At 40.6% G+C, this 57,671-nt stretch carries 61 protein-coding genes and 1 pseudogene; 34 read left to right on the top strand and 28 right to left on the bottom strand.

The genetic code is table 11. The features are described from left to right. The coding region (locus tag AC4IFT_RS19215; protein ID WP_490752305.1) for an aspartate racemase/maleate isomerase family protein at positions 1-221 on the top strand (221 nt) is incomplete at its 5' end. A 29-nt stretch (positions 222-250) separates the two neighbouring features. Then, the gene (locus AC4IFT_RS19220) at positions 251-1,864 is read left to right on the top strand and encodes an AMP-binding protein (protein ID WP_490752307.1); all 1,614 of its coding nucleotides are present in this window, start codon (positions 251-253) and stop codon (positions 1,862-1,864) included. Positions 1,865-1,909: 45 nt separating this feature from the next. On the opposite strand, the gene AC4IFT_RS19225 is transcribed toward AC4IFT_RS19220, so the two are convergent. Beyond that, positions 1,910-2,374, bottom strand: a complete 465-nt coding sequence (locus tag AC4IFT_RS19225) for a MarR family winged helix-turn-helix transcriptional regulator (RefSeq protein WP_219247909.1) — start codon at positions 2,372-2,374, stop codon at positions 1,910-1,912. A gap of 235 nt (positions 2,375-2,609) precedes the next feature. Further along, entirely contained in the window at positions 2,610-3,110 is a 501-nt protein-coding gene (locus AC4IFT_RS19230) for a DUF2938 domain-containing protein (RefSeq protein ID WP_490752308.1), read from the bottom strand. Between the two features lie 225 nt (positions 3,111-3,335). Between AC4IFT_RS19230 and AC4IFT_RS19235 the strand changes: the two genes are divergently transcribed. Both AC4IFT_RS19235 and AC4IFT_RS19240 read left to right on the top strand, forming a co-directional pair. After that, on the top strand, positions 3,336-4,070 hold the full coding sequence (locus AC4IFT_RS19235) for a DsbA family protein (RefSeq protein WP_490752310.1): 735 nt from the start codon (positions 3,336-3,338) through the stop codon (positions 4,068-4,070). Positions 4,071-4,330: 260 nt separating this feature from the next. Further along, the gene (locus AC4IFT_RS19240) at positions 4,331-4,903 is read left to right on the top strand and encodes a hypothetical protein (RefSeq protein WP_490737267.1); all 573 of its coding nucleotides are present in this window, start codon (positions 4,331-4,333) and stop codon (positions 4,901-4,903) included. Positions 4,904-4,963: 60 nt separating this feature from the next. Here the strand turns inward: AC4IFT_RS19240 and AC4IFT_RS19245 are convergent, their stop codons facing one another. The 3 genes from AC4IFT_RS19245 to AC4IFT_RS19255 form a co-directional block, all read right to left on the bottom strand. Beyond that, on the bottom strand, positions 4,964-6,055 hold the full coding sequence (locus AC4IFT_RS19245) for a porin (protein WP_490737269.1): 1,092 nt from the start codon (positions 6,053-6,055) through the stop codon (positions 4,964-4,966). A gap of 293 nt (positions 6,056-6,348) precedes the next feature. Continuing rightward, complete coding sequence (locus AC4IFT_RS19250) at positions 6,349-7,131, bottom strand: SDR family oxidoreductase (protein WP_490752312.1); 783 nt, start codon at positions 7,129-7,131, stop codon at positions 6,349-6,351. After that, entirely contained in the window at positions 7,131-7,454 is a 324-nt protein-coding gene (locus AC4IFT_RS19255; protein ID WP_490752314.1) for a hypothetical protein, read from the bottom strand. Before AC4IFT_RS19255 ends, AC4IFT_RS19250 begins: the two co-directional genes overlap by 1 nt. A gap of 111 nt (positions 7,455-7,565) precedes the next feature. Between AC4IFT_RS19255 and AC4IFT_RS19260 the strand changes: the two genes are divergently transcribed. After that, positions 7,566-8,465 (top strand): LysR family transcriptional regulator, encoded by a 900-nt coding sequence (locus AC4IFT_RS19260; protein ID WP_490737275.1) that lies wholly within the window; start codon positions 7,566-7,568, stop codon positions 8,463-8,465. A gap of 32 nt (positions 8,466-8,497) precedes the next feature. Here AC4IFT_RS19260 and AC4IFT_RS19265 read toward each other — a convergent pair whose 3' ends face one another. The 6 genes from AC4IFT_RS19265 to AC4IFT_RS19290 form a co-directional block, all read right to left on the bottom strand. Next, positions 8,498-9,172 carry an MBL fold metallo-hydrolase gene (locus tag AC4IFT_RS19265; RefSeq protein ID WP_490752316.1) on the bottom strand — a complete coding sequence of 225 codons (675 nt, stop codon included), beginning with the start codon at positions 9,170-9,172 and terminating at the stop codon, positions 8,498-8,500. After that, positions 9,136-9,573 (bottom strand): hypothetical protein, encoded by a 438-nt coding sequence (locus AC4IFT_RS19270; RefSeq protein WP_490752317.1) that lies wholly within the window; start codon positions 9,571-9,573, stop codon positions 9,136-9,138. Before AC4IFT_RS19270 ends, AC4IFT_RS19265 begins: the two co-directional genes overlap by 37 nt. Positions 9,574-9,737: 164 nt before the next feature. After that, complete coding sequence (locus AC4IFT_RS19275; protein ID WP_490737279.1) at positions 9,738-10,670, bottom strand: SDR family NAD(P)-dependent oxidoreductase; 933 nt, start codon at positions 10,668-10,670, stop codon at positions 9,738-9,740. A gap of 105 nt (positions 10,671-10,775) precedes the next feature. Further along, entirely contained in the window at positions 10,776-11,345 is a 570-nt protein-coding gene (locus AC4IFT_RS19280) for a TetR/AcrR family transcriptional regulator (RefSeq protein ID WP_490737281.1), read from the bottom strand. Positions 11,346-11,564: 219 nt separating this feature from the next. Beyond that, positions 11,565-12,227, bottom strand: coding sequence for an alanyl-tRNA editing protein (locus AC4IFT_RS19285; protein ID WP_490752319.1), 663 nt, complete (start codon positions 12,225-12,227; stop codon positions 11,565-11,567). Between the two features lie 183 nt (positions 12,228-12,410). After that, on the bottom strand, positions 12,411-13,043 hold the full coding sequence (locus tag AC4IFT_RS19290; RefSeq protein WP_490752321.1) for a TetR/AcrR family transcriptional regulator: 633 nt from the start codon (positions 13,041-13,043) through the stop codon (positions 12,411-12,413). A gap of 86 nt (positions 13,044-13,129) precedes the next feature. Between AC4IFT_RS19290 and AC4IFT_RS19295 the strand changes: the two genes are divergently transcribed. Together AC4IFT_RS19295 and AC4IFT_RS19300 are read left to right on the top strand one after the other, a co-directional pair. Next, the gene (locus tag AC4IFT_RS19295) at positions 13,130-14,161 is read left to right on the top strand and encodes an MDR family NADP-dependent oxidoreductase (RefSeq protein WP_490752323.1); all 1,032 of its coding nucleotides are present in this window, start codon (positions 13,130-13,132) and stop codon (positions 14,159-14,161) included. Between the two features lie 38 nt (positions 14,162-14,199). Beyond that, on the top strand, positions 14,200-14,955 hold the full coding sequence (locus AC4IFT_RS19300) for an alpha/beta fold hydrolase (protein WP_490752325.1): 756 nt from the start codon (positions 14,200-14,202) through the stop codon (positions 14,953-14,955). A 266-nt stretch (positions 14,956-15,221) separates the two neighbouring features. Here AC4IFT_RS19300 and AC4IFT_RS19305 read toward each other — a convergent pair whose 3' ends face one another. Further along, positions 15,222-15,500, bottom strand: coding sequence for a VF530 family protein (locus tag AC4IFT_RS19305; protein ID WP_490752327.1), 279 nt, complete (start codon positions 15,498-15,500; stop codon positions 15,222-15,224). Positions 15,501-16,218: 718 nt separating this feature from the next. Between AC4IFT_RS19305 and AC4IFT_RS19310 the strand changes: the two genes are divergently transcribed. The 3 genes from AC4IFT_RS19310 (at position 16,219) to AC4IFT_RS19320 (ending at position 18,633) form a co-directional block, all read left to right on the top strand. Next, on the top strand, positions 16,219-16,407 hold the full coding sequence (locus tag AC4IFT_RS19310; RefSeq protein WP_490752329.1) for a hypothetical protein: 189 nt from the start codon (positions 16,219-16,221) through the stop codon (positions 16,405-16,407). A gap of 16 nt (positions 16,408-16,423) precedes the next feature. Next, positions 16,424-17,176 (top strand): hypothetical protein, encoded by a 753-nt coding sequence (locus AC4IFT_RS19315; RefSeq protein WP_490752331.1) that lies wholly within the window; start codon positions 16,424-16,426, stop codon positions 17,174-17,176. Positions 17,177-17,511: 335 nt separating this feature from the next. Beyond that, positions 17,512-18,633, top strand: a complete 1,122-nt coding sequence (locus AC4IFT_RS19320) for a ribosomal protein uL16 3-hydroxylase (protein WP_490752333.1) — start codon at positions 17,512-17,514, stop codon at positions 18,631-18,633. A gap of 109 nt (positions 18,634-18,742) precedes the next feature. Here AC4IFT_RS19320 and AC4IFT_RS19325 read toward each other — a convergent pair whose 3' ends face one another. The 4 genes from AC4IFT_RS19325 to AC4IFT_RS19340 all read right to left on the bottom strand — a co-directional run bounded on the left by AC4IFT_RS19325 (position 18,743) and on the right by AC4IFT_RS19340 (position 21,060). Next, on the bottom strand, positions 18,743-18,988 hold the full coding sequence (locus tag AC4IFT_RS19325; protein WP_490736740.1) for a DUF2543 family protein: 246 nt from the start codon (positions 18,986-18,988) through the stop codon (positions 18,743-18,745). 172 nt (positions 18,989-19,160) lie between these two features. After that, positions 19,161-19,472, bottom strand: a complete 312-nt coding sequence (locus AC4IFT_RS19330; RefSeq protein ID WP_490752334.1) for a cupin domain-containing protein — start codon at positions 19,470-19,472, stop codon at positions 19,161-19,163. Between the two features lie 204 nt (positions 19,473-19,676). Next, a complete protein-coding gene (locus AC4IFT_RS19335) occupies positions 19,677-19,943 on the bottom strand; it encodes a hypothetical protein (protein ID WP_490752337.1) in 267 nt (88 codons plus the stop codon). Continuing rightward, positions 19,933-21,060 carry a PAAR domain-containing protein gene (locus tag AC4IFT_RS19340; RefSeq protein ID WP_490752338.1) on the bottom strand — a complete coding sequence of 376 codons (1,128 nt, stop codon included), beginning with the start codon at positions 21,058-21,060 and terminating at the stop codon, positions 19,933-19,935. The genes AC4IFT_RS19335 and AC4IFT_RS19340 overlap by 11 nt, the downstream gene beginning before the upstream one ends. A gap of 214 nt (positions 21,061-21,274) precedes the next feature. On the opposite strand from AC4IFT_RS19340, the gene AC4IFT_RS19345 reads away from it, so the two are divergent. The 4 genes from AC4IFT_RS19345 (at position 21,275) to AC4IFT_RS19360 (ending at position 24,461) form a co-directional block, all read left to right on the top strand. Then, on the top strand, positions 21,275-22,903 hold the full coding sequence (locus tag AC4IFT_RS19345; RefSeq protein WP_490752340.1) for a DUF4139 domain-containing protein: 1,629 nt from the start codon (positions 21,275-21,277) through the stop codon (positions 22,901-22,903). A 74-nt stretch (positions 22,904-22,977) separates the two neighbouring features. Then, positions 22,978-23,727: a bifunctional NADP-dependent 3-hydroxy acid dehydrogenase/3-hydroxypropionate dehydrogenase YdfG gene (gene ydfG, locus AC4IFT_RS19350; RefSeq protein ID WP_490736734.1), complete on the top strand. Its 750-nt coding sequence runs from the start codon at positions 22,978-22,980 to the stop codon at positions 23,725-23,727. An 81-nt stretch (positions 23,728-23,808) separates the two neighbouring features. Then, a complete protein-coding gene (locus AC4IFT_RS19355; RefSeq protein WP_490736732.1) occupies positions 23,809-24,183 on the top strand; it encodes a DUF1283 family protein in 375 nt (124 codons plus the stop codon). A 44-nt stretch (positions 24,184-24,227) separates the two neighbouring features. Next, on the top strand, positions 24,228-24,461 hold the full coding sequence (locus AC4IFT_RS19360; protein WP_490736730.1) for a DUF1161 domain-containing protein: 234 nt from the start codon (positions 24,228-24,230) through the stop codon (positions 24,459-24,461). Positions 24,462-24,531: 70 nt separating this feature from the next. Here AC4IFT_RS19360 and bioD read toward each other — a convergent pair whose 3' ends face one another. The 3 genes from bioD to AC4IFT_RS19375 all read right to left on the bottom strand — a co-directional run bounded on the left by bioD (position 24,532) and on the right by AC4IFT_RS19375 (position 27,562). Next, positions 24,532-25,206 carry a dethiobiotin synthase gene (bioD, locus tag AC4IFT_RS19365; protein WP_353241619.1) on the bottom strand — a complete coding sequence of 225 codons (675 nt, stop codon included), beginning with the start codon at positions 25,204-25,206 and terminating at the stop codon, positions 24,532-24,534. A gap of 142 nt (positions 25,207-25,348) precedes the next feature. Then, positions 25,349-26,560 (bottom strand): ROK family protein, encoded by a 1,212-nt coding sequence (locus tag AC4IFT_RS19370; protein WP_490752341.1) that lies wholly within the window; start codon positions 26,558-26,560, stop codon positions 25,349-25,351. A gap of 96 nt (positions 26,561-26,656) precedes the next feature. Then, on the bottom strand, positions 26,657-27,562 hold the full coding sequence (locus AC4IFT_RS19375) for a LysR family transcriptional regulator (protein ID WP_490736724.1): 906 nt from the start codon (positions 27,560-27,562) through the stop codon (positions 26,657-26,659). A gap of 114 nt (positions 27,563-27,676) precedes the next feature. Here AC4IFT_RS19375 and AC4IFT_RS19380 point away from each other — a divergent pair, with 114 nt between their 5' ends. The 3 genes from AC4IFT_RS19380 (at position 27,677) to tus (ending at position 30,632) form a co-directional block, all read left to right on the top strand. Then, positions 27,677-28,948 (top strand): MFS transporter, encoded by a 1,272-nt coding sequence (locus AC4IFT_RS19380; protein WP_490736722.1) that lies wholly within the window; start codon positions 27,677-27,679, stop codon positions 28,946-28,948. Positions 28,949-29,030: 82 nt separating this feature from the next. Beyond that, on the top strand, positions 29,031-29,609 hold the full coding sequence (locus AC4IFT_RS19385; RefSeq protein ID WP_490752343.1) for a lytic polysaccharide monooxygenase: 579 nt from the start codon (positions 29,031-29,033) through the stop codon (positions 29,607-29,609). A gap of 114 nt (positions 29,610-29,723) precedes the next feature. Further along, positions 29,724-30,632: a DNA replication terminus site-binding protein gene (gene tus, locus AC4IFT_RS19390; protein ID WP_490752345.1), complete on the top strand. Its 909-nt coding sequence runs from the start codon at positions 29,724-29,726 to the stop codon at positions 30,630-30,632. Positions 30,633-30,688: 56 nt separating this feature from the next. On the opposite strand, the gene fumC is transcribed toward tus, so the two are convergent. Beyond that, a complete protein-coding gene (fumC, locus tag AC4IFT_RS19395) occupies positions 30,689-32,086 on the bottom strand; it encodes a class II fumarate hydratase (protein WP_490736716.1) in 1,398 nt (465 codons plus the stop codon). A 179-nt stretch (positions 32,087-32,265) separates the two neighbouring features. Between fumC and manA the strand changes: the two genes are divergently transcribed. From manA to add, 3 genes are all read left to right on the top strand, one after another. Next, positions 32,266-33,441, top strand: coding sequence for a mannose-6-phosphate isomerase (gene manA / locus AC4IFT_RS19400; RefSeq protein ID WP_490752347.1), 1,176 nt, complete (start codon positions 32,266-32,268; stop codon positions 33,439-33,441). A 106-nt stretch (positions 33,442-33,547) separates the two neighbouring features. Then, entirely contained in the window at positions 33,548-35,194 is a 1,647-nt protein-coding gene (locus AC4IFT_RS19405; RefSeq protein WP_490752348.1) for a YdgA family protein, read from the top strand. Positions 35,195-35,386: 192 nt separating this feature from the next. Beyond that, positions 35,387-36,388 (top strand): adenosine deaminase, encoded by a 1,002-nt coding sequence (add, locus tag AC4IFT_RS19410; protein ID WP_490752350.1) that lies wholly within the window; start codon positions 35,387-35,389, stop codon positions 36,386-36,388. 241 nt (positions 36,389-36,629) lie between these two features. Here add and AC4IFT_RS19415 read toward each other — a convergent pair whose 3' ends face one another. Continuing rightward, on the bottom strand, positions 36,630-37,604 hold the full coding sequence (locus AC4IFT_RS19415; protein ID WP_490736744.1) for a bile acid:sodium symporter family protein: 975 nt from the start codon (positions 37,602-37,604) through the stop codon (positions 36,630-36,632). Positions 37,605-37,997: 393 nt separating this feature from the next. Between AC4IFT_RS19415 and AC4IFT_RS19420 the strand changes: the two genes are divergently transcribed. The 12 genes and pseudogenes from AC4IFT_RS19420 to nadS all read left to right on the top strand — a co-directional run bounded on the left by AC4IFT_RS19420 (position 37,998) and on the right by nadS (position 48,514). Continuing rightward, positions 37,998-38,438 (top strand): DUF2569 domain-containing protein, encoded by a 441-nt coding sequence (locus AC4IFT_RS19420; protein WP_353241608.1) that lies wholly within the window; start codon positions 37,998-38,000, stop codon positions 38,436-38,438. Between the two features lie 88 nt (positions 38,439-38,526). Beyond that, positions 38,527-39,108, top strand: a complete 582-nt coding sequence (gene rsxA, locus AC4IFT_RS19425) for an electron transport complex subunit RsxA (RefSeq protein WP_490736706.1) — start codon at positions 38,527-38,529, stop codon at positions 39,106-39,108. Beyond that, positions 39,108-39,722 carry an electron transport complex subunit RsxB gene (gene rsxB / locus AC4IFT_RS19430; protein ID WP_273804840.1) on the top strand — a complete coding sequence of 205 codons (615 nt, stop codon included), beginning with the start codon at positions 39,108-39,110 and terminating at the stop codon, positions 39,720-39,722. The genes rsxA and rsxB overlap by 1 nt, the downstream gene beginning before the upstream one ends. Next, positions 39,715-42,141 carry an electron transport complex subunit RsxC gene (gene rsxC / locus AC4IFT_RS19435; protein ID WP_490752352.1) on the top strand — a complete coding sequence of 809 codons (2,427 nt, stop codon included), beginning with the start codon at positions 39,715-39,717 and terminating at the stop codon, positions 42,139-42,141. Before rsxB ends, rsxC begins: the two co-directional genes overlap by 8 nt. Positions 42,142-42,152: 11 nt before the next feature. Then, complete coding sequence (gene rsxD / locus AC4IFT_RS19440; protein WP_490752355.1) at positions 42,153-43,232, top strand: electron transport complex subunit RsxD; 1,080 nt, start codon at positions 42,153-42,155, stop codon at positions 43,230-43,232. Positions 43,233-43,241: 9 nt separating this feature from the next. Continuing rightward, entirely contained in the window at positions 43,242-43,871 is a 630-nt protein-coding gene (gene rsxG, locus AC4IFT_RS19445) for an electron transport complex subunit RsxG (protein WP_490736700.1), read from the top strand. Next, positions 43,871-44,584 carry an electron transport complex subunit E gene (locus AC4IFT_RS19450; protein WP_490736698.1) on the top strand — a complete coding sequence of 238 codons (714 nt, stop codon included), beginning with the start codon at positions 43,871-43,873 and terminating at the stop codon, positions 44,582-44,584. The genes rsxG and AC4IFT_RS19450 overlap by 1 nt, the downstream gene beginning before the upstream one ends. Positions 44,585-44,604: 20 nt before the next feature. Beyond that, the gene (gene nth, locus AC4IFT_RS19455) at positions 44,605-45,246 is read left to right on the top strand and encodes an endonuclease III (protein WP_219247821.1); all 642 of its coding nucleotides are present in this window, start codon (positions 44,605-44,607) and stop codon (positions 45,244-45,246) included. A 132-nt stretch (positions 45,247-45,378) separates the two neighbouring features. Next, positions 45,379-47,322 (top strand): exoribonuclease II, encoded by a 1,944-nt coding sequence (locus AC4IFT_RS19460; protein ID WP_490752357.1) that lies wholly within the window; start codon positions 45,379-45,381, stop codon positions 47,320-47,322. A 200-nt stretch (positions 47,323-47,522) separates the two neighbouring features. Further along, the gene (gene osmB / locus AC4IFT_RS19465; RefSeq protein WP_472533844.1) at positions 47,523-47,741 is read left to right on the top strand and encodes an osmotically-inducible lipoprotein OsmB; all 219 of its coding nucleotides are present in this window, start codon (positions 47,523-47,525) and stop codon (positions 47,739-47,741) included. Between the two features lie 155 nt (positions 47,742-47,896). Beyond that, a pseudogene (locus AC4IFT_RS19470) lies at positions 47,897-48,228 on the top strand (type II toxin-antitoxin system RelE/ParE family toxin). Between the two features lies 1 nt (position 48,229). Beyond that, entirely contained in the window at positions 48,230-48,514 is a 285-nt protein-coding gene (nadS, locus tag AC4IFT_RS19475; RefSeq protein WP_273839553.1) for a NadS family protein, read from the top strand. A 57-nt stretch (positions 48,515-48,571) separates the two neighbouring features. Here the strand turns inward: nadS and yciH are convergent, their stop codons facing one another. The 5 genes from yciH to AC4IFT_RS19500 form a co-directional block, all read right to left on the bottom strand. Next, entirely contained in the window at positions 48,572-48,898 is a 327-nt protein-coding gene (yciH, locus tag AC4IFT_RS19480; protein WP_490736690.1) for a stress response translation initiation inhibitor YciH, read from the bottom strand. After that, on the bottom strand, positions 48,895-49,620 hold the full coding sequence (gene pyrF / locus AC4IFT_RS19485; protein WP_490736688.1) for an orotidine-5'-phosphate decarboxylase: 726 nt from the start codon (positions 49,618-49,620) through the stop codon (positions 48,895-48,897). Before pyrF ends, yciH begins: the two co-directional genes overlap by 4 nt. A gap of 45 nt (positions 49,621-49,665) precedes the next feature. Then, entirely contained in the window at positions 49,666-50,838 is a 1,173-nt protein-coding gene (gene lapB, locus AC4IFT_RS19490; RefSeq protein WP_490736686.1) for a lipopolysaccharide assembly protein LapB, read from the bottom strand. Between the two features lie 6 nt (positions 50,839-50,844). Next, a complete protein-coding gene (locus tag AC4IFT_RS19495) occupies positions 50,845-51,162 on the bottom strand; it encodes a LapA family protein (protein ID WP_490736685.1) in 318 nt (105 codons plus the stop codon). Positions 51,163-51,308: 146 nt separating this feature from the next. Beyond that, positions 51,309-52,025 carry a phosphatase PAP2 family protein gene (locus AC4IFT_RS19500; protein WP_490752359.1) on the bottom strand — a complete coding sequence of 239 codons (717 nt, stop codon included), beginning with the start codon at positions 52,023-52,025 and terminating at the stop codon, positions 51,309-51,311. 218 nt (positions 52,026-52,243) lie between these two features. Between AC4IFT_RS19500 and ribA the strand changes: the two genes are divergently transcribed. Beyond that, a complete protein-coding gene (ribA, locus tag AC4IFT_RS19505) occupies positions 52,244-52,840 on the top strand; it encodes a GTP cyclohydrolase II (protein ID WP_219249412.1) in 597 nt (198 codons plus the stop codon). A 183-nt stretch (positions 52,841-53,023) separates the two neighbouring features. Continuing rightward, entirely contained in the window at positions 53,024-54,001 is a 978-nt protein-coding gene (gene hemB / locus AC4IFT_RS19510) for a porphobilinogen synthase (protein WP_490736680.1), read from the top strand. Between the two features lie 110 nt (positions 54,002-54,111). Here hemB and AC4IFT_RS19515 read toward each other — a convergent pair whose 3' ends face one another. Then, positions 54,112-54,555: a hypothetical protein gene (locus AC4IFT_RS19515; protein ID WP_490752361.1), complete on the bottom strand. Its 444-nt coding sequence runs from the start codon at positions 54,553-54,555 to the stop codon at positions 54,112-54,114. 270 nt (positions 54,556-54,825) lie between these two features. After that, positions 54,826-57,498 carry an aconitate hydratase AcnA gene (acnA, locus tag AC4IFT_RS19520; RefSeq protein WP_490752363.1) on the bottom strand — a complete coding sequence of 891 codons (2,673 nt, stop codon included), beginning with the start codon at positions 57,496-57,498 and terminating at the stop codon, positions 54,826-54,828. Between the last annotated feature and the right edge of the window lie 173 nt (positions 57,499-57,671).

Raw genomic sequence — 57,671 nt, forward strand, 5'->3', positions numbered from 1 at the left:
CGCCAGTGGAAATCACCAAGCGGCTGAACACCAATGTGGATGCGATTGTGGCATCGGCCTGTGTACAAATGCCGTCATTACCCTCGGTGCAATTGATTGAAAACCGCGTGGGCTTGCCAGTGTTGTCTTCTTCGGTAGCGACAACTTACATGATGTTGAAAAAACTGGGCTTAGAGACACGTGTTGACGGGTTTGGGTCGTTACTCTCAGGGAAGTACTAAACTAATATTTTATTCATGAGGTACTGAAAATGCTAGGTTCAACCGTTCATATTGATACCTTTACACGTGATAATTTACCACCGCAAACCTTGTGGCCAACGTTTTTATTGGAAGGAAATGAATACCCTGAATATATCAATGCTGCGGTTGAATTAACCGATAAAATGGTTGAACAAGGGTATGGCGATAAACTTGCATTGATTGGTGATAATTATCAATTCACCTATAAAAAACTCACTGAATTAACAAACCAAATCGCCCAAAGCCTGATTGAAGATTATGGTGTCATGCCGGGCAATCGCATTTTGATCCGTTCTGCCAATAGCCCGATGATGGTTGCATGTTGGCTTGCCGCGACCAAAGCGGGTGCAGTTGTTATCAATACCGACCCTATGCTGCGAAGCCTTGAACTCAGTAAAGTCGTGAATAAAGCAGAAGTTTATTTTTCCCTGTGTGAAAAGCGCTTATTGAATGAAATTGAAAATTGCCAAAAAGAGAGTCAATTTCTAAAAACCATTATTCCTTTTGATGGTAGCGCAGAAAATATCGGTGAATTAAACCAAGCGGCTGAAACAAAATCTGTGAATTTTCAGGCAGTACTTACAGGGCGTGATGACGTTGCTTTATTAGGTTTTACCTCGGGTTCTACGGGGGAACCTAAAGCCACAATGCATTTTCATCGCGATATCTTAGCGATAGCCGATCACTATGCAAAAAATACCCTTAAGATAAACAGCAAAGATATTATCTTGGGGGCATCGCCACTTGCTTTTACTTTCGGGTTAGGGGGCTTAGCCATTTTTCCATTACGTTTTGGTGCAACGTCAATATTAATGGGGCCACTTACACCAATTCAGTTCTTGGAATATATTGAAAAATATAAAGTCACCATTTGCTTTACTGTTCCAACGGCCTACAAAGTGATGATTGATGAAATTAAAGACCCAAATGTATTAGCCTCATTAAGGGTTGCCGTTTCCGCAGGGGAAACATTGCATGGTGTACTTTATGATGCATGGATTAATAAAACGCAGATCCCCATTTTGGACGGGATTGGCTGCACGGAAATGCTACATATTTTTATTTCCAACAGTATTGATAACCATCGTCGAGCCTCAACAGGGCGGGTATTAGATGGCTATCAAGTTAAAATTGTTGATAATAATATGGATGAAGTGCCATATGGTGAACCAGGCTGGTTAGCTGTAAAAGGGCCAACCGGTTGCCGTTATTTAGCCGATGAAAGACAGAAAAACTATGTTCGACAAGGGTGGAATATTACGGGGGATATTTTCAAACAAGATGAGGATGGTTTTTTCTATTTCTCAGATAGATCAGACGGCATTATTGTAAGCTCGGGGTACAATATTTCTGGAACTGAGTTAGAGTCCGTATTATTGACTCATCCGGCAGTAAAGGAATGTGTCGTTATTGGGGTTCCTGATGAAGCGAGAGGTAAAATTGCCAGTGCATTTATTGTATTAAATGACTGGATAATACCAGAAGATAGCTTAGTTAAAGAGCTACAAGATTATGTGAAGTCTAAAATTGCACCTTATAAATATCCAAGGGCAGTAAAATTTGTCGATGAGTTACCTAAAACTTCAACAGGTAAACTTCAACGCTTTAAATTACTCGAATAAATACCGAAGCCGAAATAATCCTAAATAGATTATTTCGGCTAAACCTTATTTCAAAATAGGATGTTGATGAACAATGTCATTTACTTTTGACTTGGTGCTGGATAATAAACTGCTTAAAATTTCTTTATCTTCCGATTTAATACCAGCCAACAATTCATTAATCCATGCTTGATGCTGAGTTTTCATTTCATAAAATAAGTCTAAGCCTGTTTGCGTTATTTTAATAATGCTAGCGCGGCGATCATCAGGGTCAGGGAGACGAACAATTAGCCCATCTTTCTCAAGACGCGTTGCAAGGCCTGTAATGTTCCCAGCGGTCACGATAATCAACTCAGAAAGTAGACCCATGCGGATACCTTCAGGATTGCGTTCTAATTGCGATAAAATATCAAACCGAGATAATGAGCTATTAAAGTTATTGCGCATGCGTAGCTGTAATTCGGATTCGATAATTTTTACTGTGGATAATAAATATAACCATAGCCTGATATTTTTTTTGTTTTCATCCATCGTTTTTTACTCTCGATAATACGCAGGTTAATTGCAGTGCTTGTTTATTATTTAGTCATCTCGCTATTATGCCAATAAATAACGCCATTGGGAATCTAATATTAAATTAATGACATCACTTATACCATTAATAAATAAAATAAAATAAAGAGTAAAGATTAAGACATATTTTATGAAGCGAAAAAGAGCTTGTTAGCAGAATGAAAATATCAAACTGCTAACTCAATAGGAAAGATTAAAAGTAAGCAAGAAATGGCAATAAAATCAACCCAGTAAAATAAATCCCAAGACCAAATGCACCGTGTGATAGCAAACTCATTAAACGGGCTTTGTTCGGATTAGGGGTTTTGCTCGCGGCGATACCTGCTCCCATACAGGGTTGCATAAAGAAATAGGGAGCCACAACCGTGATAATGCCCCAAATTAAAGCAGGCAAAAATGTCGGTGCAAGAAACCAACTTTCGCCACACATAACGATAAAAATAAAAGCAAAAACAACGCCAATAGCATAGTGCACAACCCAGCCCAATGCATTTTCTGCGGGGATTTTTTTACTTTGAGCAACGGAAGGACGGTGTATAAATTGACCATGAGCCATGTGGCCAACCCAGCGACCAACCATTGAAAAATTTAATGTTTGCTGACCGAAAAACCTAAGAAGTAGTGCCCATAGATCCATGACAATGGTTGAGCCCACGCCAAGTATTATGATTAAAGATAATGTAGATAACGTCATTTTTCCCCTTTAGTGTTAAGTTACACGTCTAATAGGGTGATAGAGATACGTTAATATAGCGAAAACAAAGTAAAGCAAGGGTGCAAAGGTGCTTTCAATTTATTAATAAGAAGATAGGCCAATTGTGCGAAAATTCGTATAACTTAGTCATAATAGGCTTTCTACTAAGTGTCACTACCTTTAGTTGGTGATATTATAACCAGCTAAAGTCAAAAGGATATGAATATGAACTGTGATAAAGAAAAAGGTATTTGCCAAATCGGAGATCTGCCCGCGGATCAACCTCAAGTTTCACCGCTTGAAAGCACATCTGCAACAGTGTCTTTTTACTATATTGGTGACCCCATGTGTTCTTGGTGCTGGGGCGGTTCTGAAACGTTTTCCGAACTCGAAAGGTTATGTAAGAAACTTAATTTTAATTTTAATATTATTACAGGCGGGCTAAGGGCAGGAGGCGGCGACGAATGGAATGCGAGCTTCCGTCAATTTTTAAGGAATGAGTGGGATCATGTCGCACAGCGAACAGGGCAGCCATTCACCCATAAATTACTTGAGCGAGCACATTTTGAATATGACACTGAACCGGCCTGTAGAGCTGTTAATGCCGCACGTTATTTTTTAAAGCATGAAGAACTTTATCGCTTTTTCAAAGCTATCCAATATAAGTTTTATGTACTCGGTGGAGATCCAAAAGAAATTTTGTTCTATCAGGATTTATGCGAAAAATATTCAATCGACTTTAGCGAATTTGAAAGAGTCTTTAATGACCCGCAGACAAAATCAGAGACAACTAAACAATTTACACTTTGTCGCCAATGGGGCATCAGGTCATTTCCAACAGTGTGTTTTGAATTTAATGGCCAGTTACATCCCTTCATGAGTGGTTATCTTCCAGCGGAATATGTCGAAAAATTGATTCGAGAGAACGTTATGCCGTTAATTAGCGGTAAAACGAATTAACAACAAGTAAATCATCCCAATATTGATTGTTTATTTATCCTTATTTTTTAAATAGGGGTTTTTTATTAAAATATAAAAATAAAATTTAAGAATAAACTTATATAATTAATTTTTAATTAAAATAAATAAGTAAATACACATAGACCTGTTTATTTGTAGCATATTTAAAAATTTGAATATATTTTATTTTCTACATATACTTTGGTTTTACTCTTATTTAGAGTTTTCATTGTTTATGATATTCCATATTAGGAAAAGAAATGAAAAAAACGACTCTTTTACTCAGTATACTAAGTGGTTCAGCTCTATTAATTACGGGTTGCAGTTCTAACAATGATGCATGGGGCAAGTTTGCTAACATACTTGATGGCGCTATGCCATTTGTTAAAGAATCGGAAGATTGGGAAGCATATAGCATCAAGGCAACACAGCAGGGGGTTGTTTATGCTAAATCAACCACGGCTGACCAGCAATTTGTTAGCAAAAAAATGGATAAAGAATACCCTGACGCGATTAATCGTGTCGCGAGTCCATTTGCCTTTAGCTCAAAATCTAAACAAGAATTAGCAGAGTCTAACCAAGGTTATCAATTTAAATATAATGAAGTGGTAGCCGTAAAAGATAAAAAATCATCTAATATTATCGGTTATTGCGTGAATTATGACTCCGATAGAATTATTAATGGAAAAGTTGCTGAAGTAAAAGATGAAGATAAAATAAGAAAAGATTTTATTTATGTCGCGAAAGACAAACCTGTATCCATTGCGACTGTTAGCGAAGAATTCACCAAGACCATGTGTGGCAACGACTTCTATAAAAAATATAAAAGTTAGCCCTAATTAAAATTAATCGAAAAGATAGGACTAAATTGATTAATCCTATCTTTTACTTCATTAGAATTGGTAAACCAAACCTAAACCTAATACGTTGTCAGTATTAATGCCATAATCACGTGTGAAACCATTTTCATTAAGTAGGTTGATTTTATAATCGATCACCGCTGTCATATTGTTATTAAAGTCATACGCTGCACCAACCGCAATGTATTTCACTAAATCTTTATTACCATTTGTGCCTAAGTTTTTACCTTTAGATTGGTTGTACCCAATGGATGGGGTAAGTCCAAAATCAAAAGAATATAGTGCAACAACTTCTAAGTTTTCTGTTTTATTGGCAACCGATTCATCATCAGAACCAAATCTTGTGGTATTTAAAGCTTGGCCGTACATTGCAGCTAAATAAAATTCATCAAGCTCCAATTTACTGCCAATATTCCAAGCTTCAGCACGTTTACCGGTTGCGCCAGTCGCTATATTGTTTTGGCTCGATGTACGTTTTGAATTTGAATAACCCCCACCAAACGTGACGCCGTAACCTAATTCATAGGCCGCTGAGAATCCATAACCATCACCATTATTATCCAAAACATCATTGCTGGAAGATAAGTTTTGGTCGCCATTTTTGCCTTGATATTGAAGTGCAAAGTTTAACCCTTCAATATAACCAAACCCATTGTTATTACGATAAGTCAGTAGGTTACGGTTACGGCTGGTCATGAACGTATCTTCTTGATCCATCGTATCCGCGCCCCATAAAGGCAGAACATCAGTCCATGCGTTAGTATCATAAATAACACCATAGTTACGACCATAATCAAGGGAACCAAAGTCCCCTAACTTCAGGCCTGCATAGGCTAAGCGGTTTTGGTTATTGTTAGCACTTTCAGACTCATTCGTCGCAGTTTCCCACTCAAAACGGCCAAAACCAATAAGCTGGTCTGTAATTTGTGTATCACCTTTTAAGCCTAAACGGACTCTTGAGTCATCGCCATCTTCACCACTTTTAGACTTGGCAATATGATGACGGACATCAATTTGCCCGTAAACATCCATTTTGTTGCCTTGGTGGTTATAAACTTCAGCACTATAGGCTGTTGTTGACACAACTAATGCCGTGCTAAATACGGCTAATTTATTTAAGTACATTGGAGATAATCCCATAAAATATGTTAATAGAAATACATCATCAATACGCAAATAAGTTACGCAGGGGTATTATCAACCGTAAAAAACACTTTAAGCAAACCTTAATTCGTAAAAAAAAATGACATTCAGATATCAATAGAGCATGAAATGCTACTTTAACCTTAATAATGAGTGTGTTATCAAGATGATAAAATAGGCCTATTTAGAGAATTAAAAGCTGTGTGTGCTTGGATATTGTGTTGGAAAGTACAAACTTTAACGGTATGCCTTTAAACATACCGTTTTGAATAGGACTAAACAGTCGGAATAGTTCCACCATCAATCACAAACTCTGTTCCTGTGATTGATGCAGCACGTGATGATGAAACAAAGGCGATTAAATTTGCTACCTCTAAAGGGGTCGCCGGCCTGCCCAGAGGGATCCCACCGAGTGAGTCCATAATTATTTTTTTGCCGCCTGCATAATCTGTTTTTGCATTATCCGCGATACGTTCAATAAATGCGATTGAAGCCTCTGTTTCAATCCACCCCGGTGCAACTTGAACGACTCGAATCCCTTTAGGCGATACTTCTTTTGACAAACTTTTACTGTATACCGTTAATGCGGCTTTTGCAGCGGCATACGCTGTAGTTGATTCAGGGAGTGGAATTGCACGTTGAATCGATGTGACATGCACAATAACACCTTCACCTTGTTTAATCATCGCAGGGAGCAATTGCCTATCTAGTCGAATAGCAGGGAATAGATTTAAGTTTAATTCCTTAACCCACTCTTTATCATGTAGCACTTGGAACCCGCCTGCTGGCGCATTAGAACCACCTAACATATGAACAATAATATCAATTCCGCCAAATAATTTATTGACTTCGTTAGCGACGATGTCACAACCTTCAGCAGTTGAAAGATCAGCTACTACAAATAAAATATCTTTCGGTAAATTATCAGGTTGGTTTCGAGCTGTGGTTAAAACTTTTGCCCCAAGCTCATGAAATAACTTAACGCATGCAGCTCCCGCACCTTTAGTACCCGACGTGATCAAGACGCGTTTATTTTTAAATGAAATAAAATTTTCCATTAATAAATCCTTAGCTTAGTGATGTAGCTTTCATTAACAGTAAATTCGAATGTTAATATAATGGGGGGAGGTGCAAGGGTACTCGTGACTTTAACGCGAGTTTTATTGATATTGTTCTCTGTGCTTATGATGGCAACAAATTCTAACTGGTGTTGATATTGCGCTTTTGTTGTTGTCCACCAAGATTGGATCTCTTCAATCCCGTGGTATTGCTGTCCTTCATCTTCAACATAGGATGTTTCAGTAAAAATATTAGCTAATGCCGCCACATCATTTGTTTTGTCTGTATTAAAATATGTTTGAATTTGCAAAGGTAGTTTCAATTTATCGTCCTGCTTTAATGCTTAGTTGGGTGAGATAAGTAAATGGTATAGATTGACGATTGATGTAACAATCCACATAATGTGGGATGCTTTAATGAAAAAATCGGGATTATGAATAAAGCCAATCTAAACGACCTTCGAGCTGTCATCGCAATTGCAAAACACAAATCCTTCCGTGCTGCTGCAATAGAACTGAATATGTCATCAACGGCATTAAGTCATGCTATCAATAAATTAGAGGAATCAATGGGAGTACGTTTATTTAATCGAACGACCCGCAGTGTTTCTTTGACTGAAGCTGGGCTATTGTTTGTTTCTCAGGTTGGACCCGCACTAAATGATATTCAGGATGCACTAGACGTTGTGTGTTCACAAAGAGAAAGGCCCGCAGGTATCATTCGTATAAATTCGGCTTCATTTGCGGCAACTGAAATCTTTTCCCCTTTAGTGATTCAATTCCTTAAACGTTATCCTGAAATGCAGATTGATTTCGTCACTGACGATAAACTCATTGACATTGCAGCAAAGGGATTTGATTTCGGTATTCGAGCGCATCATCTGATCCCTTCAGATATGATAGCCGTTCCATTGACTCAACAACTTCAAAGCGTCGTTGTCGCAACACCTCAGTACATTGAGCAAAATGGTAAGCCGCGGCTTCCCGTTGACCTTTTGAAGCACAAATGTGTCTGTGTTAGGCTACCTGATGGTTCTATTTTTAAATGGAAATTTGCAAAAAATAATGACGTTACACAAATTGATGTGGTGGGGCAGATTACGGTAGATGAGGTTAATACTGCTAAAATAGCGGTATTAGAAAATATGGGCTTTGCATATTTTATGCAGAAACATGTTGTCGCTGAAATAGAAAATGGGCAACTCATTCCTGTTTTACAAGATTGGTTACCCGCTGGAGAAGGTCTATCCCTCTATTATACTAACCGAAAAAACCCGTCAGCGGGTATAAACGCATTTTTAGCAATGGCTCGGGAAATATACAATAATAGTTAGGAAAACTTCAGCCAATCAATTGATTGAAGTTGTTATTTTCCAAAATTTTGCTCGCTCTCTAAATACCACTCAGAGCTTTGTGTTTTAATGTCAAATACTTGACCTTGATATGGCGTGAGTGGATTCAGGCCCTTATCCCGCATAATCGGTATGCTCTCACTCACTGATTCATTCCATGGATGAAATGCCATAGCATAAGCTCCCCAGTGGACTGGCACAATGCGCTGCGCATTAATATCAAATGCAGCTTGAGCTGTTAAATTGGGGAACATGTGATCATCCGGCCAACGCTTGTCATATTGGCCATTTTCGATAAACGCAATGCTTATATTAGGAAATTTTTTAGCAATCTCTGAGAAATGCGGGCCATAAGCAGTATCTCCGCTGTAATAAATGGTCTCGTTGGGATCTTGAATAATATATCCCCCCCAAAAACTTTTATTGCTGTCTGTCAAACTGCGTCCAGAGTTATGAAGGGCGGGCACTAAGGTGTAGTGGTTTTCATCGACAGTAGCGGTTTGCCACCAATCTAACTCTATGATATTCCTTTCGTTAATATCAAGAGGTTTGAGATATTCACCTAAACCAAGGGGAACAATAAAGCGTGCATTTTGCTGCCCAAGCTTACGCAATGTATCCTCTTCAAAGTGGTCATAATGATTATGTGAGATTAAAACGATATCTGTTTGCGGCCATTCTTCAACCACGGCAGCAGGGCTTGAAAGCGACGCATATTAATAACGAGTGGTGATACTGAAGCGCCAATAACGGGGTCAACAGCAATAGTTTGTTGATTAACTCGCATTAATAATGCCGAATGACCGAACCATATAAAACGATTTGTGCCATCATCCTTGAGAAATAATGGCCATTCTGGTTTGTGCATTGGAAACTTTATTTTAGGTTTATATTGGCTTTCTCCACCAAGCATTTTAAATAAGCCAGTAGCACCATCACTGATGGTGACACTACGTAATTGTTGAGGATTAACAAATCCTTTTTTGTCCTGATTATAATTAGGGCTTGCAATGTATTGAGGGAAGGTGCGAGAAAAAACTGTGCACCCAATAGCAAGCACAATTAATAAACCAACAATAAATATGAACATAGTTTTATTCTTCAATATCATATGATTAAACTGTATTTCTAAAGCCAAAAAATAGACGTAGCAGTAGCTAGTAAGCGATATTTACGCCTATTTTATTGACCCATAGCATGATTAATTAATAGTTAAATTCAAATAAGAATTTTTTAAATTTATGAGAATTTACGTTAGATATTAGACGGCGCTAATAACGCTTGCGTTGTTTCCCATAATCGCTGAGCATTATTTGCATCCAATGCCCAGCCAGCTACTACGGAAAATTCAGTCATCCTATCACCGCTAGTGTGAGTGATTAGCTCAGCTTCATTACAATCAGCAAAATAACGCCCACCAATATTCTCTAAGGTTGGCAAGGTTGCAACGAGAACTGAGGTTGCGGCCCCTTGCTGTGGGGTTTTCCAAAGATGTTCAGGAACGGGTAACTCACCTGAGTAGCGTTGCAAATTAGATTTAATCGCGCCAGGCATCACCGCATTAGTCAATATATTGTCTTTTGCCCAGCGACGGGTCGCTTCTACAGCAAATAAAATTAAGGCTGTCTTAGATTGACCATAAGCACTCCAAGGATCATAGGGGCGGATATGGTAATGAATATCATCAAATATAACAGGGCTGAAGTGATGTGCGGAAGAACTCACTACAACAACTCGTGCGCCGTTTGCTTTTTTTAGCGCAAGATATAATCCATTAGTTAACAAGAAATGACCAATATAATTAATGGCAAACTGAGCTTCCCAACCTTCTTCAGTCCGTGTTTCTGGCATTGCCATTACGCCTGCATTATTAATCAGAATGTGTAAAGGGTCTGACCATGTTGATGTGAAATCACGAATAGAATCTTTATTTGCTAAATCAAGATAGGCAACATGAATATTTTCATTACCCGTTGATTTTACAATTTCTAATGCAGCTTGTTTTCCTGCATCAATATTTCTAACCGCCAAGGTAACTGATGCACCATTATTTGCCAAAGTTCGAGCTGTTTCAAAGCCAATACCCGAAGCTGCCCCTGTGACAATCGCATTTTTACCCGTTAAATCGATACCATGAATAACTTCGTCTGCGCAGCTATTGAAACCAAACTGTGTTTTAATTCTCATGAGTGAGTTCCTTATTTAAAGGCAAAAAAAGGTCGAGCAAAAGAGATGGCAATATATTTATTGCCAGCCAAATTGCGATTAATTAAAAAATATTAAATATAAGTTCTATGCTGAAATTGCTTTCCACATAATTTCATAGCCGAGTTCTAGTAATGCATCTTTACGATCAGGTTGTTTCTCAATCTGTTCGCTTGTGGCATCTGAGATATTTTGAAAAAGGTTATAAATAAAATCTTTTTCATTTGAAATGAGTAAGTTATCTTGAATCGCCTGAGTAAACATTTGATCAACTAAAACGAGGGTTTCAGGTGTTTTTGATAAGGTATCTGAGGTGAGTAACTCGGAGACTGAAAGTAACCTAAGGACTCGCTTTCCATTCGGATTTTTTAGAGACCATTGGGTATATCCTAACCAAACATGCTTAATTTGAGCATGAATATCTGATTCTCTTGGATAATCAGCAACTAACAAATCTGCCATATCATTTTTTAAAATGAGATAAACCTCATTAAAGAGTTGTTCCTTAGTCGGGAAGTAAGTGAAAAGGGTGCCAACAGCGACTTTAGCTTTTTTTGCAATACTGGCCGTGGTTGCTGATAAACCATTTTCAGCAAGTATGTCTATCGTAGCATCGATCAATGCCAGCTGTTTTTGTGTACTCAGTGGGCGAGCCATAGAGCCTCCAAAGAAAATAGTTAATGACTGACTAATCACTCAATTATATTCTTAGCTGAGATTTGTGCAATAACTTTGTGTATTAATTTTGCGAAAGGGGGCTTGTGTAGTTTATTAAGAATAGAGGAAGTCGTTTTAACCGCATATGGTATTTCATTGTTAAACGCTTTATTTAAAGAGATTTTTTATAAATCTCTTTGTCGGGATTATGTAAAGTGTTCAGCAGCTAATCTTAGCTGTTGTATCATCAAGATAGATTTCTACTCGTTCTTTTCCTTTGCCAATATTCACTCTCTTTAACCGAATGGTACCAATCTCCGCGGTAGATTTGACGTGTGTACCGCCACAAGGGACTTTTGAAAACCCTTCAATTTTCCAGTATCTACGTTCATTAGGTTCATCATCAAACCCTGTCTGAATTTGATGATCTTCAAGTATAATTTCATTGGCCTTTAATGCTAAATCAGGAAGGATATTTGTGATACTTTCTGGCCAGAAAAAATCAATTCGAGACTTGTCTTGGCTAATATGCGCACCAATTTTTGTGATGTCTCCGTATGTTTTATAAAACAGTTCAAGCACAAGCTCTGCCGCAAAATGAAGACGCATAAGACGTTGACGTCGTTCTCCATTAATCAGCACTTCTACCGATTGCCCAACTTCTAGCTGATGGCCTTCTGGTAGTGTATAGGTAATACTTAATGCTGTTTTTTTAGCCGCAATCACAGGGTAACCACCTATAGAGCCTTCATCACTTTCTTGTCCGCCAGAAAAAGCGAAGAAAATTGTTGAATTTAATTCAATGTCATTGCCAACGACATTTTTAACTTGTGTGGTATGTGATGTTGCATAGGGATCTAGCCAAAAAGTTTTAGTTGTCATCGTATTACTCTTGCTTCTTTGAGGAAAGGGCATTGAACATGATTCAGACCCATGAATACAAATAGGTCACGAAAAACTAAGCTAATTCAATGTAATGAATCTCAAGAAAATTGTCTAGAATTTGAACTCAGTATCGCACTAACAACACTACCATTATTTTTGACTGCCTTTCCCCAGAGGCGTTTAGCGACTCTCTTGCAACGAGAGGTAAGACATTATCATCTTCATCATTTCTTTTTTTATAACCGGTGACGTCAGTTCATTCCGACGAGAGGCTGAATGGACAATGCCTTCCAAGGCATCTGCAAGAATACGTGCTGCGACTAAGTAGTCAGTTTTAGTATCATTTGACGGCGCTGCCGCTCGGATGATGACTTCATAGCGACGATGATACTCACGCTCAAAAGTTTCATAAAACTCCCTTGGAGCAAGCGGAACTTCATGGATCAGAACGCGATGCAGATTTTGGTTAGTCGAATGAAGTGCAATAAGTCCATCAATTAACTGACCAATATGTTGTTCGAGAGAAACCGTTTCTTCTTGTTCTTTGATATCAGGAAGCACGCGTAGAATTTCATCGAGATGCCGTTTTCGAATAGCTTCAGCAATCGCCAAGTTATTTGGAAAATATTGGTACAGTGATCCAATACTGACGCCTGCGGTACGTGCTACCTCATTAGTTGTAAAATTAGCCCAGCCTTTATGAGCTAAAACGCGAGCACCGGCTTCAACGATAATTTCCACCGTGACCTGCGAACGCAGTTGTTTAGGGGATTTGCGCATCACGCGATGGCCTGTAGGAATGCGAGTAGCCATATACGACCTCTATTATTAATATAAGCAAATGCTCACATTTTGGATTTTACCAGAAAGAGCAAACTTATTCTTATGGAGTGTCCGTCATGTTTACAAGTTCAACCAATAATCGCGAAGTTAAACTCATACGTCATGTACAAGGGGAAATTCACCCCGACGATTTTACCATTATGGAAACACCCATTCCTGCGCCCAAACCTCATGAAGTCATCATCCGCAATCGTTGGTTCCGTGTATCTATATCAACAAGGTTGATGGCACAGGAAGATGCAAAGGCTGCAGAAGGAATTCCATTCCCACCACTTAACCCTGGAGATACTTTGGCGGATGGTGCAATCGGAGAGGTTGTCCAAGCTGGAGCAGCAAGCTGTCTACCTGTTGGTAGCCTTGTCATGCATCCGTTTGGTTGGCGGAAATATGCAGTGGCTCACGAGCAAGACTGCAAGCTCATCAACTGCCGTGAACCTGATCCTGCAGCTTATCTCGGTCATGGCTGGACAGCCTATGCAGCATTGACCCGAGGTGTTCAGGTGAAAAAAGGCGATACTGTATTCGTTTCCAGTGGAGCAGGAGCCATAGGTTCGATGGCAGGGCAGATAGCAAGGATCCTTGGTGCGACACGAGTAGTTGGTAGTACGAGTAGTTTCAACAAGGCCAGATGGATGCAAGAAGAATTGAGTTACGATGCCGTCGTCACCCGCGACGGCGGCCCAATGATCGAGCAACTGGCGAAAGCGGCACCTGAAGGTATTGATGTCATCGTAGATATGGTGGGTGGTGAACAGCTATCAGCTGCCATCCAGCAGGCTAATAATGGTGCCCGTGGCGTTCTGCTTGGGGCGCTAACCGCTGAGTTGAACGCAGAAAAGGCGTCTTTGCAAGCACCCGTTACTTTGGATAGTTTTCAACTCATTTTCAAAGACATGACATTACGTGGTTTTAGTGCGGATCATTCACCCGATGCATTTGAATTTTGGTTGCAGGATCTGAAGACATGGAAGCGTGAAGGGCGCATTCATCTCCCATCCGTCACCTTCAAGGGAATAGAAAATTCGATTTTTGCCTTGCAGGAAGCCTGTGCTGGTCGCCTTAAAGGTGTGGTCCTCGTTGAGCTATAAGACTGAAGCCATCCATTTTTTTTCACATTGGAGTTAATATGATTAACACATATCATCGCGTAGGAAACGGCCCGCATCCCATCCTCGTACTTCACGGCTGGTTCGGTGATGCGCACTCGTTCGAACAAATTGAACCTTGGTTGAATGGAGATGCATTCAGTTATGTGTTCATGGATTATCGCGGATACGGGGGGATGAAAGAAATACGCGGAGCCTACACCATCGATGAGATTGCCTCCGATGCATTAAAACTTGCTGATGCTCTCGGCTTTTACAATTTTAGCTTGATTGGCCACTCCATGGGAGGGATGGTGATCGAGCGGATTGCAATACTCGCACCTAATCGAGTGCGTGCACTCGTAGCTGTTGCTCCCGTTCCTTGTGGTGGTGTTTCGTACGATATTCCAACGCGCCGCTTACTTGAAGATGCCGCAGAACGACTGGACAATCGAAAAACCATTATAGACCGTAGTACTGGTAGTCGATTACCTGCATCTTGGGTCGAATGGAAAGCGGCGTATTCGATATCACATTCCTCTTTGGAAGCATTTTCTGCATATTTTCATTCGTGGGCTGATACTGATTTCAGCGATGAGATTATTGGTTTACATCCGGTAAAAGTACTCGTGGGTGAGTACGACCCAACATTCAATGCAGAATTAATGACGAGAACCTATCTTCGACGTTATCCCCATGCAACTGTTGATATTATCGAAAATGCTGGCCACTATCCGATGAACGAGACTCCACTTTCGCTTGTTAGGATTTTTGAAAGTTTTCTTAAAGATCAGTAGGTTAATGAAATCCAATCTTTCTTGCTATTTTAGGTTTAAAACAAGATGAAAATAAATGCCCTAATATAGATTTAAAAATAATAGGTTAGGGCATTTGATGGGAAAGGGGTTTACTTTTGAGGTGAATATGGGCAAATTTAGCTTTTAGTCCAAACATCCAAATGGATGTGCATTTGATTTTTTTCTCATCGCAGATGCACTATTTGGCACATTCTTAGATACGGCATTATGTGGTTGGGTTATTGAGCTCAATACCATTTTATCTTTTAACGACGTGAATTATGCCATGGGTCATCAGAATCTGAGTCAGTATTATCAATCGAATTATTTTCTATCATATCCAGGTAGAGTAATTCAACTTCAGCTCTTGCCCAAGGCGTTCGACGAAGAAACTTTAAGCTCGATTTAATACTTGGATCTTTATTAAAGCAATTTATCTTTATCGTGCGCCCAAGTTGGCTCCAACCATATCTATCAACCAATGCAATAACTTGCATTTCTAGTGTAATGCCATGTAGAGGGTCTTTCGATTTAGATTCATTCATACGGTATATCCGAAGCAGAGGCTAGGTTATCATTGTTGGCGCATATAAATAAGCTGAACACGAAACTAAGTCAATAGGGAGCTCACAATACCTGAGCCACTGTAGCCGATTATTAATGCAATATCTTATTTAACATAATATGCATTATGCGAATCTAAGTGTGAAATGAAGAAATCCAGCGTTCTGGCTGGTTAATCGTGTTGGTTCTTTTTCGGCTCTAGACTTAGTTTTATCTAATAAATATTTCATTTTGTAATGACTCCTATGGGACCTTCGATTGCTCTGATATCTGTTAACTCCCACTCGATGAAATTTTCTACCTACTCGGTTTAGCTATAGGTGTTGCTTTCATCTTCTATTTAACTAAATAAAAATAATCAACTAACCATTAGATGGTCAAAACTGAATGACAAACCACATTTATGCCTTATCAATTAAGCTGATACTATTATTTAATAGCAAATTTTAATCGCAAATAAAGTATTTAGAATGCTAATAGACAGATTACTTAACTGATTTTTTTGATATTTTACCTATTTACTTCAAATTTGCCTTATGTTTAATTTAGCTCTTGAATTGTAATACATAAGTCAGTCTAATATTGCTATAGAGATGATAGAAAATCTATAAAAGCCTATCGTTTCAACTAGACTACCCCCGTAGTACCCCCGTAGTACAGCACGGGGGTTTTCGAATCCTAGCTTAACCAGAGGTTACAATGTCAAATTATGATAACGATATGAATGCAATGCTTTCTTATTTCGCAGGTAAAGCTGCAATAATATTAGGGGTATTAACGTTTGCCATGTTTTTGCTCACATCTAAAATTAATGCTATTGAATGGAAATACACAGTATATTTAGGTGCTGCAACTGCTTTCTGCGCACTAGTAAGATGGAAATTATAAGTTAAATGAGTACGTTATGATTAAATATGTTTTAAAAAAAGAAACACTACTTCTTGCGATAATAACAAGTGCTTCTTATTGCGCTGCATATTTTTTTGAATTAGGGTATGCAAACCATTTTAATTATTCAAAAGACCTCATTTCTATAAGTATAATGAACTTATTGCAAATGGGGTTTGGTCTGTTTATGTTTATATTCATAATAACAGGAATAATGGACATACTTGTGAGCTTGATAAATCCATTGGGCGTTATAGGTAAAATAGCAAAAAATTTATTTTCATATTTCTTCTTAATTATCATTATGTTAATTGTTTTATTTTTGAATGGTGATGTGAGTTTTAAATATTTGGCTATTTCTGTAGGTATATTTGCATTGCTAGTTATCATCGTATCTTTCCCATTCAAAGAAAAATCAAAAAATATTTTGGAGAGTATAAATAACAATATTGAAAAAGAGCTAATAGATAGAAGAACAGGTATTAAAGAAACAAGAAAATCGACCGATATATTAGCAATTCTTTTTATTTTAATTATATTTTCATTAATAATTACCTCATTGGGTAAATATGGCGCAAGAACTAAAACAGTATTTTACACTATTGAAAAAAATAGTGTAGCTTATGTAATAGTCAATAAATATAATGACTATTTCATAGCCAAAAAAATCAATAAAAACAACGAATTTGGGGAGGATACATATATATTTAACATTTCTGAACTAAATAATATTGCAATGAAAGAAATCAAACTAGTAACAGTTGACTAATTCGCATAATGCACGCTATGCTAAAGACGAACCTAGTGCATTTCGGTAACCCAACCCCATTCTACCGGAATGGCTCAGAACCCTTTTTTAACATAGCGACATATCTATTATGCGAATCTAAGTGTGAAATGAAGAAATCCAGCGTTCTGGCTGGTTAATCGTGTTGGTTCTTTTTCGGCTTTAAACTTAGTTTTATCTAATAAATCTTTCATTACCTTCGATATGCGCATTTATCTTCCCCTAAAGTTATTGACTGGCACTTGACGCCAAACAAAAATATGACGGTGCATTACCTCTATAATTATCAGCTTATTTACTCATATAGATGTGGTCACATGGCTAACAAACTAAATCTTAACTGGCCTGAATTTTTAGAAAAATACTGGCAGAAAAAACCCGTTGTATTGAAAAATGCATTTCCTGATTTTGCTGACCCTATTACGCCAGATGAACTGGCCGGCTTGGCAATGGAGCCGGAAGTTGACAGTCGCTTAGTTAGCTTCATTGATAACAAATGGGAAGCGAGCCATGGCCCGTTTGAGGATTACAGCGAATTAGGCGAAAAAGGATGGTCATTGCTGGTACAGGCCGTCAACCATTGGCATGTTCCTGCCGCTGAACTGGTGAAACCATTCCGTGTGCTGCCTGAGTGGCGTCTTGATGACTTGATGATCTCCTATTCGGTACCCGGTGGTGGCGTCGGGCCTCATATTGATAACTATGATGTTTTCATCATCCAAGGAATGGGACGTCGGCGCTGGCGTGTGGGTGATGCCCTTCCGATGCGTCAGTTCTGCTCACATCCAGCACTATTGCATGTCGATCCGTTTGAACCGATTATTGACGTGGAAATGACTCCCGGAGATATTTTGTATATTCCGCCCGGATTTCCTCATGATGGTTTCACCTTCGAAGATACCATGAATTATTCTGTTGGCTTTCGCGGGCCAACTGGACGTGACCTGCTGAGTAGTTTTGCTGACTACGCACTTGAACAGGATTTGGGGGGAATAAATTATGGCGACCCCGACCTGACCGTGCGCGAAAATGCAGGAACTATGGAAACTTATGAGGTTGAACGTCTACGCGCCATGATGATTGAAATGATCAATAAACCCGGTGATTTTGAGCAGTGGCTAGGTCGTTTTGCAACCACCCCACGCCATGAACTGGATATTGCTCCTCCAGAACCACCGTATCAGCCTGAAGAAGTATTGGGCGCGCTGAATGCAGGTGAAAAGCTAATACGACTGAACGGATTACGCGTTATGCGCACCGGAGATTATTTCTTCGTTAATACAGAAAGCTGGATTACTACAGAAGTGAAAGGCGCAGATACATTATGCCAGTTTACAGAAGTTGGAAAGAGTGAACTCGGTGAAGCACTGAAAAATCCTGATTTTGTCGCAGAATTAACCGAATTTATCAATCAGGGATTTTGGTATTTCGAAGAATAAGTCACATCTGCCTGATAAGATAAAACACCTACTGACGGGTGTTTTATCCCTCTTTGAATAACACCAAAGAACTTCGATTAAATGGTGTGATACTTCCCTGCTCCGTTTTTTAGTCATTACCCCAGCTATTCAAAAACTCAGCTATATCATCAATATATTTTTTGTTGATACCTGCTTCTTTTGCCATTTCTTTTTGCATCTCTTCACTAATTTCTTCGTTATCGGCCAAACGGGTAAGCAATAACTGAAAATAGTGAGCCAGAGGGTCGAATTCCTCTTCAGTGACTGGAACTGCGGATTCCAGTGAATATTCTTCCACCATGTCATAATATTTAAATGGTATATAATGAGCCATTAAAAACCTCTGAAGTTAATCTGTACGTCCATATCTTATTGTTAGCCATATCTTACATGAGGAGTGGCACAAACTAAACACGATGCCGCAGATATGCTGATATTAGCCTCATACAGGCAATTCAGTTGTTTAGGCCATTTTATTTATAAAGCGTTAGATAATGAAATGATCGTCACACTGAACCTTCTTTTTCGATAACTAAAATTCGAGCGGCACCAATCGGGTGTGCAACATGCTCACAACCTACATTGGCATAAAAAATATCACCTGTATTTAGGATCGCTTTTTTAACTTCGTTATTCTCTTTGTAGTGCATTTCTACTGAACCATCCATGACAGCGAAAACTTCTTGCCCATCATTGATGTGCCATTTATAAGGTTTATCAGTCCAATGTAAACGGACAGTTGTACCATCAAAATTAGCAATATCTTGAGCTTCCCACGCTTTTGAAGCTGTAAAACTAGCGCTGTTAAATATTTTCATTTTAACCTTTGAACTATTAATGATAGATTAATATAGCTTTACTTCTTTTTATTTTACAAGGAAATTTCATGAGAAAAGTGGGAGATTTTTGTCTGGTGCAAGCTTTTTAAAAGCCCGCACGTTTTATCGACGAGCGAGCTTTAGTTATTTTTGGAAATCTAGAGTGTCGTCCTGTAGCAAAATATTTTTTGTATCCCTTGATTATTATCGTATCTTTTTATGAATGATAAATATCAATAAAAGAACAATAGCAAAACCATAATATGCAAACTCCATTGCACTATTATGACCCGATAATAATTGCGCAGAAAATTTAATCCAAGCATTTGTAGGCATTTCTTTTAATCCAGGCTGGCTTATTCTAGATGTAAATTCCAAATTAAAAACCAAGTCATAATAAAAAAGCCCAACATAGTAAATAAAAATCAAAATTATGGTTAGAAACCATTTAATAAATATTTTATGGCTCATAACTGCTTCCTAATACTCCTCTAGTTTCACCGCCATCAATACTAGTCGCAACTCCTGCCATGCTTGCAAAGAACGTCACAAGTTCAAATATTTGCTGCTTAGCGCCCTTATCTAAAGATGTTAGATTTTCATAATTAGGATGCTGTTTTTTAAATTCATCCGTAACTTCTATGACATCTAGTTTCTCAAAATTATACCTTTTTCCCTCTAAAAAATTTTGAAATGAGACAGGAACAGTAAAGGAATCTTCTCTTTCTATTGGAAATTGGGTGCGGGCTGGAGTGTAATTACCTTTGAATATTTCTGAGCCTGATTGCTTTAATCCTTTCACCGTATGGGTGGTACAATTGTTTCCTGAAACATCATAAACATCAATTGTTTTTCCATTTCTACGTGTTAAATCACCAGCTTCTGATGAAAGTAATGGTATTACACCTGAAATCCAAAGGTTATTAAAGTAAGTCTTTGTCTTATGTATATCTGCATCAGAAATTTTAAATACTCTAGCATTGACTATATAAAGCTCATTTCTTATATATTCACGAGCATCATCGCCTGTCATATAAAGAAGAATTCCATCTCCTGTCAATGTTGCAGGTCCTGTTCGCCCATATCTACCATATGAATAAAGTGATATATTGTTATTTTCGTGAATTGTTATAAATGAATGTCCCGAGCCCGCTGTTTCTGTCCAAGCAAAAACGCCATAAAATAATAGATTATCTGAGATTGTACATTCATTTATTAATGGTATCGCACTAGATTGTGATGAGCCCTGTTGCGCAAATGCCTGTTCAGGTTGCTGGATGGGTGCGGATGCTACTCTCGAGCTAGGTTCATCCTCTGTCATGTAACAATCATTAATGGAATGTATAAATCGCGCATTACAGGGACAAGAGCTAAAACTCTCTAATGTTCCCGCATGCTTTCGATCTTCTAACCAGAAGCTATTCATGCCCCCTAAAATATAATAGAGACCAGAATGTTTGCCGCAGGTGACTCTATCACCTTCTCGAGCGCCTGCCGCGCCATACCACTGCATCGTATTATCACCCGTTAAAATCTGGCCGCCACAGGTTGTTTTATCACCGACCCGTAAAAAATACCCAATTGCCATTTAATCACCTTTACCATATTTATTCAATTTTAGGCGGCATAATAATTCAACCTATGTCAAATAAAAATAGCTGAATAGATTACTATTTCCTCTAAGAATTTGTAAAAATAAGCTGATTTTTAGGCTTTATCTGTTATCAAGTGACAAGTGGATAAAATATGATGAGGAAATCGCCCATTTACCCAGTTTTGGTCTTTATACTTGGAGTTGAACTATGACGGTTTCCATTCGTATTGCAAGTGGCTTACTTTTGACATCACTTCTTGCCGCTAACCATGCGCTTGCACAAGCAGAAAGTAATTTAAATCAAAGTGTTAAATTAAACCATGCGACAATATTTCTGCGTGGGGCTGAGTTGGATAACAATGTGACGCTGTCACTTAAACAAGGCCAAAACGACATCGTATTAACCAATATTGCAGCAAATATTGACCCGCGCACATTGTCAGTTAGCCTGAAAAATGATGATGTTATTATCCGCTCAATCAATGTTCAAAAAGTCTCGATATCCCCTGTTTATTCCCCTGAAATAATTGCCCTTCAAGAACAACAGAAACAGAATAACCAGCAAATTGAAAACTTGAATATTGCAATTAAAGTGGGTGAAGAACAATTATCTTTATTGAAAGATCAGCGTTTTTTTGGTGAAAGTAACAGCCAAACTATTGAGCAATCATCGCAGAAATTGAGTTTTATCCGCCAACAGATGACGCAAATACTGCAAGAACAGCAGCAAAACCAAACCTCAATTGATGGACTTGAAGAAAAAAATGCCTTACTACAAGCGCAGATTGATGAAAACCTTCCTGCCGTTGTCGGTCAGCAAACCCAAGTCGTTATGGTCATTGATGCTAAAAATGAGACCACAGCACAGATGCAGCTTTCTTACCTTACCCCTGACGCTGCATGGTCCCCAAGTTATGATTTTCGTAGTCAAGATGTTGAATCCCCTATCGTTCTGACCTACAAAGCCAATGTTGTACAAAATACAGGGATTGATTGGCAAGATGTTAATTTAACCTTGTCCTCCGTTAATCCGTCTAAAAATATCACACCGTTTAACTTACAGCCTTGGCGGTTATCAGTTTACGATGATAGTGTGCAATATGAATCCCAAGCCTTAATGCGACAGGCTCCGGCTCCTATTGCAATGGCAGAAACCAGTATGAGTGCAAGAAAAAAGCGTGATAGCTCAGGCATAGCCGATTTTGTCACTGCTTCAAACAATGGCATTAATTTAAACTACGATATTTCATTACCTTATAGCCTAAAAAGCAGTACAAAACCCAACTCGTTAACCATCAAGCAAGCGGATGTGACAGGGAAGTACCAATACACAACGACACCAAAATTGGCTGAAGACGTCTTCTTACAAGCTGATATCGATAATTGGCAGGCGCTGAATTTACTCAATGGTAATGCCAACATTTATTATGGAAATACCTATATTGGTAATTTCCAAGTTGATACCAATCAACTGAGCGATACCCTATTCATTCCTTTTGGCATCGATAAAAATATTCAGATTTCTCGTGAAAGTAATGAAAAAATGAAGAAAAAACCAAGTTTTATTGGTTCGACTATTGAGCAGAAAGAAGGTTATTTAATTAAAGCCAAAAACATGCATGCGAAGCCAATTAATCTGACCATTATTGACCAATTACCGGTTAGCCAAGACAGTGAAATTAAGGTATCTGAAATAGATAATAAACAGGCGATAGTAAATAAAACAACAGGAGAATTAACTTGGAAAGTTGCTATAGAGCCCAACCAACAGATTGAAATTCCGTTTAATTATACGTTGAGCTACCCAAAAGATAAGCATATTTTAGGCCTTGAATAGTAACTTTTGTAGTTCCCTTTCGAAGGCGTTAGAATAAATTTACGCAATACAACAATAACAACTCAGAGGTTTCCATGATTATATTAGTGACAGGTGCATCATCCGGATTTGGTGAGTCTATCGCGCGTAAATTTATTCAGCAAGGTCATACCGTTATTGGCACTGGGCGCAGAACAGCGCGCTTAGTTGCTCTACAACAAGAATTAGGCGATAACTTTCACCCACTGACATTAGACGTTCAAGATAGAAAAGCAATTCAAGCCACTGTTGCTAATTTACCCTCTTCTTTAAAAAATATTGATGTTCTCGTCAATAATGCAGGGCTGGCATTGGGCTTGGAACCTGCTTTTGATGCAAATCCTGATGATTGGGAAGTCATGATTGATACTAACACCAAAGGATTGGTCAATATGACTTATGAAGTACTGCAAGGTATGGTGGCAAAAGATCATGGTCATATCATTAACATTGGCTCGACTGCGGCAAATTGGCCCTATAAAGGTGGAAATGTATACGGCGCCACTAAAGCGTTTGTTAAACAATTTTCATTAGGTTTACGCGCTGATTTACAAGGTAAAAAAATCAGAGTCACTGATATTGAACCTGGTTTAGTTGGCGGAACAGAATTCTCTAATGTGCGTTTTAAAGGTGATGACGATAAAGCTTCAAATACCTATAAAGGTGCAGAAGCCCTAACCCCTGAAGATATCGCAGAAACCGTCTTTTGGGTGGCAACACTTCCAGCCCATATGAACGTTAATACGCTTGAGTTAATGCCAGTTTGCCAAACATTCGCTGGTTTAACCATTCATAAACAACTTTAATTTTCGTACTATTCTCTACAGACGAAACAGTTTATTTTTGGCTATACTCAGTCTATAGACCCTGTTTAGTAAGGAATTTACATGAGCACACAGAATATTTTGAAGAAAGGCATCGCAGCAGTTTGTGTTTGTCTGCCATTACTTTGGGCTACAGCTGCACCAGCGGCTCAGGGGAATACCACAACCTCATGTACCGCGGGCAGTACTTGTGTTTCTGTTGGCAAAGGTGATGACACCTTAAACAAAGAGCAAGCCCGACAAGAGAAAGAGCAATGGGATAATACCCGCATGCTGCGTAATAAGGTCAACACACGTACTGAAAAAGAGTTCGATAAGATTGATGCGGCATTTGATGCAAAAGACAAATGTGAAAAAAGCTTAAATCTTAATGCTTATTGGGAGCCGAGTACAAAGCGTTGTTTAGATGTAGGTACTGGACGCCCAATTAACCCATAAGTTTTGATTTGTACTTTGTGGGATCATTTAATCAAGGAGGAAAGATGCAAAAGAAATTATTAATTCCATTATTCTTAGTGATGTTAGTACCGGCTTTTGCTCAAGCGTCATGTGAAAGCGTGATAGAGGAAATTAAACAGAAAATTATCAATAATGGCGTACCTGCCGATAATTTCAGTTTAGTTGCAGTTCCTAATGATGAAGTTGACCCTGCTAAAGGGCAAGTTGTCGGTCACTGCCAAAATGATTCATACAAAATTATTTATACTCGTCACTAGAGTTGAATAAACAACAAAATAAAGGGCGACTTCATAGTCGCCCTTTTTACTTGTCTTGTTATTCAATCGATTATGCAGGTACTGTGATAAATTCCTGTAATTTTTCGATATGTAAATAATGCCCTAAATCGCGCTCTTCTGGTCGTAATAAATACGGAATTTCACCAATCAATGGTGCCTTGATATGGTGCTGTAAACGGTCAATAATTTGCGCGTAATGTGCAAGACCAGGATTAATTCGGTTAGCCATCCAACCAATTAATGGTAACCCATCCGCCCTAATTGCATCCGCAGTTAACAGAGCATGATTGACACAACCATGTTGAATTCCGACAACTAAGATGACACCAACTGATTGCCCTTTTAGCCAGTCTGCATAAAATGTATTATCATCAAGCAAATAACGCCAACCGCCATTTCCTTCGATGACCACCATATCACACTGATTATGCAAGTGTTCTAAACCTTGTTTTATCTTACTAAAATCTATGCTGTTCTCATGACTGTAGTTATCCGTAATACGAACAGGATTAACTTCATCATAAGAAACAAGGTCTTTAGACACGCTATGGATCAGCAAAGCATCTTTATTCCTGACTCCTTCAGGGGTATCAATGCATTGATCGGCAATAGGTTTGTATCCTACTGCTTTAATTCCTTGCCCATTGAGTGCTTGCAAGATTGCAAGCGTCGATACTGTCTTCCCGACATCTGTATCTGTCCCGGTAATAAATAGATTGATCATGGTCTTTTTCTATCCTGAAGTGACAGACTCGCACAGCAATAAGCTGCAAAAATGATATGGATTCAGTTTATGGGAATGGGAAAGTGATAAGTTTGCGTTAGCTCAATTTTGTGGTCGATAGTCAAAAGTTTATCGAATTGTTTTAACCTTGTAGCAATTGTAGCAATAGTGAACCATCATACAAAGCACGCTGAATTAATGTAGATTCACTCTCTACTATGGAAAAATTAGATTTTTCTATCAATAAATTAGCACTATACAGAGGAGATGCATTTTGTTGTATGTACTGATGTAACTGTTCAAATAATACCGTTGATGCAACATTTAAAGGTGAATTAATAAGGATTAATTCTGTACCAAGCAAATTCATCATAAGTGCCAATGGCTTTGCGAGTTGTTTTGCGACATCTTCCATTAGATAAACACAAAGGTCATCGCCCAATATTGCGCCAGCGCAAATTTTATCAATTGAAATTTCACTTTGTTGTAAAACGGTATTCGCGTAGTTATCGAGTAAAATATTAGCTTTTTGTTCGATAGCCGAAATAGAAACTTCCCTTTCTAAGCAGCCTTTGCCACCACAATAACACGTAACTTGGTAGGACTCATCAGATTGACTGTGCCCAAAAAGAAGAGGCTTTCGCGTGTTCGCATCTAAGGTTGACCCTTGGTTGAGGACAGTTACATTTACAACATCATGGAGTTGCAGGTAAATAATATTTTTTACCTGCCGCTTGGCGGAGAACGCGAAATGATCCATTAGCGCTAATGCATCTACTGTTGGGTGCAAGTAAACGGGTAACCCTGTTTGCTTCGTGAGGTGTTCAGAAATTGGCAGTGCTCTGATATCAAACCCCGCTAATTGGTGGATGGTGCCTTGGTACGGGTCTAAAATCCCTTCAGCTAAAATACTGATGGCGGTAAGTCGTTCAATTAAAGGTTGATGATCGGCAAAAAACTGGCTGATGAGCTCAAGTAACGCATGAATAAAAGCATCGTTACCCTTTACATCAAAAGGGTATTGGTTTTGAGCTAACGTCGTGCCGTTGATTTCCTTCAATGAAACAGTGATTTTACGTGGCTCAATAACCATTGAAAGAAATTGCCACCCTTCACTCTCAATCACCAGCCCCACAGCAGGACGCCCGCGTAACCCCAATACTGGGAATTCTAACTCTTTAATTAAATGAGCATCCATGAGCTCACGCGTGATTTTTGTAATGCTGGCAGGGGCGAGAGAGGCTTGCTTAGATAAGGCAATACGAGAGATAGGACCATGCTGATCAATAATTCGATACACGATACCCGTGTTTAATTGTTTAATTTGGTCAATATGGCCTGTTTGATTCAGCATGGTTATTGTTAAATCCTTTATAAAGCAATCAGTTATTATGCCTTATTATGTATATTAATGATTTCATATACATATTAATTGTGATGTTAGTCACGATTATTTACCCACAATATTGGAAATCAAAAGATGGGTGAGTTTTTTGGCCACCGCTGGCAACGTTCTACGGGTATTATAAACCAACCACACTTCAGATGATGCCTCAATATTAGTGAGTTTTACATACCTGACACCATCAACTTTCATGCGAGTGAATGACTCTGTAATAATCGAGATCCCCATTCCTGCGGAAACGAGGCCAAGTATTGTCATTGCTTCACCCGCCTCTTGGGAAATTTTTGGCACAATACCCGCAGAAGTCAATAAACGGTTAATTTCATCATAAAGAGCTGTACCAACTTCTCGTTCAAAAAAGATTAATGGGTAGTTTGCAAGCTGTTGAATATCAATGCCTTGCTTCTCATATTCGAGTAACGGATGCCCCTCATAAACAGCGACCATAAATGACTCTTTAAAGAGTAATTGGTAGTCAAGTTGCTCGGGCAAAATGGTATTTCGCATGATCCCCATATCAATTCGCCCCGTGATCAACGGCGCAATTTGCTGTTTCGTATTCATTTGGTGCATGTGTATTGATACTTCCGGGTAGGCTTCACGATATTGACGTAAACTCATCGTGACTTTATGCATAAATGGCGTAGTTGAAGTGAAACCAATTGAAAGTTCACCTAATTCACCTTTCTCCATTCGTGCTGCTTTTGTTGCCGCAGCGTCTACTTGAGAAAGTATCTGATAAGCTTCCTTTAAAAACATGTTACCTGCGGGGGTTAGCGCAACATTTCGATTATTTCGCTCTAATAATTTTGCATGTATATGTTCTTCAAGTGCTTGTATTTGCTGGCTTAAAGGTGGTTGGGAGATATGTAGGCGTTCTGCTGCTCGGCCAAAATGAAGCTCTTCCGCAACTGCAATAAAATAACGTAAATGTCTAAGTTCAATGTTCATTGGCTATTGATACTTTTAAAGTATTATTCGACATAATTAATATATTAGACAAAAAACATAGGAATTTCTATTCTTTGATCGAAATCAAACGAGTTGGTATGACAAGGAATACATATGGAACACTCATCTAATAGCCTAACTACTGAGCAACCTACTGAAAGGGAAAGAACCGACTCGGCAGTACATGTATCACCTAAAAAACATTATATTCAAAGAGATGATGCATTATATTTACGCGTCACACTTTCTTTTTTTACTGTAGGCTTTGCAACGTTTGCCTTGCTCTATTTTGTGCAGCCTATTTTGCCGTTGTTATCCGCTGATTTTAATGTTTCCCCTGCAACAGCCAGCCTGGCACTCTCATTAAGTACAGGTTTAATGGCTTTAGGCTTATTAATCACAGGGCCAATATCTGATGCGATTGGACGTAAAAACGTGATGGTAATCGCCTTAACCTGTGCGGCGTTATTTACATTATTAAGTTCAGTGATGCAAAGCTGGCAAGGCATTTTGATTGCTAGAGCCTTAGTTGGCTTGTCGTTAAGTGGTGTTGCGGCCGTTGCGATGACCTATTTAAGTGAAGAAATTCACCCAAGTTATGTGGCTCTTTCTATGGGGCTTTATATCAGCGGCAACTCAATTGGTGGGATGAGTGGTCGCTTAATGACTGGGGTGGTTGCTGATTATTTTTCATGGCGTGTGGCTGTAGTGATTTTAGGTACTTTAGCGTTGATCGCAGCGATCGGTTTTTGGCGCTTATTACCCCCTTCACAGCACTTTCGTGCCAGTTCGTTAAAACCGAAAAACTTATGGGTTAATCTACATCTTCATTTTAGAGACAAGGGTTTACCTTGGTTATTTGTTGAAGGCTTCGTTCTGATGGGTGGCTTCGTCACAATGTACAACTATATTGGCTACCGTTTGCTAGAAGCCCCTTATAATTTTTCGCAATCTACCGTTGGATTTTTATCTATTATCTACTTAACAGGGACATACAGTGCAACGAAAACAGGTAGCCTAACCCAAAAATACGGTTTGGGTAATATTTTGATTGCCGCTATTGGCATGATGTTATTAGGTATTTTAGTGACACTGCATTCGAATGTGTGGGTTGTTTTATTGGGTATGACCTTACTAACAACCGGATTTTTCGCTGCACATTCTGTTGCAAGTAGCTGGGTTGGACGCAGAGCTAAACGAGCTCGCGGGCAGGCATCATCACTGTACTTATTCAGTTACTATGCAGGCTCAAGCATTGCAGGGACCGTTGGTGGCTTATTTTGGGCTTATTATGGTTGGAATGGTGTTGCTTTATTCATTGCAGGGATATTATTGGTTGGCGTTATTATTGCATACCGTCTAAAATCAGGCTGTTACGATCATTAGCTTAGACGCTGATAAAGGTTAAAATTTTCCTCACCTCGTTATTACTGGATGATATTACTTCTTTTAATAACGAGGAGTCCGTATGAAACAGATGTTGCTTGTCCCTATTCTATTCAGTTGTAGTTTCCTTGCTTGGTCTCATGGATATGTCGAATTTCCCGAAAGTCGTGCGTATTATTGTCAAAAAGGCGAAAATACCAATTGCGGCCCAGTGCAATATGAACCTCAATCTCTTGAAGGCCCTAAAGGTTTTCCTCAGGCAGGCCCAGCTGATGGTAAATTAGCAAGTGCGGGAATTGCTCGTTTTAGCCAACTTGACGAACAATCTGTAAATCGTTGGAAACGTTCAAAATTAGAGTATATCTCTATTGATTTTAGATGGAAAATAACAGCAAAACATAAGACAACAAAATGGGAATATTTTATTACTAAAAAAGATTGGAACCCAAACGCCCCCTTAACGCGTAACCAGTTTGAATCAACCCCTTTTTGTAAGGTTGACCAAGTAGGACCTGTGAATGATCAGGAAAATCATAGCTGTCGTTTACCAGTGCTAAATCATGGGCCGCAAACTGTTTTAGCTGTTTGGACAATAGCAGACACACCAAATGCGTTCTATCAAGTAATTGATTTAAATATAGTTCTCACGCCTGTTAGTTAGAAATCATGTTAGAATAAGGGGAATAGCACCCCCTTCCTTTTTTAGCCTCTTTTGTTTGTTTTAACTGGATGCGGATGTTATTCTAATTTAAACACATAGAATGTTGTAACTAATATGAATAAAAAACAGATATTACTAGAGTCATTTAACTTATTAGAGCTACAAATTAAACAACTTTCACACTTACTATCAGAACAAACCCACTATATTGCCCATGTTTTTACATTACCCGATACCGCTAAAGGTGACGAAAACAATGAGATAAGTGAAATTATTGTCGATAAGATTTCAGGAAAAGAAGCCATTGATAAAGTCATTACCCTACTCAATCTGTTATTTATTCACCATAAATCCGATGAGCTGAGTAATAAAACAGCAATTCGTTTACCGGGTGTTGTATGTATCCAAACAGATAATCAAGGCTACCAACAGTTTCATCAGTTAGTTACCGAAATAAATCAATTAAAGAGCACCATTAAAAATATTGTTACCCAGGTTGATGAAACTCAGCGATTTGATTTTATTCGTGAAAGTTTGCACGGCCTACTCACCCTCAATACTTATCGCACACTGACTGATTTAGTTGATATAGACACCTTGGGCTTTGGCTGGGCTAATAAAAAAGTGATCAATAAAATCACCAAAGAGGCTTTACTCGATAAATTACAATATAGTTTAGAGAGTGGCCGTTGCCCCGCGCATCTACCGAGAGAACATTGGCAGTTGCAGTTAAAAACAGAAATACAATTGATTGAGTCCCTTCCCCATGATGCCATTTTAAAAACACAGCGCCCGGTAAAAGTGCAGCCAATTGCGCGCGTTTGGGATAAAGCACAGCAAAAACAAACGCAATTTGCCTGTGCAACACCATTATTTGTTTTTGCCGTGGAGAAAACATTGGCAGAAATTAAGATTGGGGAGCTACCAGACTACCACGTGGACAATATTGCTTTACGTAATCGCCCTCGAGCGAAACCGGTTGAGTTATTGATCCCGCGATTAAACCTTTATATTGAGCGATAAAAAACACCCGCTGACTAATGCCACCGGGTGTTATAAATTAAATCTTAACGTTTAGTTTAAGATTTCATACTACCAACCATGTCCTCTGGACGAACCCAGTCATTAAACTGCTCTTCAGTTAAGTAGTTCAGTTTTAATGCAGACTCTTTCAGAGTTAGGCCTTCTTTATGTGCTTTTTTCGCAATTTCAGCGGCTTTATCATAACCAATGTGTGTATTTAGCGCGGTCACTAGCATTAATGATTCATGCAGTAATTTTTCAATGCGCTCACGGTTAGGCTCGATACCTACAGCACAGTGTTCGTTGAAACTGCGCATACCATCTGCTAATAAACGAACAGATTGCAGGAAGTTATCGATTAACATTGGGCGGAAAACGTTTAACTCAAAGTTACCAGAAGCGCCACCGATATTCACTGCTACATCGTTACCCATGACTTGAGCACACAGCATAGTTAATGCTTCACATTGTGTCGGGTTAACTTTACCTGGCATGATAGAACTACCCGGTTCGTTTTCTGGAATTGAAATTTCACCTATACCACAACGAGGACCAGAAGCTAACCATCTTACATCATTAGCGATTTTCATTAATGATGCAGCTAGACCTTTTAACGCACCGTGTGCATGAACTAAGCTATCACACGTTGCAAGCGCTTCGAATTTATTCGGTGCAGTAATAAATGGTTGCCCAGTTAATTCAGCGATTTTTTTCGCGACACGAACAGCATATTCCGGATGAGTATTCAACCCCGTACCGACCGCTGTACCGCCTAAAGCTAATTCACAGACATGAGGAACTGAATTTTCAATGTGCTTTTCACTGTGTGCTAACATCGCAGCCCAGCCAGAAATTTCTTGGCCTAAAGTCAGCGGTGTTGCATCTTGTAAGTGGGTACGGCCAATTTTAACAATGTCTTTAAATTCTTTAGCTTTTGCATCTAAGGTTTTATGCAAAATTTTCAGTTCTGGGAGCAGATGTTCACGAATCGCTACAACAGCAGCGACGTGCATCGCAGTTGGGAAGACATCATTTGAGCTTTGGCTTTTGTTAACATCATCGTTTGGGTGAATAAGACGGTCATTACCTCTTTGACCACCTAAAATTTCACTTCCACGATTTGCTAACACTTCATTCATGTTCATGTTACTTTGTGTACCAGAACCCGTTTGCCAAATAGCCAGAGGGAATTCTGTTGGGTGTTTGCCCGCTAATACTTCGTCAGCGGCAGCAATGATTGCATCGCCACGCTCTTTAGCCAGTAAACCCAAATCCATGTTAACACTTGCAGCGGCTTTTTTAGTAATCGCAAGCGCGTGGATAAGTGCAACAGGCATTTTTTCTACAGATATACGGAAATGTTCTAAAGAACGCTGCGTTTGCGCGCCCCACAATTGGTCAGCAGGTACTTCGATGGGTCCCATTGAGTCTTTTTCAATGCGAGTGGCTGCCATTACTATCTCCTTAGGTACATACACAGAATAATTGATTTTAGAATCATCTGCTTGCAGGTAAGCAAATAACCGAGCAGTATAATGCCACAAATTGAATTTCATTTATGAGACTTGGTCGAGCTTATTGTGTCCCGATGTTAAGGAAATGAGTTGATTTTTACAAAAAAGAGAATTTTGCTATGCTTAAAATGATAAACAAAGTCCAAAATTATGATTGGGGCAGTAAAACAGCCCTAACCCAACTCTATGGCGTACCAAATCCAGACCATTTACCAATGGCTGAGCTTTGGATGGGCGCACATCCCAAAGCAAGTTCAGACGTCGTTGATAGCCAAAACGGTCAAACAACGCCCTTAAATACGCTAATTGAAAGCAATCCAGAAGCCTATTTGGGCAAAAAGGTTGCTCAAGCCTATCACCGATTACCGTTCCTATTTAAAGTGCTTTGCGCTGCTCAACCTTTGTCAGTGCAAGTTCATCCCAATAAGGCGTATGCCGAAGTGGGATTTGCTAAAGAGAATGCAGCGGGTATTCCATTGGACTCCCCCATCCGTAATTACAAAGATGACAATCATAAGCCTGAGTTAATTTATGCGTTAACACCATTTAAAGCTATGAATGCGTTTCGACCACTAGGTGAAATTGCGGCTTTACTTGATTTTGTTTCTGCTGCTCATCCTGATATTCAGTTATTTGTACAGTCACCAACTGAAGAAAAACTTGCGCGATTATTTGCACAAATTCTTAATCTGGCCGGAGAACAAAAAGAGTTAGCACTAGGTGTATTAAAAGCAGCGTTAAATAGCCGCCAAGGAGAGCCTTGGGATTCAATAAAGCAGATGGTCAGTCTATATCCAGAAGATAATGGCTTATTCACCCCTCTTCTTTTAAATGTTATTGAACTCCAACCTGGCGAAGCTATGTTTTTGTACGCAAGAACACCACACGCCTATTTAGAAGGTGTTGGTTTAGAGGTAATGGCTAATTCGGATAATGTGTTACGTGCAGGTCTCACAAATAAACATATCGATATCCCTGAATTAATTGCCAATATCGATTTTAAGCCTACAGCTGCTCATAATTTGTTAAATACGCCCGAAAAATCTGGAAATATCTGGAAATATCATATTCCAGTAGAAGATTTTTCATTTAATATATATTCTATTAACCACTCGGGAGTTACCCTAACTAATGATACAGCCTCAATTTTATTCTGTATTGAAGGCGAGTTAGTTTTAAACTCAGGTGACAAAGAAATTAGCATTGATTCTGGTGAGTCTGTTTTTCTACCTGCGTATGAGGAAAGTGTTACCATTAAAGGTAATGGTAAACTAGCCCGAGTATTTAATCTTTAGTGTCATATTCTGTATTAACCGCCTTATGCAGCATTAAGGCGGTTATATAAAACTTATACAAATTTATAAGTGCGTTAAAAACGTGCTGAAAGGATGGATGTTTATAATGAAAAAGTCATTAGTCGCGGTTGGTGTTATCGTTGCTCTGGGCGCAGTGTGGACCGGTGCATCATGGTATACAGGTTCTAAAGTTAAAGATGAACTTGATCGAGTCATCCTGAAAACCAACGATTTTTTTGCTGTAAATGTACCTGAATCAGGTGTGAACTTTAAATTAGAAAACTACAAAAAAGGTGTTTTCTCTTCACAAGCAGATATCGTAATTACCTCTGCGGATTCAGCGACACCTGATGAGTCAATCGTATTTAAAGCGAACATCGACCATGGTCCATTCCCTATTTCACAGGTTGCTAAGTTTAATTTAATGCCTAAATTAGCTGCGACCCAAGTTGAATTAGCGAACAACGCGACAACTAAAGAATTATTTGAAGCAACCAAGGGTAAACCATTTATTCATGGTAATGCCGTTATTGGTTACAGCAAAAGCATTGACACTAACTTAGAGTTAATTCCTGTTGAATACACTAAAGATGATGCAACCGTTTCTTTCAGTGGCTCTAAGTTTGATGTTTCAACAACAGCGGATCTTGCTGCGGTTGATGCATCTTTAATTACTGATAGCTTAGTCATTGGTAAGAAAGATAAAACTGAAACCATGACATTAAAAGGCTTAAAACTCGTCTCTAATGTGACGAAATCTCAGTACGGTTTCTACACAGGTAAGCAAGAGTTTGTGATTGCTGACACTGACTTTAACATCCCTGATACCAAATTCTCATTTAAAGATTTCAAAATCTCAAGTGATACCTCTATTACTGGGGAAGATGTTAAAGGAAACATTTCTTACAGTATCGCAGACTTAAAAGCATTAGAGCAAAACTTAGGCTCAGGTGCATTAACGGTTGCGATTGAAAAATTAGATGCAAAAGCATTAGGTAAATTTGTTGAGCAATACAACGAAGCATTAGCGCAAGGCTTAGCAAGTGGCGATCCGACGGAAGCTACTGAGCGTTTAGCTATGGAAATGATGTCTACGACATTGCCTGAGCTGATGAAAAGCAAGCCTGTTTTCTCTGTTAGCCCGTTCTACTGGAAAAATGATGCTGGCCAAAGTTCTGTTGACTTAAACATCACATTTAACAAATGGAACCAAGACGAAATCACTGCGTTAGCTATGTCTAACAAAGTTGATGAAGCAATCAAACAACTGATTTCTTCTTTTGATTTCAACCTGAAACTGAACAAACCTATGTTGATTGAATCCATGACTCAAACCATGATCATCGACCAAGGTGTGCCAGTTGATGCTGATACGAAAAAAGAAATGAAAGGCATGGTCACGTCTGAGTTTGAAGGCGTACAGCAAATGTTAACGTCTGACATGTTCTCTTCCCCATTTGAAGAAATGTTCATGACTGACGAAGAACGCGCTGAAAAAGCAAAACAGAAAAAATCACCTTGGATGATTGATAGCGAAAATGATTTAACTATGACTATCAAGTTTGCAGGTAATGACCTGACATTCAACAACGATAAATACACCTTAGCTGAATTCTTGACTAAGATGAAAGTAATGTCTAACCCAGATGATGCTTTAGAGTATGAAGCTGAGCCAGCACCTGAGGCTGAACCAGCTCCAGAAATGGAAGCTCCAGAATTAGCACCTGCTCCGCAAGAAGCGCCAGCTAATTAATTTCTAATATCTGAAAAGATTAAAAGCGCCAGTCAATTTGATTGGCGTTTTTTTTATCCCATGTAATTAACGTGATACTTATCACATTTTCAATGTAATAAATAAACACGTTTCACATTTTTCGTGATTTAAAATTGCTTTTGCCGTTATTACCGCCAAAATAAGGAAAGAAAATAGAAAAAGGATCATTCCGTGATAAAAACAAATCTCCCTTTAACCGACTTACATCGCCACCTTGATGGTAATATCCGTCCAGAAACCATCCTTTCCTTAGCGAAAGAACACAATATTCAGTTACCTGCCACTGAACTTGAAGCACTTCGGCCTCACGTGCAAATTATAGGTCAAGAAGCTGACTTAGTTGGTTTCTTAACAAAATTAGATTGGGGTGTGGCTGTTCTTGCTGATTTAGATGCGTGTCGTCGCGTTGCGTTTGAAAACGTAGAAGACGCCTTCAATGCAGGTATCGATTACGCAGAATTACGTTTTTCACCTTATTACATGGCCATGAAGCACCAGTTGCCAGTTGAAGGTGTAGTGGAAGCGATTATTGATGGTGTGCAAGCGGGTTGTCGCCAGTATGATATTAAAATTAATCTCATTGGTATCTTGAGCCGTACATTTGGGCAAAAGGCCTGTACTACTGAGTTGCAAGGCTTACTTGCACATCGTAATCAGTTATGTGCTTTAGATCTTGCAGGCGATGAGTTAGGTTTCCCTGGTGCACTATTTGAAGAACATTTTATCAAAGCTCGTGATACGGGGTTAAATATTACGGTGCATGCAGGTGAAGCAGCGGGTGCTGCCAGTATCTGGCATGCAATCAAAGAATTAGGTGCACAACGTATTGGTCATGGAGTAAAAGCCATTGAAGACCCTGCTCTAATTGAATATTTAGTACAGCACCAAATTGGTATGGAAAGCTGTTTAACGTCGAATATCCAAACGAGTACCGTGCCTTCATTAGCACAGCACCCTCTCAAAACCTTTTTACAACACGGTGTTTTAGCATCGATTAATACTGATGACCCTGCCGTACAAGGTATTGAGCTGCGCCATGAATATGAAGTTGCAGCGCCGCTAGCTGGTTTAACAGCAGCCCAGATTGAACAAGCTCAACGCAACGGATTAACAATGGCGTTTTTATCTGATAGCGAAAAAGCAGCTTTAACACAAAAAGCCGCTAACCGTTAATCAATAAATAATAATGATTTGGGCATCGAATGATGCCTTTTCTTTGAGTTATTCCTTCAATACCATTCACACTTTGCTCCACTTCACCCTATTAAGCCATTAAATATCTATTTCGATGCTAAAGTAAGTTATTGAATAAAACATATAGCATGTTGTAACTAAACTCATCAAAAAGATAAAAAGAATAAATATAGGTAAACAGCTTAAATAAACGTCTTATTCAAGCTGTTTTTTACAACATTTACTTTGTTAAACGTTTTGCATAACGCTGGGCTAATACCGCGCTCACCATTAATTGGACTTGGTGGAATATCATCAACGGCAGCAAAATTACCCCTACCGTTGCCGCTGGGAATAGTACATTAGCCATCGGAACACCATTTGCCAAACTCTTTTTCGACCCACAGAAAACAATCGTAATCTCATCTTCTTTGCTAAAGCCAAATAAACGCGCCGCTAACGTATTCACCACTATGACAATAAATAAAATAATGCATGTCACAACAACAATCATCAACAGCGAGTATGCATCAATTTTCTGCCAAATTCCCTCGACTACTGCTTCACTAAATGCCACATAAACGACGAGTAATATCGACGATCGGTCAGTCATATTCACTAACTTACGATGGCGATTAATCCAATTAGCAATTAATGGACGTGATAAATGCCCTACAACGAATGGCAACATTAACTGCATGAGAATAGAGCCAATAGCATTGAGTGTGTCCATTGCTTGGCTACCATCTGCATCCATCAAAAGCCCAACTAAGATAGGTGAAAGGAAAACACCTAAAATACTTGATGCGGAAGCACTGCAAATTGCCGCGGCAATATTCCCACCGGCGACGGAAGTGAACGCAATAGCAGATTGAACCGTTGCGGGTAATGCGCACAAGTAAAGGAAGCCCATATAAACCGTCGGTGACATCCATGCAGGCACAATAACGGCTAAACCGAGACCAATAATGGGGAACAAAATAAACGTACTTGCAAATACAAGTAGATGTAAGCGCCAGTGCCCTATCCCTGCCATGATTGATTCACGCGATAATTTAGCACCATGCATAAAGAACAATAATGCTATCGCCGCAGTAGTGAGGTATTGGAAGCCTGTTTTAATATCACCTTCACAAGGAAATAGGCTTGCCACAATCACAACACAAATCATGATCAGTAAAAAAGGGTCAATTCTCAGTTTTGCCAGTAAGTTCATTTGCTTGTCCATAACAAAAGCCAGCATTTTAGTTGGCCTTAAAATCGGTTTTAGCCTTAAAAGATAGCCGTAATAATTCATTTTTCAATGGAAAAAATCTCAGCATCCCAGAATCCATAAAAGTGACAGCGTCACATGCCTTTGGCAGCGTAACAACGTCAATTTAGTAAGTTCGGGATAAAAACGCATTTGCAATATAAAACAGCCATCTTTAATGAAGATCCTCACTAGATCTTTAAAGATCATGAGCTCATCATCATTATGCCGAGTTTTTTTAATCACTGCGGATATTAATAAACATCGAAAAGTAGCATTAGAAGGAATGAGTTGGCAAATAAATCTATGATAGAATTGTGAAATCTATTGCGATTGGCTAAAAATGGATAATTATTTATGAGTTCAGTTTATGACGCTAACCGCCTGACGGGTTGGCTTTTGGTTCCTGCAATCTACTTGCTGCTAACCTTCTTAGCGGTTTGTAGCATGACGGTAATGTATTGCATCAAGCTGTATGAAATCATTACCACAGTCGATGGTTGGACAAGTTTTATTCCTGCCGCGTGGTATTTGTCATTTGCCATCTCGATTGGTATGACAATCTTTAGTGTTCATGTGCTTCAGCTAATGTTTTCTCGTTCAAAGCACTTCCCTCGCCGTTTCACGATTTGGCTGCTTATCTTATTGTTATTAGGCCTGAAAACATTTGCCTTTTCACCGATTGATGACAACACTGCTCTGCAAGTCCTTGCTTGGCCCCTATTAGGTGCAGGCTTCTTTGTCCCTTATTTAAAACGTTCTCAACGAGTTAAAATGACTTTCACACAAGATCGATAAGCATCACAAAAATTGCTTGATATCATAATGGCAGTTTAACTGGCTTCGGCCAGTTTTTGTTCTTTATATTTTCATTTCAGGCAATAGCATGACTGATTATCTATTACTCTTTATTGGTACGGTGCTGGTTAACAACTTCGTCCTTGTTAAATTCCTCGGGTTATGCCCATTTATGGGTGTATCAAAAAAACTTGAACCTGCCATTGGTATGGGGCTTGCAACTGCGTTTGTTATGACGCTGGCTTCCATAAGTTCATGGTTAATTGATACGTTAATTCTTATTCCTCTTGACCTTCTCTATTTGCGCACGCTGAGCTTTATCCTTGCGATTGCTGTTGTGGTGCAATTTACAGAAATGGTTGTGCGAAAAACAAGCCCTACCTTATACCGGTTATTAGGTATTTTCTTACCCTTGATCACAACAAACTGCGCGGTTTTAGGTGTCGCACTGTTAAACATCAATATGTCCCATAGCTTCTTGCAATCTGCGGTGTATGGGTTTGGTGCTTCAGTGGGCTTCTCTCTTGTTATGGTCTTGTTTGCTGCTATCCGTGAGCGACTTGCTGTTGCCAATGTCCCTGCCCCATTCCGTGGTTCTTCCATTGGCCTGATCACTGCAGGGCTGATGTCCCTTGCATTCATGGGCTTTAGTGGTTTGGTGAAATTCTAATGATGTCTGTCTGGATTGCCATCGGTATACTAGCCGTATTTGGCTTAATTTTTGGCCTAATTTTAGGCTATGCCTCATTACGTTTTAAAGTGGAAGCCGACCCGATTGTCGAGCAAGTTGAAGCGATTTTGCCTCAGAGCCAATGTGGCCAATGTAGCTACCCTGGTTGCCGCCCTTACGCTGAAGCGGTGGCGAATAATGGTGAAATGATCAACAAGTGCGCCCCTGGTGGCGAGCAAGTTATGCTAAAAATAGCAGAATTGCTGAATGTCGACCCGCAACCTATTGACGGTGATGAGGCCGCGCAGAACCCTGTTCGTAAAGTTGCCATTATTGATGAAGAAAATTGCATCGGTTGCACAAAATGCATCCAAGCTTGTCCTGTTGATGCCATTGTTGGTGCCACTCGAGCCATGCATACCGTAATTGAAGATTTATGTACCGGGTGCGATTTGTGTGTCGCGCCCTGCCCAACTGACTGTATTGAACTTGTGCCCGTGAAAACAACGACTGCAAACTGGAAGTGGGACTTAAATACCATTCCTGTGAAGAATATTTCGGTTGACCCTATTGAACAACCTGTGATGCCAGCGAGGGAGAACTCCCATGCGTAAATTATTCAACTGGTTGAAAAAAGACAATATCTGGGATTTTGACGGCGGTATTCACCCGCCTGAAATGAAGTTGCAATCCAGCCGTACTCCTATGCGTGTTGCAACAGTACCTAATGAGCTGATTATCCCGTTGCAACAGCATTTAGGCCCGGAAGGCGAGCTTATTGTGCAAGTGGGTGATACCGTACTTAAAGGCCAGCCGTTAACACGTGGCCTTGGCCGCACAGTACCTGTTCACGCGTCAACGTCAGGAACAATTACCGCAATTGAACCCATGGTGACAGCGCACCCTTCTGGCTTAAAAGAATTATGTGTACGCATTGAATCTGATGGCCAAGACGCTTGGTGCCCATTAACACCAGTTCCAGATTACCAACAGTTAACCAAAGCAGAATTACTGCATAAAATTGAGCAAGCTGGGATTGCTGGCTTAGGCGGCGCAGGCTTCCCGACGGCATCTAAATTAGCCGGCGGTAAAGATGCAATTAAAACATTAATTATCAACGCTGCTGAATGCGAACCTTATATCACCGCCGATGATAGGTTAATGCAAGAGCATGCCCAAGAGGTGATTGAAGGCTGCCGCGTCTTACAACACTTATTAAATCCAGACCAAGTATTGATTGGTATTGAAGATAATAAACCAGAAGCTATCCAAGCTCTGAATAAGGCCATTACAAGGCAAGATGACAAAATTTTTGTTCGCGTGATCCCCACTAAATACCCTTCAGGGGGCGCTAAGCAGTTAACAAAAATTTTAACGGGTAAAGAAGTGCCATCTGGCGCTCGTTCATCCCAAATTGGGGTATTGATGCAAAACGTGGGGACAGTTGTCGCCATTAAACGGGCTGTGATTGATGGTCAGCCATTGATTGAGCGTGTTGTGACAGTAACAGGTGAAGCAATTTCCCAACCGGGTAATTTCTGGGCGCGTTTAGGTACGCCAGTGAAACACTTACTGCAACAGTCGGGATTTAACCCTGAACCGGAACAAATGGTGATCATGGGTGGCCCACTGATGGGCTTTACCCTACCCGACCTCAATGTCCCCGTAGTCAAAATTTGTAACTGCCTTTTAGTGCCAACAATGGAAGAAATGGGGCCAACAGCCCTTGAAGAAGCCTGTATCCGTTGTGGATTATGTGTTGATGCCTGCCCTGCGGCTTTATTACCTCAACAACTATACTGGTTCAGCAAAGGTGATGAGCATGAAAAAGCGCAAAAACACAATTTATTTGATTGCATCGAGTGTGGTGCTTGCGCTTATGTTTGCCCAAGCAATATTCCGCTAGTCCAATACTATCGCCAAGAAAAAGCAGAAATTCGCGAGATCGCACAAGAAGAACGCCGTGCGGCAGAAGCAAAATTACGCTTTGAGGCGAAACAACAGCGGATGGAGCGAGATAAACTTGCTCGCGAAGAACGCCATAAAAAAGCAGCCGTTCAAGTTGAAAGCGCAGATAAAGACGCAGTAAATGCGGCATTGGCGCGAGTGAAAGCAAAACAAACAGCCAGCCAAGAACCAATCAAAATTGTTTCAGGCGAATTGCCAGATAACAGCGCAGTTATTGCAGCCCGTGAAGCGCGAAAAGCACAAGCTCGAGCCAAACAAGCTGAAAAACAGGCTAATGAGCAAGTTAATGTTCCTGTTAGTGAACCTGATGTTGACCCACGCCAAGCGGCCGTTGCGGCGGCAATAGCGCGTGCAAAAGCCAAAAAAGCGGCACAGGCGCAAACTGAGCCTGCGGTTGAAGCGCAAGTTGAAACCGACGTCGACCCACGTAAAGCGGCTGTAGCGGCGGCAATTGCCCGTGCGAAAGCCAAAAAAGCGGCACAGGCGCAAACTGAGCCTGTGGTTGAAGCTCCAGTTGAAACCGACGTTGACCCGCGCAAAGCGGCTGTAGCGGCTGCCATTGCCCGTGCGAAAGCCAAAAAAGCAGCGCAGGAGCAAACTGAGTCCGCGGTTGAAGCGCAAGTTGAAACCGACGTTGACCCGCGCAAAGCGGCTGTAGCGGCGGCAATTGCCCGTGCGAAAGCCAAAAAAGCAGCGCAGGCGCAAACTGAGCCTGCGGTTGAAGCGCAAGTCGAAACCGAAGTCGACCCGCGCAAAGCGGCTGTAGCTGCGGCAATTGCCCGTGCGAAAGCAAAAAAAGCGGCACAGGAGCAAACTGAGCCTGCGGTTGAAGCGCAAGTTGAAACCGACGTCGACCCACGTAAAGCGGCTGTAGCGGCGGCAATTGCCCGTGCGAAAGCCAAAAAAGCAGCGCAGGCACAAGCGGCAGTTGATGAATTATCGCCTGCGGCTGACCAACCCATTGAGGAAGAGACCGACCCTCGCAAAATTGCAGTTGCTGCTGCGATTGCCCGCGTCAAAGCGAAACAAGCTGAAAAGCACAATGAACAAACGATAACAGAGTAAGTGATAACGAAATGAAATTTAGGCCAATTGATGCGAAAAATCGCCGACTAAAAATTGCAAGCGCACCATTTACTCATAATAACCAAAGCACCAGCTTAGTAATGTTTTGGGTACTTCTTGCTGCCATTCCAGGAATTGCGGCACAAATTTACTTTTTTGGTATCGGTACGCTCTATCAAATTGTTTTAGCTATGCTCACAGCGCTTGTCACTGAAGCTATTTCCATACGCTTACGCAAGCAGCCTGTTGTTCCTGTTCTTAAAGATAATTCTGCCATTGTCACGGCTCTATTACTTGGGATCAGCCTACCGCCGTTATCACCTTGGTGGTTGATTGTATTAGGAACATTCTTTGCAATTACCATTGCCAAGCAATGTTATGGTGGATTGGGGCAAAACCCATTCAACCCAGCTATGGTTGGCTACGTTGTATTATTGATATCATTCCCTGTGCATATGACCAACTGGCTACCCCCGCAAGAATTGCAAAATATGCATATCTCCGCCATAGATAGCTTGTCAGTAATCTTCAGTGGGCACACCTCTTCGGGGGTAACGCTTGATCAGTTGCGAACAGGCATAGATGGCATGAGCCAAGCCACGCCGCTGGATAGCTTTAAGACGGGCTTGTTAACACACCCTATCTCTGATGTATTGCAACAACCTATCTTGCAAGGCTCATTAGCGGGTATTGGCTGGCAGTGGGTAAATATTGCGTATCTTATTGGTGGTTTGATCATGATTAACCGCCGCATTATTAGTTGGCATATTCCGCTATCATTCTTAGGTACACTAGCTGTTTTCGCAGTAATCAGTTATCTGATTGATGATAGCCGTTATGCGCCTCCGTTGGTTCATTTATTATCAGGTGCCACCATGTTAGGTGCATTTTTTATCGCAACCGACCCGGTTACGGCCTCAACAACACCAAAAGGACGGATTATTTTTGGTGTGATTATTGGTTTCTTAGTGTGGGTGATCCGCGTCTATGGCGGGTATCCTGATGCCGTTGCCTTCGCCGTATTGCTGGCCAACATCACCGTGCCGTTAATTGATTATTACACTCAACCGCGTGCCTACGGACATAAATAAGGAGCCAACATGTTAAATACAATGCGACGTCACGGAACAATCCTTGCCATATTTGCCGCAGGAACTACAGCCTTGAGTGCAGCGGTCTATACTTTAACGAAAGACATTATTGCTGAGCAAGCCGCTATCGTTCAGAAGAAACTGCTCGATCAAGTCGTCCCCAGTGACCTCTATGATAATGACTTAACGAAAGAATGTTATCTCGTCACAAATGAAGCGATATTAGGCAATAAACAGCCGAGGCGTTTGTACATTGCCCGTAAAAATGGTGAGCCTGTTGCCGCAGCGCTAGAAACCACAGCATTGGATGGCTATTCAGGCGCAATTCACTTGTTGGTAGGTGCCGATTTTAACGGTACCGTTTTAGGTGTCCGAGTCACTGAACACCATGAAACGCCGGGGCTTGGCGATAAAATTGAAACGCGTATTTCTGATTGGATCACCCATTTAAGTGGAAAGAAAATCGAATCGCCAAATGACCCCAAATGGGCAGTCAAAAAAGATGGGGGTGAATTCGACCAATTCACCGGTGCCACCATCACACCAAGAGCAGTGGTCAATGCCACAAAACGAACTGCGGTCTTCATGCAAACTGTTCCGCAAGAATTAGCAATTTACCCAACTTGTGGGGAAGAATAATGAGTGAGTCTAAAGATTTATTAGTTCAAGGGTTATGGAAAAATAACTCTGCTTTGGTACAGCTATTAGGGCTTTGTCCACTATTAGCGGTTTCATCAACAGCAACCAATGCACTTGGGCTTGGCCTTGCAACAACACTGGTATTAATATGTACAAACGTTGCTGTTTCTGCCCTGCGCCGTTGGGTGCCCTCTGAAATTCGCATCCCAATCTATGTGATGATCATTGCCTCGGTGGTGAGTGCTGTACAGATGTTAATCAATGCTTATGCCTTTGGTTTATATGAATCACTGGGGATTTTTATTCCATTGATTGTGACGAACTGTATTGTTATTGGCCGTGCAGAAGCTTATGCATCCCGTAATCCCGTCTCATTATCTGCAATTGATGGCTTTGCGATGGGCTTAGGGGCAACGGCGACCTTGTTTGTTTTAGGGTCTATCCGTGAAATTTTAGGTAACGGCACCTTATTTGATGGGGCGGATTTACTGTTAGGCTCATGGGCAACCTCATTACGCATTGAAGTTATTCACCTTGATTCTCCATTTTTACTCGCTATGCTACCACCGGGTGCCTTTATTGGCCTTGCCCTATTGTTAGCAGCAAAATATTTAATTGATGAAAAAATGAAAAAAAGAGCGGCTTTGCAAGCCGATCATCAGCCCGTACGTGAATATGAAAAACAACAAGGTTGCGGCGGTCATCTTTCTTAATCTATAAATTAATGTGAGCAATGAACAAATCAAAACGTATTGAAATTTTAACTCGCCTTCGAGACGATAACCCGCACCCAACGACGGAGCTAGAATTTAGCTCCCCGTTTGAGCTATTGATCTCTGTGTTATTATCCGCCCAAGCGACGGATGTCAGTGTCAATAAAGCGACCGCTAAGCTTTATCCTGTGGCAAATACCCCAGAAACAATCATGGCGCTCGGTGTTGATGGCATTAAAGAATACATTAAAACCATTGGCCTATTTAATACCAAAGCCGAAAGTGTCTATAAAACCTGCAAAATACTGATTGAAAAGCATAATAGCCAAGTCCCCGAAAACCGTGAAGCCCTGGAAGCCCTTCCGGGAGTTGGCCGTAAAACCGCCAATGTCGTTCTTAATACGGCCTTTGGCTGGCCAACCATCGCCGTTGATACCCACATATTTCGCGTGTGCAACCGTACCAACTTTGCCCCAGGTAAAGACGTTGTGGCCGTCGAAGAAAAATTACTGAAAGTCGTCCCTGCTGAATTTAAAGTTGATTGCCATCACTGGTTTATTCTCCATGGGCGTTACACTTGTATCGCACGCAAGCCGCGCTGTGGCTCATGCATTATCGAAGATCTCTGTGAATTTAAAGACAAAGTTTACCCAGAAGATTAACGATATCGTGCTTTCTCTGACGAAAAAGATAGGTCATCGTGCTAATCATAAGCACAACGCATTTTTTCCTTGCTCTAAGACTTTGTCTTACGTAACAATAGAGCCAAACTCAAACTTAATAAAACGGTAAGTATGTTTCAAGACAACCCACTGCTCGCGCAACTTAAACAAACATTACATGCCCAAACACCTCGTGTTGAAGGGTTAGTAAAAAGCACTGAAAAAGGTTTTGGCTTTTTAGAAGTCGATGGCCAAAAAAGCTATTTTATTCCACCTCCGCAAATGAAAAAAGTGATGCACGGTGACCGTGTTATCGCTGCTGTTCATACGGATAAAGACCGTGAGTTTGCTGAGCCTGAAGAGCTAGTCGAGCCTTTTTTAGACAGATTTGTCGGTAAAATTCAGAAAAAAGAAAACGACAACCGCTTATTTGTTATCCCCGATCATCCTTTACTGAAAGACATGATTTTATGTCGCCCTGTTAATGGCATTACCCACGAATTTAAGCAAGATGATTGGGTCGTTGCTCAAATGCGCCGTCACCCTTTAAAAGGCGATAAAAGCTTTTACGCAGATATCACTGAATATATCACTGAAGGCGATGACCACTTTGCGCCATGGTGGGTAACGTTACGCCGTCACCAATTAGACCGTGATGAGCCGCAAATGGTTGAAAGTGAGCGAGATGATCAAGGCATTGAACGCGTTGATTTAACTGACTTACATTTTGTGACCATCGATAGCGCTAGCACTGAAGATATGGATGATGCGCTGTATGTTGAGAAAACCGCTGATGGCGACCTTAAATTATTTATCGCTATCGCAGACCCAACCAGCTATATCCAAGAAGGCAGTGAATTAGACAAACTGGCTCTTGCACGTTCTTATACTAACTATTTACCCGGTTTCAATATTCCAATGTTGCCGCGTCAATTGTCAGATGATTTATGTTCCTTGCGCCCAAATGAACGCCGCCCTGCTTTAGTGTGTGTGACGCAAATTCATGCAGATGGCAGCATTGATGACAATATTGAGTTCTTCAGTGCTTGGGTCGAGTCAAAAACCAAATTAGTGTATGACGAGGTCTCTGATTGGCTTGAAGAAACTGGCACTTGGCAACCGGCCAATGACGCCGATAAGCAACAAATTTTGCAATTAAAAGAAATGGCAGATAAACGCTTACACTGGCGTGAAACCAATGCATTAGTCTTTAAAGACCGCCCTGATTACCGCTTTGTGCTCGATGATAAAGGCAATGTCATTGATATCGTCTCAGAAAGTCGCCGCAGTTCTAACCGCATTGTTGAAGAAGCGATGATCACCGCTAACCTTTGTGCAGCCAGCGTGTTAAAAGAAAAATTAGGCTTTGGTGTTTTCAACGTGCATATGGGCTTTGAACCGCTGCAAATTGAGCAGGTTGTTCAAACTTTAAAAGACAACGGTATTGAAACCACCGCAGAATCGCTGTTATCGTTGGAAGGTTTCCGCCAACTGCGTCGTAAGCTTGATGCAGAGCCTACCCAATTCTTAGATAGCCGAATTCGTCGTTACCAAACCTTTGCGGAAGTTAAAGCCGATCCTGGCCCTCACTTTGGCCTTGGTTTTAACGCTTACGCAACCTGGACATCACCTATTCGTAAATACACCGATATCGTTAACCATCGGTTACTGAAATCCATTATTGCTGGCAAGCCTTCAACGGATAAGCCCACTGAAGAGCTTTCCATTAAATTGGCAGAGCGCCGCCGTGCAAACCGTATGGCTGAGCGTGATGTGGGTGATTGGCTCTATTCTCGCTACCTAAAACCATTTGAAGGTACTGACACAAAATTCCCAGCAGAAATCATTGATATTACCCGCGGTGGTATACGTGTTCGCTTAGTCGATAACGGGGCTGTAGCGTTTGTCCCTGCACCATTTATTCACAGTGTTCGTGATGAAATTCAATGTAGCCAAGAAACCGGCAGTGTTCTGGTTAAAGGCGAAAAAGTGTATCAACTCAATGATATTATTAATGTCACCATTGCGGAAGTTCGTATGGAAACACGTAATATCGTAGCTCGCCCAGCAGAATAATACTTTTTATGCTATCTTTAAAAGACCATAAGTGAACGCTTATGGTCTTTTCTTCGTTTGAGATCTAGTCTATAGCGATTAATTCGCATTTAACGTTAAATTTCATCCATTATTCGCTATTTTTTCCTGATTATTCTTATTCGTAAACTTACCTAACATGCTAATTTATGATTTGTTTAATACGTGTTAAGGATTAAAAAATGAATACTGTCAGCAAACGCATTTTATCATTTATGGTTATCGCAACTGTCGCTATTAGTGTGAGTGCATGTTCCAACATGTCTAAGCGCGATAAAAATACCGCCATTGGTGCAGGTGTCGGTGCTGTCGGAGGCGCTGTACTTACCGGGGGAAGCTCACTTGGTACGGTAGGCGGTGCTGCTATTGGTGGGATCATTGGTCACCAAGTTGGCAAATAACTCACAATAAACTCTCCCCACATTCTCTAAATAGCGCCATTCTTTTGGCGCTATTTTATTTTAAGTTACCTAAAACTAGTCTTATCAGAGATAATACTTGACCGCTAAAAGTGTACAATGTACGCTAATTAAATCTATTTTAGGGAGGGAGCCCTATGAGCCATGCTATTGAATTTATTGAAACCACTTTTTTCACCAAACAAATACAAACCATTGCCACAGCGGAAGAACTTAGAGCACTACAAAATCAACTCATTGCATGGCCAGACAAAGGCGACCTCATCCAAGGAACGGGTGGGCTACGCAAAATTAGAATGGCGGTGGGTAATCAAGGAAAAAGTGGCAGTGCAAGGGTCATTTATTTTTAGCTACTAAAGAAATTATATATTTTATAATGGCTTATCCTAAAAGTGAAAAAGACACACTCACTGACAAAGAAAAAGCAGAATTAAAAAAACTCACAACAATACTTAAAGGAGAGGTATAACATGAGTATTTTCAATGAGTTAAAAGCCTCTTTAGAAGAAGCGGTTGAAATCAAAAACGGTACGAAAAAAGCCGCTAAGGTCACCCGTTATGAAGTGGCTGATGTCAAAGCGATTAGAGAACAACTCAATGTTTCACAAAGCGAATTGGCTCACGCATTAGGAACTAGCGTCGATACCATTAAAAGCTGGGAATTAAAGCGACGTAACCCAACAGGGCTAGCGGCAAAAGTGTTAGTCGCGATAAAAAGAAACCCTGAATTATTCAAAGAACTTGCTGCAATTTAAACCATAAAAAAACGGTGATTACATCTGCAATCACCGTTTTTTCTTTAATTATTTTAATCAGCCACCAGCTAATTTGACTTGCATACCTTTTGCTTCAAGAAGTTGCTTAATGACATCTCGCTTATCCCCTTGAATTTCAATATTTCCATCTTTTACTGCGCCACCACAACCACATTTTTTTTTCAATTCAGCCGCAAGTTTTGTGAGCTCTGCATCATCAAGGTCAAGCCCCGTTACCACACAAACCCCCTTGCCTTTACGGCCTGATGTTTCACGGCGAATTCTAACAATGCCATCACCTTTTGGCCTTTCTACTTTGGGTTTTTCTTCATCAATACGCCCAATGTCTGTGCTATACACAAGACGGCTGTTTGAATCACTCATACGAGGCCTTTAATAGATTGGTTGATTTGCTGCAAGGTTAACGCTGGGTTTTCGCTACGAGTGATTGGACGACCAATCACCATATAATCCACCCCTGCTTTAACGGCATTTTGTGGTGTCATGATGCGGCGCTGATCGCCAACATCACTGCCTTCTGGACGAATACCCGGTGTGACTAATTTAAAATCTTTACCGCATAAGCTTTTTAAGCGCTGTGCTTCATGTGCCGAGCACACAACACCATCAAGGCCACATTGCTTCGTCAGCAATGCAAGACGCTCAGCATGAACCGCAGGTGAATCATGGATCCCCACACCCACCAAATCGGTTTCATCCATACTGGTCAACACAGTCACGGCAGTTAATAAAGGTGCGTCTTTGCCATAAGCTTCAAGCGCTTGGCGTGCAGCTTCCATCATTCGAGCCCCGCCGCCTGCATGCACATTCACCATCCACACGCCCATTTCAGCAGAGGCAGCAACAGCCCGAGCAACGGTATTTGGAATATCGTGAAATTTTAAATCTAAGAAGATATCGAAGCCGCGGTCATGGAGCGATTTGACAAATTGAGGACCATTGAACGTGAACATTTCCTTGCCCACTTTAAGGCGGCAATCACGCGGGTCAATACGGTCAACAAACGCCAGTGCGTCATTGGCATCTTCGTAATCAAGTGCCACGATGATTGGCGAGTGTGTCTGGTTCTCAGTTGAGGAAATCATTTCATAGCCTTTAATGAGTTGTTATGAGGTTAAAAAGTGACGCTGTCACTGACCATCTAACCCGCGAATGGGTTTGATCGTATCCCAAGAACGACAAGATGGGCAGTGCCAATATAATGAACGAGAAGTAAAGCCACATTTATGGCAACGGTAATCAGGTTTTGTGCGGATTTGCTCACCCACCATTTTTCTTAGCAAAATCAAGCTTTCTTTTGCTCGGCCTTCTTCCGCTTCTTCAAGGTGATAATCCATTAAACGATAAAACAAGCGCATGGTTGGATGGCGTTGGATTTGGTCATTAATATAATTAGCAGCAGCTTCATGATTTTGCTTTTCAACAATAATATCGGCTAGATACAGCTCTGCAATCGCGCCTGAATTACCTGCTACACATTGACGCAAGTAATCTTCCCATGCATCCAATTGGCCTGTACGTTGATAGCAATCATGGAGCAGTGGTAATGTTTCCGTGACCAATTCCCTATCTTGCTCATACACTTGCTTTAAAACATGAATGGCCTTTTCATACGCAGCTTGCTCAATAAAAATACGCCCTTTCATAATGGAAACCCGCGCACAGTTTTTATCAGCTTGTTCAGCTTTATTTAATAAGGTTTGTGCATCATCAAGGTCATCACTCGCCAATTGTTGGGTCGCGAGTTCGCAATAAAAATGGGCAATTTGCTCACGTAATTCGTTATGGCCAAGTTTAACTAATTTACCTGCAACATCGATTGCTTTTGTCCATTCACTAGTTAACTGGTAAATATTCAGTAACGATTGCAAAGCGCTTTGCTTAAAGTCCACTTCATCAGTCAATTGTTGGAACATATTTTCAGCGCGATCGTACACTCCCGCCGTCATATAATCACGACCAAGTTGTTGAGTCGCTAAAAGACGTTGTTCGAAAGACAAAGACGCACTTTCCACCAGCGATTGGTGAATACGAATGGCGCGTTCAACTTCGCCACGAGAGCGAAATAAGTTACCTAAGGTAAGATGCGCTTCAAATGCTGAGCTATCATAGTTTTTAAGCATATCTAAAAACAAATCGACAGCTTTATCTTGTTGATTTGACAAAAGGAAATTCACGCCTGTCACATAATCACGGGACAAGCGGTTAGCATGCTGCTGCTTATCTTGTTGAGCACTTCTGCGCCCCATATACCAACCATAAGCGGCAGCCACAGGAAGCAACAGAAACAGCAACTCGAACATACAGGATTATTCCTTGTTCTGAGTCGTCACTAATGAGGTTGAGTCAGAAATATTATCATCTCCAGCACCTAATTGTGATTCTAGACGTCTAATTTTACGACGTGCATTTTTCAGGCTAACGATTGTACGTAAATAAAATGCCGCACACACCAGCCATCCTAGCACAAAACCGACACCAAAAAGTGATGCAAGAAGGGTTGATAAAGAAAAATCCCCTTTTGCTATCAGGTAGTTAAATGTAATAACCTGATCATTGCTCGAACCTAGCGTAATCGAGATGATAAAAAACGCGACCGCCAGTAATAAAATCAGAAAGTATTTCACATTTGTTCCCGTTATCAGTTCATTTCCATTCAATAATATCTACCTGATAAGGTAGCATTTCCCGCGCATCCAGACAAAGTAATTTATTTTATACCAATCCGAAATTTCACACGTTTTGACGCAACAATCACTCTATTGATGAAAGATTAACCGGCTTTTTGTTTTAACAACAGAAATACACCATAAGCCAATATAGCGAAAACAGCACTGATAAAGACAGATGTAATAACATCGATTGGCCAGTGCATACCGAGCAACATGCGACTAAATGCGATCCCTTCAGCCCAGAGCGCTAAGCCAATCGAAAGCCCGTAATAGCCTTTTTGCCAAAAAAAGGCGATAAACAGCAGAGCCCATCCAGCGGCAAACAGCATATGCCCTGATGGAAAGGAATATCCCGTTTCTGCCTGCCAATGCTTGCGTTGCCACTTAGCAATATCTTCATGTTGTTTAACGACTGTTTTAATTAGCTTGGCACGCGCTGACCGTGTTAATTCATAAAAATCCGAGTGCGTCACATCGTATTGTTCTTCGAGCCAAACGACATAAGGCCGCGGGTCTTGGAAATGGTTTTTAAGCAATGTCTTAGTGCCCTGTTGCAATAATAAGGCACAAATAACAATCATCACGACCTTTAATACAATACTTTTTTCTGCACGTAATCTGAATACAATAATACCAATAAGCGCCAGTGACGTAATAATGCTATATGGAGCACCCGCTGTATCGGTAAGCCATAATAACCACTTCATTGATTTAAATTGGTTTTCAGGCGCCCACTGCCACCCAAAAATTAGCATTATTATTGGTGGCAATACCAATAAAATAGCGAACAGGCTGACGATTGAAATAGTCTTTCTCATTCAATGTATTCCATAAATATTAATTCCGTCTTATAAATAAATATTCCATTCACTCGCGATTAACTCTGTTATAGTAATACAGCGCTGGTCGTGTGCAAAGATTACCAGCCCCCTATATGCAAAACGTCATATAGCATCGATATATTATACTTGCCGTACCTTATATCGATTTACGTTATTACATTAAGCAAGAGTTACTTTAACTAATGAATGAAAAAATGCAGCTAAAACGTGTTGCTCAAGCAAAACTTCCAACACCTTTCGGTGAATTTCTAATGGTGGGTTTTGAAGAAATTGCAACTGGTCATGACCATGTCGCTTTAATCTTTGGTGACATTTCTGGGGGTACCCCCGTTCTCAGCCGTATTCACTCTGAATGTTTAACGGGTGATGCGCTCTTTAGCCTACGTTGCGATTGTGGTTTCCAATTAGAAGCGGCGCTTTCTCAAATTAGTAAAGAAGGTCGCGGGGTATTACTTTATCATCGCCAAGAAGGCCGCAATATTGGCTTGCTAAATAAAATTCGCGCATATGCATTGCAAGATCAGGGCTTAGACACCGTTGAAGCCAATCTTAAATTAGGTTTTAAAGCGGATGAACGTGACTTTACGCTGTGCTCAGATATGTATAAATTACTGGGGATCAACGAAGTTCGCTTGTTAACAAATAACCCGAAAAAAATTGATATCATGCGTGAGGCCGGAATTAACGTGGTTGAGCGTGTACCACTGATAGTGGGCCGTAATCCAAGTAACGAACACTATCTGGATGTTAAAGCCCAAAAAATGGGCCATATGCTGTTTAAACATCAATAACGCCCATCACTAAGGAAGAGTGCCTGCGCTCTTCCCTTTTCTTTCTCATCTTCGTTCAATGTGTGCCATTTCTTAATGGTTATATTCACTTTCTTTCTATAAGGTTTATACTGTTCCCAATATTATTACCTTGATGAATAACACCCAATCTTTCCCTTATTCATCAAACTACAAGGAGATACTGTGAACAACCTGCATTCTATTCAACGCATGAGAAGACTGCGTAAAACTGAAAAACTCCGCACTTTATTCCAAGAAACTCACCTGTCAGTAAATGATCTTTGCTTGCCCATTTTCGTTGAGGAAGAGCTTGACGACTACATGCCTATCAACAGCATGCCGGGGGTAATGCGTATTCCTGAAAAACGCTTAGCGTATGAAATTGAGCGTATCGCAAATGCGGGGATTAAATCCGTCATGACCTTTGGTGTTTCCCATCACCTTGATGACAACGGTAGTGATGCATGGCAAGAAAATGGCTTAGTTGCTCGTATGTCCCGTATCTGTAAAGACACCGTGCCTGAAATGATTGTTATGTCTGATACCTGTTTTTGTGAATACACCTCCCACGGCCATTGTGGCGTGATGCATAACCACATTGTTGATAACGATGCCACTATTCACAATTTAGGTTTACAGGCGGTTGCAGCTGCTCGTGCTGGTGCAGACTTTATTGCCCCTTCTGCGGCAATGGATGGCCAAGTTGCTGCCATTCGACATGCGCTAGATGAAGCTGGATTTACCGATACTGCAATTATGTCCTATTCTACGAAATTCGCTTCCGCACTGTATGGCCCATTTCGTGATGCAGCAGGTTCATGCTTAAAAGGTGACCGTAAAACCTACCAAATGAACCCAATGAACCGCCGTGAAGCGCTGCATGAGTCGCTGATTGACGAGCGTGAAGGTGCCGATGCGTTGATGATCAAACCCGCTGGGGCTTATCTCGATATTATCCGTGACTTACGTGAACACACGCAATTACCTATTGGGGCATATCAAGTCAGTGGTGAATATGCACAAATCAAATTTGCAGCGCAAGCCGGTGCAATTGATGAAACACGTGTCGCATTGGAAACATTAGGCTCAATTAAACGCGCAGGGGCTGACCTAATCTTCACTTATTTTGCCTTACAACTGGCTGAAAGTAAGGTTTTATAGTATTTTCGCTTATAACAAAACCGCGATACTGGATATAAACACAGTGCCGCGGTTTTTTGGCATTTTAGATTAAAAAATAAGCCGCTAGAGCCTAAAAATAACCCAATTGATTATTTTCCACGCTGAATATCAAGCTGATGGGTTAATATTTTTGCATAATGCTGAGCCACTTCTGCCGATGGCAAGCCCGCTATCAATAAATCGTCTTTACCCGCTGTTGTTTTAGCGACAACGCCCCAAAACTCCACCTCAAAATCAATACTCTCCGGGTTTTGATCCGGCATTGGCACAATATCAAAATACTCTTTTAATGGCGCAATGGTAATTGCCATGTAATCCGCATTTAAGCCAAGTGGGAATTCTTTGTCCGCATACAGACGTAAGTCATGAACTTCTGTTTCCGGTGTTCTCATCACAATAGAATACAAATTAGGAATATGTTCTAAAATATCGCGAACTTCTTCATTCGAACCATCAAAATGAGAAGTTGTTAATAAGATATCTGCTGCCCACAATGCCCCTTTATAGAAATCGGTTTCATTGATATCTGCCATATATATTTCCTTTACGTTGTTTTCGATAAATTTAGCGAGTCCGAATCCATTACATGGATATTAATTCAAACAAAGAAACTGATTTATGGCGAACTTCATCCAGAAGTGATTGGATAAAGAATGGTTTTCTCCCTCACATTTAACCATCTACCTAACACCATAACGTAGATCCACATCGAAAATATTGAGAAAAAACAAGATTAAGAAATAAGATAGGAATAAAAAACGCCTGTAAGTATTAACCAAACAGGCGTTTTTCATTAGCGTAAGTTAGTGAAGCATTTGCCGAATGACATAATGCAAGATACCGCCATGGCGGTAATACTCCATTTCGGTGCCTGTATCGATACGGCAACGCGTGGTGATCTCTTTGACCTCACCGTTTCCAGACGTAATTTTCACTTTTAAGTCTTGCCCCGGTGTCAGTGATTGTAGGCCAACGACGTCAATGCGTTCATCCCCCTTCAATCCAAGGGTTTTACGAGACATGCCCTCTTTAAACTCCAAAGGCACAACCCCCATACCAATTAAGTTTGAACGATGAATACGCTCATAAGATTCGGCAATCACCACACGAACACCTAATAAATTGGTTCCTTTTGCCGCCCAGTCACGACTTGAACCTGAGCCATATTCCTTACCTGCAATAATGGCTAATGGGCGTTTTTCCTGCTGGTATAACATCGCCGCATCATAAATCGCCATTTGCTGACCAGTCGGAATATGCAAGGTATAGCCGCCTTCAACGCCAGGTACCATTTCATTACGAATACGGATATTGGCAAACGTACCGCGCATCATCACTTCATGGTTACCACGACGCGAACCATAAGAGTTAAAATCAGCAACCGCAACACCATGCTCTTGAAGGTAGCGCCCCGCTGGACTGTCTTTCTTGATATTCCCCGCAGGTGAAATATGGTCAGTAGTCACCGAATCACCCAGAATGGCCAAAATATTGGCACTATGAATATCTTTAACTGGCGCAGGCTGTGCTTTCATCCCTTCAAAGAATGGTGGATGACGAATATAGGTTGAGTCCCCCTGCCAATGATAGGTTGACGAGCTTTCAACTTCGAGGGCGCGCCACGCATCGTCACCTTCAAATACGGCATTGTATTCTTTGCGGAACATATCCGTTTTAACTTGCTGTACTGCTTGAGCAATTTCAGCACTGGTCGGCCAAATGTCTTTCAGATAAACATCATTACCTTGTTTATCCACGCCTAGTGGTTCATTTTTCAAATTAATATTCATATTACCCGCAAGGGCATATGCCACAACCAGCGGTGGTGACGCCAGCCAGTTGGTTTTCACCAAAGGATGGATCCTTCCTTCAAAGTTTCGGTTCCCAGAAAGCACAGCACCCACGGTTAAATCGGTTTGTTTAATCGCCGCTTCGATTGGTTCAGGTAATGGTCCTGAGTTACCGATACAGGTGGTACATCCATACCCGACAAGGTTAAAGCCGAGTTTATCTAAATAAGGGGTTAAACCCGCAACGGCAAGATAGTCCGTTACCACTTTGGAACCCGGTGCAAGGGACGATTTAACCCAAGGTTGACGAGACAACCCTTTTTCAACAGCTTTTTTCGCTAACAGCCCCGCTGCCATCAAAACACTTGGGTTTGAGGTATTGGTACAAGATGTAATCGCAGCAATTACGACTGCGCCATCGGTAAGCTCAAACGTTTTATTTTGATATCTCACTTCAGGATGCGCGTTTTTATCTTGTTTATTGACTTCGAGTTCAACCGCACCGCGAAACGCTTTAGGCACTTGGCTCAGCTCCACTCTATCTTGTGGACGTTTCGGGCCAGCAAGGCTGGATTCAACAGTAGACATATCCAATTCAAGGGTACTGGTAAAGATAGGTTCATCGCCTGAATGGCGCCATAAACCCTGCTCTTTACTATACGCTTCCACCAGCGCCACTTCATCGTCACTGCGCCCTGTTAGTCGCATGTAGGACAAGGTAATTTCATCGATGGGGAAGAAACCACAGGTTGCACCATATTCTGGTGACATATTCGCAATGGTTGCACGGTCAGCTAAAGGCAAATCCGCCAAACCATCACCGTAGAATTCGACAAATTTACCAACGACACCGTGTTTACGTAACATTTGAGTGACGGTTAAAACAAGGTCAGTCGCCGTAATACCTTCCGATAATTTACCTGTTAACTTAAAGCCAACCACATCGGGGATTAACATAGAAACAGGCTGACCTAACATCGCCGCTTCAGCTTCTATTCCCCCCACTCCCCAACCCAACACGCCGAGCCCGTTGATCATGGTAGTATGGGAGTCGGTGCCGACAAGGGTATCAGGGTAAGCATATAACTTACCGTCAATTTCCTCATGCCAAACCGCTTTACCGAGGTACTCTAAGTTAACCTGATGACAAATCCCCGTACCCGGTGGCACAACTTGGAAACGATTAAAGGCTTTTTGCCCCCAACGCAGGAATAAATAGCGCTCGTGGTTACGTTCCATTTCAATTTCGACGTTTTCACCAAACGCAGCTTGCGTGGCAAATTCATCCACCATTACCGAGTGGTCAATCACCAGATCAACAGGGGATAATGGATTGACTTGGTTAACATTTCCCCCTAACGATTTAACCGCTTCACGCATTGCTGCAAGGTCAACTACCGCAGGGACACCCGTAAAATCTTGCATCAGCACACGAGCGGGACGATAGGCAATCTCCCTATCTGCATGGGCATTTTTTTGCCAATCAATAATCGCTTGTAGGTCTTGTTCAACAACAGATGTGCCATCGACATGGCGTAACAGGTTTTCGAGTAATACTTTGAGGGATTTTGGCAGCTTTGAACCGTCGCCGATTTTTTTCGCGGCTAGTGCCAAACTGAAGTAATTATACTGCTTGTTTCCGACAACAAGTGTTGAGGCACTTGTTGTTTTTAGACTCAACGACATAACTCCTCCTTGGTTTTTATGGCTATGGCAATAATATTTATTTACCGCCATTATTTTTTGTTAACCAATTGTAAGCATAGTTGCTTTATAAATTTGATTTATAGATTTTGTGCCAAATTTGCAGTTTAGACCTATTAATCATAGGGAATTTAAGATAAGAAGGGAAAGGATAA

The organism is Providencia sp. UF-183 (assembly GCF_058246155.1).

Excerpts from the sequence above, each read along its gene's own strand:
- rsxG (WP_490736700.1), top strand. The coding sequence starts at position 43,242 with ATGTTAAATACAATGCGACGTCACGGAACAATCCTTGCCATATTTGCC.
- AC4IFT_RS19270 (WP_490752317.1), bottom strand. The coding sequence starts at position 9,573 with ATGTTCATATTTATTGTTGGTTTATTAATTGTGCTTGCTATTGGGTGC.
- AC4IFT_RS19380 (WP_490736722.1), top strand. The coding sequence starts at position 27,677 with ATGGAACACTCATCTAATAGCCTAACTACTGAGCAACCTACTGAAAGG.
- rsxA (WP_490736706.1), top strand. The coding sequence starts at position 38,527 with ATGACTGATTATCTATTACTCTTTATTGGTACGGTGCTGGTTAACAAC.
- AC4IFT_RS19250 (WP_490752312.1), bottom strand. The coding sequence starts at position 7,131 with ATGGAAAATTTTATTTCATTTAAAAATAAACGCGTCTTGATCACGTCG.
- AC4IFT_RS19260 (WP_490737275.1), top strand. The coding sequence starts at position 7,566 with ATGAATAAAGCCAATCTAAACGACCTTCGAGCTGTCATCGCAATTGCA.
- AC4IFT_RS19460 (WP_490752357.1), top strand. The coding sequence starts at position 45,379 with ATGTTTCAAGACAACCCACTGCTCGCGCAACTTAAACAAACATTACAT.
- osmB (WP_472533844.1), top strand. The coding sequence starts at position 47,523 with ATGAATACTGTCAGCAAACGCATTTTATCATTTATGGTTATCGCAACT.
- AC4IFT_RS19225 (WP_219247909.1), bottom strand. The coding sequence starts at position 2,374 with ATGGATGAAAACAAAAAAAATATCAGGCTATGGTTATATTTATTATCC.
- AC4IFT_RS19295 (WP_490752323.1), top strand. The coding sequence starts at position 13,130 with ATGTTTACAAGTTCAACCAATAATCGCGAAGTTAAACTCATACGTCAT.
- AC4IFT_RS19310 (WP_490752329.1), top strand. The coding sequence starts at position 16,219 with ATGTCAAATTATGATAACGATATGAATGCAATGCTTTCTTATTTCGCA.
- AC4IFT_RS19220 (WP_490752307.1), top strand. The coding sequence starts at position 251 with ATGCTAGGTTCAACCGTTCATATTGATACCTTTACACGTGATAATTTA.
- AC4IFT_RS19235 (WP_490752310.1), top strand. The coding sequence starts at position 3,336 with ATGAACTGTGATAAAGAAAAAGGTATTTGCCAAATCGGAGATCTGCCC.
- ydfG (WP_490736734.1), top strand. The coding sequence starts at position 22,978 with ATGATTATATTAGTGACAGGTGCATCATCCGGATTTGGTGAGTCTATC.
- tus (WP_490752345.1), top strand. The coding sequence starts at position 29,724 with ATGAATAAAAAACAGATATTACTAGAGTCATTTAACTTATTAGAGCTA.
- AC4IFT_RS19275 (WP_490737279.1), bottom strand. The coding sequence starts at position 10,670 with ATGAGAATTAAAACACAGTTTGGTTTCAATAGCTGCGCAGACGAAGTT.
- AC4IFT_RS19290 (WP_490752321.1), bottom strand. The coding sequence starts at position 13,043 with ATGGCTACTCGCATTCCTACAGGCCATCGCGTGATGCGCAAATCCCCT.
- lapB (WP_490736686.1), bottom strand. The coding sequence starts at position 50,838 with ATGTTCGAGTTGCTGTTTCTGTTGCTTCCTGTGGCTGCCGCTTATGGT.
- AC4IFT_RS19450 (WP_490736698.1), top strand. The coding sequence starts at position 43,871 with ATGAGTGAGTCTAAAGATTTATTAGTTCAAGGGTTATGGAAAAATAAC.
- manA (WP_490752347.1), top strand. The coding sequence starts at position 32,266 with ATGCTTAAAATGATAAACAAAGTCCAAAATTATGATTGGGGCAGTAAA.
- AC4IFT_RS19335 (WP_490752337.1), bottom strand. The coding sequence starts at position 19,943 with ATGAGCCATAAAATATTTATTAAATGGTTTCTAACCATAATTTTGATT.
- AC4IFT_RS19245 (WP_490737269.1), bottom strand. The coding sequence starts at position 6,055 with ATGTACTTAAATAAATTAGCCGTATTTAGCACGGCATTAGTTGTGTCA.
- AC4IFT_RS19375 (WP_490736724.1), bottom strand. The coding sequence starts at position 27,562 with ATGAACATTGAACTTAGACATTTACGTTATTTTATTGCAGTTGCGGAA.
- AC4IFT_RS19345 (WP_490752340.1), top strand. The coding sequence starts at position 21,275 with ATGACGGTTTCCATTCGTATTGCAAGTGGCTTACTTTTGACATCACTT.
- AC4IFT_RS19330 (WP_490752334.1), bottom strand. The coding sequence starts at position 19,472 with ATGAAAATATTTAACAGCGCTAGTTTTACAGCTTCAAAAGCGTGGGAA.
- AC4IFT_RS19320 (WP_490752333.1), top strand. The coding sequence starts at position 17,512 with ATGGCTAACAAACTAAATCTTAACTGGCCTGAATTTTTAGAAAAATAC.
- rsxB (WP_273804840.1), top strand. The coding sequence starts at position 39,108 with ATGATGTCTGTCTGGATTGCCATCGGTATACTAGCCGTATTTGGCTTA.
- AC4IFT_RS19370 (WP_490752341.1), bottom strand. The coding sequence starts at position 26,560 with ATGCTGAATCAAACAGGCCATATTGACCAAATTAAACAATTAAACACG.
- AC4IFT_RS19315 (WP_490752331.1), top strand. The coding sequence starts at position 16,424 with ATGATTAAATATGTTTTAAAAAAAGAAACACTACTTCTTGCGATAATA.
- AC4IFT_RS19285 (WP_490752319.1), bottom strand. The coding sequence starts at position 12,227 with ATGACAACTAAAACTTTTTGGCTAGATCCCTATGCAACATCACATACC.
- AC4IFT_RS19415 (WP_490736744.1), bottom strand. The coding sequence starts at position 37,604 with ATGAACTTACTGGCAAAACTGAGAATTGACCCTTTTTTACTGATCATG.
- rsxC (WP_490752352.1), top strand. The coding sequence starts at position 39,715 with ATGCGTAAATTATTCAACTGGTTGAAAAAAGACAATATCTGGGATTTT.
- fumC (WP_490736716.1), bottom strand. The coding sequence starts at position 32,086 with ATGGCAGCCACTCGCATTGAAAAAGACTCAATGGGACCCATCGAAGTA.
- AC4IFT_RS19500 (WP_490752359.1), bottom strand. The coding sequence starts at position 52,025 with ATGAGAAAGACTATTTCAATCGTCAGCCTGTTCGCTATTTTATTGGTA.
- nth (WP_219247821.1), top strand. The coding sequence starts at position 44,605 with ATGAACAAATCAAAACGTATTGAAATTTTAACTCGCCTTCGAGACGAT.
- ribA (WP_219249412.1), top strand. The coding sequence starts at position 52,244 with ATGCAGCTAAAACGTGTTGCTCAAGCAAAACTTCCAACACCTTTCGGT.
- AC4IFT_RS19240 (WP_490737267.1), top strand. The coding sequence starts at position 4,331 with ATGAAAAAAACGACTCTTTTACTCAGTATACTAAGTGGTTCAGCTCTA.
- AC4IFT_RS19280 (WP_490737281.1), bottom strand. The coding sequence starts at position 11,345 with ATGGCTCGCCCACTGAGTACACAAAAACAGCTGGCATTGATCGATGCT.
- AC4IFT_RS19360 (WP_490736730.1), top strand. The coding sequence starts at position 24,228 with ATGCAAAAGAAATTATTAATTCCATTATTCTTAGTGATGTTAGTACCG.
- AC4IFT_RS19230 (WP_490752308.1), bottom strand. The coding sequence starts at position 3,110 with ATGACGTTATCTACATTATCTTTAATCATAATACTTGGCGTGGGCTCA.
- yciH (WP_490736690.1), bottom strand. The coding sequence starts at position 48,898 with ATGAGTGATTCAAACAGCCGTCTTGTGTATAGCACAGACATTGGGCGT.
- AC4IFT_RS19340 (WP_490752338.1), bottom strand. The coding sequence starts at position 21,060 with ATGGCAATTGGGTATTTTTTACGGGTCGGTGATAAAACAACCTGTGGC.
- pyrF (WP_490736688.1), bottom strand. The coding sequence starts at position 49,620 with ATGATTTCCTCAACTGAGAACCAGACACACTCGCCAATCATCGTGGCA.
- nadS (WP_273839553.1), top strand. The coding sequence starts at position 48,230 with ATGAGTATTTTCAATGAGTTAAAAGCCTCTTTAGAAGAAGCGGTTGAA.
- AC4IFT_RS19355 (WP_490736732.1), top strand. The coding sequence starts at position 23,809 with ATGAGCACACAGAATATTTTGAAGAAAGGCATCGCAGCAGTTTGTGTT.
- AC4IFT_RS19420 (WP_353241608.1), top strand. The coding sequence starts at position 37,998 with ATGAGTTCAGTTTATGACGCTAACCGCCTGACGGGTTGGCTTTTGGTT.
- AC4IFT_RS19325 (WP_490736740.1), bottom strand. The coding sequence starts at position 18,988 with ATGGCTCATTATATACCATTTAAATATTATGACATGGTGGAAGAATAT.
- AC4IFT_RS19405 (WP_490752348.1), top strand. The coding sequence starts at position 33,548 with ATGAAAAAGTCATTAGTCGCGGTTGGTGTTATCGTTGCTCTGGGCGCA.
- acnA (WP_490752363.1), bottom strand. The coding sequence starts at position 57,498 with ATGTCGTTGAGTCTAAAAACAACAAGTGCCTCAACACTTGTTGTCGGA.
- bioD (WP_353241619.1), bottom strand. The coding sequence starts at position 25,206 with ATGATCAATCTATTTATTACCGGGACAGATACAGATGTCGGGAAGACA.
- AC4IFT_RS19305 (WP_490752327.1), bottom strand. The coding sequence starts at position 15,500 with ATGAATGAATCTAAATCGAAAGACCCTCTACATGGCATTACACTAGAA.
- AC4IFT_RS19385 (WP_490752343.1), top strand. The coding sequence starts at position 29,031 with ATGAAACAGATGTTGCTTGTCCCTATTCTATTCAGTTGTAGTTTCCTT.
- AC4IFT_RS19300 (WP_490752325.1), top strand. The coding sequence starts at position 14,200 with ATGATTAACACATATCATCGCGTAGGAAACGGCCCGCATCCCATCCTC.
- AC4IFT_RS19515 (WP_490752361.1), bottom strand. The coding sequence starts at position 54,555 with ATGGCAGATATCAATGAAACCGATTTCTATAAAGGGGCATTGTGGGCA.
- rsxD (WP_490752355.1), top strand. The coding sequence starts at position 42,153 with ATGAAATTTAGGCCAATTGATGCGAAAAATCGCCGACTAAAAATTGCA.